Raw genomic sequence first — 57,671 nt, 5'->3', positions numbered from 1 at the left:
GGCAACGGCGTTTATCGAATCAACGCTTGCTCAAGTCTACAAAGTTAAAGACAGTGAAGGGCAATATCGTGGCGGCCCCGCTTATTACATGGAGAAGGGCTTAGGTAAGAAGTGGATGGGCATACTGTTCTCTATTTTGCTTATCATTGCATTTGGCTTTGCTTTCAACGCAGCGCAAGCTAACACTATGACCGATGCGCTGAATAACGCATTCGGTTTTGATAAGACCCTTGTTGGCTTAGTCATTGTTATGGCTTCTGCTTATATTATTTGTGGTGGCTTGAAAAAGGTTGCGCGCGCTTCTGAGCTTATCGTGCCAGTTATGGCCGTCGCATACTTAGCTATAGCGCTGGTTGTTTTAGTCATTAATATTGACCAGGTGCCAGCTGCATTAACGCTGATTGTTAAGAGTGCATTTGGTTGGGAAGAAGCCGCTGGTGGCGCGATGGGCGCGATGATGGCGGGTATTGCTCGTGGCTTGTTCTCAAACGAAGCGGGTATGGGTAGTGCGGCGAACATTGCTGCATCTGCAACACCAAATCCGAACCATCCGGCCTCACAAGGCTTTGTACAGATGATTGGCGTATTTGTAGATACGATTGTTATCTGTAGTGCATCTGCTGCAATTATCTTGCTATCAGGAGTGTTAGATAATCCAGGTGAGCAGAAGGGTATTGGTCTATTGCAGCTCGCTCTTAGCAATGAGCTAGGTGGTTGGTCTGCATACTTCATTGCATTCGCGATAATACTATTTTGTTTCTCATCAATTATTGCTAACTATAGCTATGCAGAAAACAACATCATGTTCCTGACTAAGAGTAAGAAAATTCTTTATATTTTCCGCGGTCTAGTATTGGCGATGGTGATGACAGGTTCAGTGGCTTCGTTGCAGTTGGTTTGGAACTTCGCCGATGTCTCTATGGGACTCATGGCTTTGGTCAATATTGCTGCGATTGTGATGCTGTCTAAAGTCGCATTTGCTGTTGTTAAAGATTATGAGCGTCAAATCAAGCAAGGTTTGGTTCCAACCTTTGACGCCACTCAATTCCCTGAAATAAAAGGTGTAGAGTCAGGTGAATGGTCTGATGAACAGAGCGCGACCAACAAGTCTTAATTGAGAGTTTAAGCTTGATGCGGTAAGTTGAATTAGCGCAATCTAAAAAACCACGCTTTATAAGCGTGGTTTTTTTGTTTTTGATCAGTATGATTGTCACAGTTTAACAATATCTATGTATAGGACATCACATGTTAATCTTGGTTTCACCTGCAAAAACATTAGACTTCGAAAATCCAGCTGCTACTCAGAGTTATTCTATTCCTACGTTGCTGGGTCAAAGTGAGCAATTGATTGATGTCTGCCGTAAATTAACGCCAAGCGATATCGCCTCCTTAATGAAAGTCAGTGATAAAATCGCTGGCCTCAATGTGGCGAGATTTAGTAGTTGGGACTCTGATTTTACCCCTGATAACGCTAAGCAAGCGGTATTTGCCTTTAGAGGTGATGTTTATACGGGGCTTGATGCTGATACATTATCAGAAGCTAGCTTACAGAAAGCGCAGCAGCAGCTACGGATCCTATCGGGCTTATATGGATTATTGAAACCTTTAGACTTAATGCAAGCTTATCGATTAGAGATGGGGACCCGTTTAAGTAATGCTAGAGGGACAAATCTTTATCAGTTCTGGGGCGATATTATTACTGATGAGATTAACCAGACAACTGCGGCTCAAGGTGATGAGTTCATTATTAACCTTGCTTCTAACGAGTATTTTAAAGCTGTTAAGCATAAGCAGTTGACCGCAAACTTAGTAACGCCAGTCTTCAAGGACAAAAAGAATGGTCAATATAAGGTGATCAGCTTCTTTGCTAAGAAAGCTCGAGGGATGATGGTGCGTTATATTTTAGATAATAATGTTGAATCATTGGATGCGTTGATAAAATTTGATAGCGCTGGTTATTATTATAGTGAAGCAGAATCAACGGTTACCGCTCCTGTGTTCTTGCGAGAAGAGCAGTAGTATCCCCTTTAGATAAAAGCAGCCATCAGGCTGCTTTTTTATTTGCACTTGTTTACCCCATTATTCAACGCTGATTATTTTGCGACGATTGGACGTAAATCAATGGTCGACTGGGCCATGAGATAAGCAAACTGTGCATAGGCAGCGACATTTTGCTTAAGTGCGGCGGGTTCTATTTTGTCTAAGGTATCATTGGGGGTGTGATGATAATCAAAATAATCGGTACCATCTTGTCTCAATGATGCAACGGGCACACCTTGTGCAGGTAGCATAGAGACATCAGGGCCTCCTGAGGCTTTATTAGTACCCAAAACAACGCCATTGTTTGTCATAGGTGCTGAAAGGGCTAATAATTGGGGATAGGCGCTTTCACTCGCTCTAAAATCAACTTGATAGATACGGCCTGCACCAAAATCAGACTCCGCTGCAATATAATGATTATCTAGCTCCGCTTGGTGTGCTTTTGCATAAGCCTTACCACCGACTAGCCCAACCTCTTCTGCTGCATACAATACAACTCTTATCGTTCTAGCTGGCTTGGTGGGGAGATCTTGAATTAACTTACCAGCAGCAGCGACAATACCCACACCTGCTCCATCATCAATGGCTCCCGTGCCCTCATCCCAAGAATCTAGATGAGCACCAATTAATACTATCTCTTCAGGTTTACTGGAACCGGTCACTTCAGCTATGACGTTATAAGAGGTGGCGAAGCCTTGGTTTTGAGATGAAAGCTGTAAGTTAACGGTAATATTGCTATTACGCTTTAACATCGCGTTGATCAAATCGGCATCAGGGCTAGACATTGCGGCTGCAGGGATTTTTGCTACACCCTCTTTATATCTCATCATACCGGTATGAGCCATTCGGTCATGATCGGTGCCAATAGAGCGGATCATTACGGCTACAGCGCCTTTTTCTGCTGCGGCCACCGCACCTCTAGAGCGACCGCCTACACTTTTACCGTAGCCTTTCCCGCTAATGTGACGTTCTGTGAGGTGATCGATAAAGACGATTTTTCCACGCACCTTGTCAGCTGATGCCTGTTTCAATGCTGCTAAACTATCGAAACGAACAATACTGGCTTCAATGCCATTTTTTGGGGTAGCGATACTGCCCCCTAGCGCGGTGATGACCAAGGGTTGAGGGTAGGGCGCTACAATTGATGCTTTAGCTTCTCCTCTGTGCCACACAGGTACCTGTACCGCTTCCTTATAGACTTTATCGAATCCTAATGAATGCAGCTTAGATTCTGCCCATTGCACTGCGACAAGATCTTGTTCACTGCCAGCTAGCCGTGGGCCGACTTCAACGGTTAAAGATTCTACAAGTTCGTAAGCAAGATTTGAATTTAGTGCCTGTTGTTGAAGTTGCATGGCAACTTGCTCGTTTGCGTTGTTTATTGATTGAGTTTGACAGCCCAATAAGCTGGTCAAAAAAACACCTGCGGCTATTTTGAGATAGGTACTTTTCATGAGTTTCCTTTGTTTTTATTACTTATGTCCCATTTTTGAAAACAATCTAGCAAAAAGTGTGCTTCATGTCCCGACTATATCTGTAAGGCAACGCTATATTAGGCCGTCGGTTTGTTTTAGGAGAAATAGCTCGTAATGAATATAGAATTAATGCAGCAACGAGCAGACCATGCCGTTGTATTGTTGAAGGCGATGGCTAATGAACGTCGTCTGTTTATCTTGTGCTATCTTCTTAATGAAGGGGAGATGTGCGTTGGTGAAATGAACAAGAAATTGGGATTAAGCCAGTCAGCGCTTTCACAGCACCTTGCGTGGTTACGTAAAGACAATTTAGTTGAAACGCGCAAAGAAGCTCAAACAGTATATTACTCGTTAAAAAGTGATGAAGTCGCTGAGATTATTAAACTACTTAATAATATTTACAGCGAAAGCTTACAAACAGTAGCGTAAGTATTAAAAGATGAAAGCCAAGTTAAGGCTTTCTTTTAGCGCTACCGTTTCAATAATACCAATCAGTATGAAGACTTGCTCTCTCAGCGAGAGTAGATCAACTTCTTATACTGATTAGTATAATTGTGAAAATAGAGAGGATGTCCTCTCTATTTTTTTGCCTGAAACTTGCAAGTTGACCGTCGGCCTACACTCAGGCTCAAACTACAGGCATAAAAAAACCGGCCAAGGCCGGTTTTTAATTACTTGAAACTAAAAATTAAGCAGCAAGTGCTTTGATTTTAGCATTCAAGCGTGACTTATAACGAGCAGCCTTATTCTTGTGAATAAGACCTTTAGTCGCCATACGGTCAACAATTGGTTGTGCTGTTACGAAAGCAGCAGTAGCTGATTCGTGATCACCTGCATTAATTGCAGCGATTACTTTCTTTACGTAAGTACGTAGCATTGAGCTACGGCTTGCGTTGTGCTGACGACGCTTCTCAGACTGAAGCGCGCGCTTCTTTGCAGACTTGCTATTAGCCAAGGTGCAACTCCTAAAACTGGGTTTGGTATTTTTAAGGTCGAGGAATATGCCCTATTTATGTCACTTTGTCAATGACAATGATTGAATCAGTTCGATTAACTCAAAATAATCCAACCAGCTTGGCTATCTTCAACCTAACTCGTGTAATATGGTGCGCAATTCTAGCAGGTATTGCATTGAGACAATAGAGGCAAGCGCTATTTTGTGCGCGATATCGCCTAAGTATTTTAGCTCTATCAACAAGAGCAGGGGACGTTTTGAGCAGAAAGCTATTTCGGTCTGGCATGATTGTCAGTGCCATGACACTAATTTCACGGGTATTAGGTTTGGTTCGTGATGTGGTTATCGCGAATTTGATGGGAGCTGGTAGCAGTGCCGATGTGTTTTTTTTCGCCAACAAGATCCCTAATTTCTTACGAAGACTTTTTGCCGAAGGGGCATTTGCACAAGCATTCGTGCCAGTGCTAACAGAATATCAAGAGAAAAACAGTGATGAAGAGATAAGAGATCTGCTTGCTAAAGTAGCAGGCACTCTTGGTGTACTCGTTAGTGTGGTAACCCTATTCGGTGTCATTGCTTCTCCGGTGTTAGCGGCGTTGTTTGGCGGAGGCTGGTTTCTTGCTTGGTTAAATGATGCTCCCGGCGGAGAAAAGTTTGAACTCGCTTCTTTGATGCTAAAAATAACCTTCCCTTATCTCTGGTTTATCACCTTTACCGCTTTGGCCGGTTCAATATTGAATACTCGCGGTCGTTTTGCTGTCTCTGCGTTTACGCCTGTCTTCCTTAATATTGCCATTATTTCTGCCGCACTATTTTTAGCGCCTAAATTACAGCAGCCTGAAATAGGCTTGGCCTGGGGAGTATTTTTGGGTGGTTTGATCCAGTTTTTGTTTCAGATACCGTTTCTGTTAAGAGAAAAAGCGATAGTAAAACCAAGTTGGGGATGGCGTCACCCAGGAGTCACAAAAATTAGAACATTGATGATCCCTGCGCTTTTTGGGGTGTCAGTGTCACAAATCAACTTGTTATTCGATACCTTTATCGCCAGTTTTTTAATGACAGGCTCCATTAGTTGGCTCTATTACTCAGATAGACTACTTGAATTTCCCCTAGGCCTGTTTGGTATAGCGATTGCGACAGTCATCTTACCGGCGTTGTCAAAACGTCATGTAAATGCTGAAAGCCAAGCTTTTTCACAAACAATGGACTGGGGAGTAAAAGCGATAATTCTACTTGGACTGCCTGCTATGTGTGGCTTAATTATGCTTGCTAAGCCAATGTTGATGGTGCTATTTATGCGCGGTGCGTTTAGCTATGAAGATGTAGAGATGGCCTCATACAGCTTAATGGCGTACGGCAGTGGTTTGCTCAGTTTTATGTTAATTAAGATTTTAGCGCCAGGTTATTACTCACGCCAAGATACAAAGACGCCGGTGCGTTATGGCATTATCGCAATGGTGAGTAATATGGTATTCAACCTAATATTTGCTATCCCTTTTGGTTACGTCGGTTTGGCCATTGCGACTTCGATGTCAGCGCTGTTAAATGCGTGCTTATTATACCGAGGCTTGCATAAAGCCAATGTATACCGATTGAATACATCGACGATTCTTTTTGCGATTAAGACATTCATTGCCGGGCTTGTTATGGCAGCTGTCATCTACTATTTACAACCTACGATTGCCGCTTGGTTAGCGTTTTCGTTGCCAGAGCGTGGTGTTGAGTTAGCCAAATTGATTGCAATTGCAGCAATTTGCTACTTTATTTGCTTAGTTTTGTTGGGAATTCGTCCTTGGAAGATGAAAGCTGCAGTTTGAGTGCTGATTATAAAGGCTAGCTGGTATATAATCCGCCCATTTACTCTCATGTGTCGTGTAAGATAATGGAATTGATCCGCGGTATTCATAATATTTTACCTCAGCATCATGGTTGCGTATTAACAATAGGCAACTTTGACGGCGTCCATCGTGGCCATGCTGAAGTGATTAATCGGCTAGTAGAGAAGGCAAAGCACTTAGACTTACCTGCGGTTGTCATGACATTTGAGCCGCAGCCACAAGAGTTCTTTCGCGGTGAGAATGCACCTGCTCGGTTAAGCTTATTACGCGACAAAGTGATGTTGCTTGACGAGTTATCAATTGAGAGAATGCTCTGTATAAACTTCAATAAGAAGTTTGCCGACTATACCGCTGAAGATTTTGTTGAACAGTTATTGGTCAAAGCTCTTGGTGTAAAGTACTTAGTGGTTGGTGATGATTTCTGTTTTGGCAAACAGCGTCAAGGTAACTTCGATATGCTACGAAAAGCGGGTGAGAAATTCGGCTTTGCGGTAGTGAGTACCCAAAGTTTCGTCCTTGGTGATAAGCGAGTTAGCTCTACAGAAGTCAGACGACTACTTGCTGAGGGAAATATGGAACAAGCAAGACGCTTGCTTGGACACCCATTTATCCTGAGTGGCAAGGTCGCGCATGGCCAGAAAATTGGGAGAACCATTGGTTTTCCCACTGCAAATATTGCATTAAAGCGCAAAGTCACCCCTGTAAGAGGTGTATTTGCCGTTAAGCTTTATTGGGACAATAGTGATATATATGAAGGTGTAGCTAACGTCGGTTTTAGACCAACAGTTAATGGCCAAGTATGTCAGTTAGAAGTCCATTTATTTGATTTTGATGGTGACCTTTATGGTAAAACTGTTGAAGTTGAATTGGTGGCAAAGATAAGAGACGAGCAGCCATTTGGATCACTCGATGCGCTGAAAAAACAAATTAAAAATGATGCTGACAGAGCGAAAGCTTTGCTTGGCAGCGATGCAGGCTAATAGCTTAGCTAACAATACGGTAAAGGGTTAATGAGCGACTATAAATCTACTTTGAATTTGCCGGAAACAGAGTTTCCGATGCGTGGTAACTTGGCTAATCGTGAGCCAGAGATGTTGAAGTCCTGGAACGAGAAAGGACTGTACCAACAGATCCGTGAAAGCCGTAAAGATAGCAAACCGTTTATTTTGCATGATGGTCCTCCATATGCAAATGGTGATATCCATATTGGCCACTCAGTTAATAAAATTCTTAAAGATATTATTATTAAGTCAAAGACCATGTCTGGCTTTGACGCGCCTTATATTCCTGGTTGGGACTGTCATGGTCTGCCTATTGAGCTTAAGGTTGAGCAGAAAGTTGGCAAGCCTGGTCATAAGGTTACCGCTTCTGAGTTCCGCCAAAAGTGCCGTGAATATGCTGCCAAGCAAGTCGATGGTCAGCGGGATGACTTTATCCGTTTAGGTGTATTTGCTGATTGGCAAAACCCTTACCTAACGATGGATTACAACACTGAAGCTAATATTGTTCGTTCACTATCAAAGGTGATCGACAGCGGCCACTTGCACAAAGGTGTTAAGCCTGTGCATTGGTGTACTGATTGTGGTTCAGCGTTAGCTGAAGCCGAAGTTGAGTACGAAGACAAAATGTCTCCGGCAATCGACGTTGCATTTACCGCTGTTGATAAGCCAGCGTTGTTAGCCAAATTTGGCTTAACTGAGTACGCACATCCAATTTCAATGGTTATCTGGACTACAACTCCTTGGACACTGCCTGCTAACCGAGCATTGTCAGTTGCAGGGCAGTTAGAGTACACCTTGGTTGAGATGGTGAAAGATGGCCAAACTCAAGCGTTAGTGTTAGCACAAGAGCTTGTTGAATCTTGTGTTGAGCGTTTTGGCGCTGAGACGCACAAAGTGCTAGCGAACGTGTTGGGCAGTGAGCTAGAGCTATTGCGTTTTAACCACCCGTTCTATGATTTTGATGTGCCAGTTATTCTTGGTGAGCACGTCACTGTTGAGTCTGGTACTGGTGTAGTGCATACCGCGCCAGGTCACGGTCAAGACGATTTCGTTGTTGGTCAAAAGTATGGTCTAGAAGTTGCTAATCCTGTTGGCGACAATGGCGTATATAAAGCTGATACAGAAATCTTTGCAGGGCAACATGTCTTTAAAGCTAACAAAGCCGTTGTTGCGCTGTTAGAAGAGAAAGGTGCGCTGCTTAACCATGTGGCTATTAACCACAGTTACCCACATTGCTGGCGCCATAAAACACCAATTATCTTCCGTGCTACGCCGCAGTGGTTTATCTCAATGGATCAAAAAGGCTTACGTACGCAAGCGTTGAGCGAGATTGAGAAAACACAGTGGATCCCTGACTGGGGTCAGAGCCGTATCGAAAAGATGGTCGAGAATCGCCCTGACTGGTGTATCTCTCGTCAGCGTACGTGGGGCGTACCAATTACGCTGTTTGTACACCGTGAAACCGAAGAGTTGCACCCAGATAGTGTGTCACTGATGGAGCGTGTTGCTAACCGTATTGAGCAAGAAGGTATTCAAGCTTGGTGGGATTTAGATGCCGCTGAGCTGTTAGGCGATGAAGCTGAACAGTACCGTAAAGTGACTGATACGTTAGATGTATGGTACGACTCAGGTTCTACCTTCTCGTCAGTGGTTGCATCTCGTCCAGAATTTAACGGCCATGAAGTTGACCTTTACCTAGAAGGTAGCGATCAACACCGTGGTTGGTTTATGTCATCATTGATGATCTCTACAGCGATGAATGGCAAAGCGCCATACAAGCAAGTATTGACTCATGGTTTTACCGTTGATGGTAAAGGCCGCAAGATGTCTAAATCTGTTGGTAACGTCATTGCACCGCAGCATGTCACCAACAAACTTGGTGCTGACATTTTACGTTTGTGGGTTGCTGCGACAGATTACAGTGGCGAAATGACGGTATCTGACGAAATTCTAAAGCGTAGTGCTGATGCTTATCGTCGTATTCGTAACACTGCTCGATTCTTACTTGCAAATATCAATGGCTTTAACCCTGAGACCGATATGGTTGCCGTTGAAGATATGGTTGCACTGGATCGTTGGGTTGTTCGCCGCGCAGCTGCGCTGCAACAAGAACTACTCGAAGCTTACGATCAATACAACTTCCACTTGGTTACCCAGAAATTGATGCAGTTCTGCTCAGTTGAACTTGGTAGCTTCTATCTGGACATCATTAAAGACAGACAGTACACCGCAAAGGATGACAGTAATGCTCGTCGTAGTTGTCAATCTGCACTGTACCTTATCTCTGAAGCTATGGTTCGTTGGATCGCACCAGTATTAAGCTTTACTGCTGATGAAATTTGGAAGCTACTTCCAGGTGAACGTGGTGAGTTTGTGTTTACCGAAACTTGGTACGAAGGCCTGCAGTCAGTCACCCTTGATTCAGACCTTAGCGATGAATTCTGGGAACAATTGCTTACAGTTCGCGCTGAAGTCAACAAAGTGATTGAGAATGCTCGTCGTGAAAAGCAGATCGGTGGCTCACTTGAAGCTGAAATCATGCTGTTTGCTGATGAAGCACTGTCTACAGCACTAAGTACTCTTGGTGATGAGTTACGCTTTGTATTGTTAACATCTAAAACAGATGTAGTGGCACTTTCTGAAGCGCCGGCTGATGCGATTGAGACTGAACTTGCATCACTGAAACTTGGACTTAAAAAGTCTGAAGCAGAGAAGTGTGAGCGCTGCTGGCATCATAGAGAAGAAGTCGGCCAAGTGGCTGAGCATCCGACACTGTGCACACGCTGTGTAACTAATATTGAAGGTGAAGGCGAAACTCGCCAGTTTGCATAAAGGATCCGTAATGCCCACTTCTTGGAAAGACAGTGGCCTACGTTGGTATTGGATAGTTGTGTTGGTGTTTATCGCCGACCAGCTATCTAAGCAGTGGGTATTGTCGAGTTTTGAGCTGTATGAATCGGTAAAGTTACTCCCTATGTTTAACTTTACCTATGTACGAAACTATGGCGCTGCATTCAGTTTTTTAAGTGATGCAGGCGGTTGGCAACGTTGGTTATTTACCTTTGTTGCAGTTGGTTTCAGTATTTTACTTTCGGTCTGGTTACGTCAGCAATCGACTAAAATGTGGCGCTTAAACCTTGCCTACACATTAGTGATTGGTGGGGCATTAGGCAATTTAATCGATCGTCTGCAGCATGGTTTTGTGGTCGACTTTTTAGATTTCTATTGGAAAACCAGCCATTTCCCTGCATTTAACATTGCCGACTCAGCAATCTGTATTGGTGCTGGACTGATTATTTTAGATTCTTTTGTATCGGGTAAAGATGTCAAAAAATCAGATGATATAAAGGAGTGATCTGAATGTCAGATAACCATTCAATTTTATGCCATATGAATATCGTACTTGAAGACGGCTCTACCGCAGAAAGTACTCGTTCAGCAGGTAAGCCTGCACGCTTTAATGTTGGTGATGAAAGTTTAAGCCCTGCATTTGAAGCTGAAATTGTTAACCTTAAAGAGGGTGACAAACACAGCTTTACCCTGCAGCCAGGTGATACGTTTGGTGAGTCTAACCCTGATGCTGTGCATCATATGGACAGGAGTCGATTCCCAGCGGATATGACGCTTGAGCCAGGTGTGATTGTGAGTTTTGCAGGCCCTGGTGGCAGTGAAGTGCCTGGCATGGTGCGTGATGTTGTTGCTGACTCTGTGACTATCGATCTCAACCATCCATTGGCAGGTCAAGTATTAACATTTGAGCTTGAAGTGGTACAGGTACTGTAATTATGAAAATTCTTTTGGCAAACCCTCGGGGTTTTTGTGCTGGCGTTGATCGCGCCATTAGTATTGTAGAACGAGCACTGGAACTTTTCTCTCCACCTATCTATGTGCGCCATGAAGTGGTTCATAACCGTTATGTGGTGCAGAACCTTAAAGATCGTGGGGCGGTGTTTGTTGAAGAGTTAGATCAGGTTCCAGATGACAGTATCGTTATCTTCAGTGCTCACGGTGTGTCACAAGCGGTGCGCGCTGAAGCTAAAACACGCGGCTTAAAAGTGTTTGATGCAACTTGTCCACTGGTGACTAAAGTGCACTTACAGGTGACTCGTGCCAGCCGTAAGGGTATCGAGTGTATCTTGATTGGCCATGCTGGCCACCCTGAAGTTGAAGGCACAATGGGTCAATACGATAACCCTGAAGGCGGTGTGCATCTTGTAGAGTCTCCGGATGACGTGGCTAAGCTTGAGGTTAAAGATCCAGACAACTTATGCTTTGTGACTCAAACGACGCTCTCCATGGATGATACTGCGGACGTGATAGCTTCATTACAGAAAAAGTATCCTGCTATTGAAGGCCCACGCAAAGACGATATTTGCTATGCCACCCAAAATCGTCAAGATGCAGTGCGTAATGTTGCTGAGCAAGTGGAACTATTTATCGTAGTGGGTTCTAAAAACAGCTCTAACTCCAATCGTTTGCGTGAGTTAGCGCAAAAGAAGGGGACTAACTCATACTTGGTGGATAATGCCGATGATGTTGATCCAACTTGGTTTAATGGCATCCAGCGCGTAGCGGTCACCGCAGGCGCGTCTGCACCAGAGGTTTTAGTGAAGCAGGTAGTCGATGCTATTGCTGATATGGCACCTAGTGTTATTACCGAAGTGGAAGGACGACTGGAAGATACTGTATTTGCGGTACCCGCTGAATTACGCTAACGATTACTGGTAAACATCAATTATTGAAGAGGCTGAGGCCTCTTTTTTTATGCTTGAAATTCAGACACATCATTGCTGTTCACTCTATAAATGCTGACTTGTACAAAGCAAGTATTCGACTAAACTTCATTTAACCTGTATGCTGGTTATTAACGCTAAGCTTCAGATTTTAAAGACTAAAACTAAAAAGTGTTACGTCAAGAATATGACGAAAGCAAAGGAATTGACAGCAATGAAAAATCAGCAACGGGGGCTATCTTTAATTGAACTAATGGTCTCCTTAGTTATTTTAGTTGTTGGTCTTGTTGGCATTTTTAACCTTCACCTTGTAGCTAAACGCGGCAGTTTTGAATCTTTTCAGCAAACTCAAGCGGCTTATCTTGCCAACGATATTGTCAACCGAATGAAGCTTAATCGTGGTTTGCTCACATCATATACTGGAACCTATACTGGTAAGTTATCTAAGCCTGGCAAGTCTTGCGATGTGAGTGTTGGTGCCAGTGCTACCTGTACCAATGCTGAAACCTTATCCTGGGATCTTTATCAATGGGAAACACTATTTACTGAACTGGATGATACAACTGCCTGTATATCTGCACGAAGTGGCGGTAGTGTTGAAGTGGTTATGAGTTGGAGAGGGATCAGGGAGATGAGTGATGGTGCGGCTGGAAACGATCAATCTACTTTGGTTAAAGGGTGTGGTTCAGCGAACAAACGCCGTCGAATTTATTCGTTGAAAACAATAATTATATAAACTATGAATAGAAAAATAATAGGGAAGTGGCAAACAGGCTTTTCGTTGGTAGAGCTGATGGTTGCTATGTTGGTGAGTTTGTTCTTATCAGCTGGTCTTTTTTCTATGTTCGCCATGTCATCATCTAATGTGGCGACAACTAGCCAGTTTAACCAACTTCAAGAAAATGGCCGTGTAGCATTAGCACTAATTGAGCGGGATATTAGCCAGGCAGGTTTTATGGCGGAGCTTACTGGCACTAACCTGAGTGTTGGTGTGAATACCACTATCCAAGCTGGAAATATTGCAACATCCAGTGATTGTGTTGGAGGAGGGGTGAATAATGCCAGCTTGCCTATCCTAAATAGCGCTGCAAACTTTAGGAAAGTTTGGGGTTATGAAAGTGGAGTCTCTACTGAGTCGTTTAGCTGCTTAAGCTCTACGTTATCCGGTACCGACGTGTTGCAGGTGAAGCGTTTGATTGGCCCAGCAGTGACGACGTTTAATACAAACTCTTACTATATGGCTACAAACCTTAATGAAGCGATTATCTTTGCGGGTAGCCAAGCAGCTCCCTCTCTGGATAATGCAAGGTTTTGGGAATATCAACACCATATCTACTTCATCCAAACAGACAATGGAGTTCCTGTCCTTATGAGGCGAGTGCTTGGTGTTGGGGGCATGAAAACCAGTGCAAGCTATGAACAATTAGTTGAGGGCGTTGAGAATCTAAGGGTGCTGTATGGCTTCGATTTCGATGGCGATGATAGTGCAGATAGTTTTATGCCTGCTGCAAATGTCACTTCAACGATGTGGGATGGCTCGCCCTCCCAAAGATTAGTCGCACTTAGAGTATATATTCTAGTTAGAACGCTCGAAGAAGATGATAGTTATGATAATGACAATAGCTATTTGCTTGGTGATAAGACGATTGTTGCAACTAATGATGGCTTTAGAAGGCGAGTATTATCTTCAACTATCGTCCTAGAAAATCCAATATTGGTGGGTAATTAATATGCAGGTTCGTAAAGAGAAAGGAATAGTGTTGTTTTTCTCAATCATTATCCTACTAATTATGACGGTAATTGGAGTTGCATTGGCAGTTAACTCAACCCAATCAATAAGAATGGCTGGGGCGGGATCTGAACGTATAGAAGCGATGGCGAATGCTCATGGGGCGCAAGATAGACTTATCAACAGTAATGAGGGCACGACTTTTGCCTCCTTACCGGCTAACCCCGCAGATATTGCTGATAGCGAATTTACAGTGACCAGTTCACTTACTGTACTCTCTGATGATGGTGCTTGCATTAGAACTAGCCAAGCAACACAGCCAGATATGATTGGATGCGTGACGATTGAAATATCCAGTCAAGCAACGTTTGGCCGCAATAACATGGGACAGCTAACCGTTGTCTCAGGAATAGAGCAAGAAATTTTAGGGGCAACAGGGAACTGATTATGAAATTTGGACAGTTTTTAATCATAGTCGCAACTGTACTTATCATGATATCAGGTGCAAGTTATTCTGATGATACTGAGCTGTATGTATTTGAATCTTCTGCACGTTCAGGCTCTAGGCCTCAAGTACTGATTATTTTTGATAATTCTGGAAGTATGCGAACTCAGGAGTACAGTGAAAACTTTTACTCTCGTGGTGAAACCGTCAATGACGGTACTAAGTTATATTATGCTAAAGGCGGCGGCAGCGTCCCTGAACCAACAAGCAATAATTACTTTTATAATTCTGTTAATGGCTGTAAGTCATCGAAGGAGTACTTGGCTGATTACGGTGTGTTTACAGGTTTTGTACGAGAATATGGTTTTGTTGGTGAAAATGGAACTTGGCTAGAGCTACCTGATACTTTAGGTAGTGCAGTCTCGCAAGTTGATTGCTTTGAAGATTTTGAAACGAATGACGACATAAAATTTGAAAATGCTACTGGTGTTGATAATGGGCTACCTGTTGATAGTTTAGGCTCTAAAGCTGCACCAATCCCATATACTCATATTTCAAGTAGCGCTTCGTCCTCAGATATCGAAAATGCTATTGATGCTGCATTCTTAACCAAGTTTGGTACCGGTAAATCAGTGACGTTATACACCGAGCGGTATGTTAATTGGTATCATGGTTATAAATCGAGTAGCTGGCAAACACGGATGAACATTGCTAAGCGAGTCATGGAAGATACGGTAGTCACCACGCCAAGTGTCGATTTCGGACTTGCTATATTTAACTATAATACGAGTAAAAGAACAGATGGTGGGCGCATTGTTTCTGGTATTAATCGTTTAAGCACTGGCGATAAAATTTCCCTAGTTGACAAGATTAATGATCTAAATGCTGAAACTAATACTCCCCTTTGTGAAACGTTGTACGAAGCATACCGTTACTTCTCAGGTAGCGCAGTTCATTTTGCCAAGGAAGCTGGCAGCATGACGCCAACGAGAGATAAATCAATAGAAAGTAACGGTAATTATGTATCACCATTTAAAAGCTCACAGTGTTCGAATCGTTCCTATGTTGTCTACATCACTGATGGCTCCCCGACTCAGGATTCAGCGGCTAATACCAAAGTATCGAAAATGAGTGGTTACAAATCTTCTGAGAGAGTGGATGGTAGTTATCTACCTGCCTTAGCGAGCATTATGCATCGGCAAGATGTTAATCCTTCACTTGCTGGGGAACAATTCGTTACAACATACACTATCGGTTTTAGTGACGGTGCAGCCGATGCAGAACCTATTCTTAAAAAGACGGCTGAGTTAAGCGGTGGTACATATTTTCCAGCTAAGAATGCAACACAATTACAATCAGCTCTGCAACAAGTTTTTTCACAGATTCTAGAGGTTAATGCAAGTTTTACCTCTCCGTCTATAGCAAGCAACAACTTTGATAGAACCCAAACTTTTGACTCCGTGTATTATGCAATGTTTTTGCCTAATAAAGGTCCACGATGGATGGGCAATATTAAGAAGTTTAAAGTGACTGGTAGCGGCGATATCGTTGATAAAAATGGCAATGCAGCTATTGGTTCCGATGGTAACTTAAGTAACTCAGCATGTTCATATTGGACTCCCAATAGCGTTTGCAGTGCAAGCAGCGGTGGTGGTGATGGAAACGATGTTAGAGTTGGTGGGGTTGCGCACGAGTTAAGAAGTGCGACTAGTCGGACTCTATATGGTAATTTTGGCTCTAATGGTGGTCTGGCTGCTTTTAGTAAGAGCAATGCTTCGTCTGTAGCTGGTGGGGACGCTGCGCTAGCAAGTTATATGGGAGTGACTCAAAGTAGCTTAAACAGTTATTTTGATTGGGCTAAAGGTAAGGATGTCGATGATGATGATAACGACTCTTCAAAAACTGATGCAAGACAAGACATTTTTGGAGATCCCTTACATTCTAAACCATTAGCAATGAACTTTGGTACTGCGGGCTCACCAGATATTAGAGTTATCGTTGGAACTAACCATGGATATTTGCACATGTTTAAAGATGAAGATACCTCTGTATCTGAATCATGGGCATTTATGCCCTATGAATTGCTGCCAAATATTCGTGAATTAAAAGCTAATGTCCCAACAGGAGTTCATTCAATATATGGATTAGATAGTCCCCCAGTTTCCTATGTTAAAGCTGCTGCTGACGGCTCAGTTGAAAAAGCATGGCTTTTTGTCGGTATGCGACGAGGAGGGAAATCCTATTACGCTCTAGATATTAGCAACCCTGATAAACCCACGTTTATGTGGAAAATAAACTCTAATAGCACTGGTATGTCCGAGCTCGGGCAGACTTGGGCGGAGCCTGTCGTAACTTATATACCTGGTTGGCCAACTGGAAATACCGAATTTTCAAAAGCTAAACCAGTACTTATCTTTGGCGCGGGATATTCGCCAGCAACTAAAGACAGCGCTGCCGTTGGCAGCCCAGATACGCTGGGGCGTGGAGTCTTTATCGTTGATGCAGAAACGGGAAAGTTAATTCACTCATTTGCGGCAAACGGTGGAGCGTCGGTGACTCAGCTCCCTGGAATCACTGATAGTATTCCAAATTCGGTGGCCGTACTAGATAGTAATGGCGATAAGCTAACAGACAGGTTCTACGCCACAGATACAGGGGCAAATGTTTGGCGAATCGATCTTCCTAGCGCAAACCCTAAAGATTCAATTAAGCCTTGGACAGCCTTTAAATTTGCAGATCTAGGCGGTGCTTCTACAACTTCGGATAGACGTTTTTTCGCTGAGGCAGCTGTCGCTCAAACGATGTTCACTAATATTTCAGAAGTAGATGTTACCGTAGATGGTACAACCACGACTACGAAGACCTATCAAAATGTGCCCTATGATGCAGTTGTGGTTGGTTCTGGGCATAGACCCCACCCATTAGATCTACTGCGAAGTGACAAGTTTTTCACTTTACAAGATAGGAATGTTGTTTCTCGCCCATTTAACGGTGATGAAGGTAATGAAATACCTGCAGCCATAACTATGGCTAACTTATACAACGTGTCCTCAGCAGCTCCAGAATCAGAATTAGAGAATATTGAATTTGGCACTAAACGTGGTTGGTATTATCAATTCTCTGGTAAGGGAGAGAAAAGCCTCTCTGCAGCTACAATTATTCAAGGACGAGTCTTTTTTACTTCCTATGTGCCTGGTGATAACTCTGACGCTAATCAGTGTTTAGTTTCAGGAGTTGGTAGGTTGTATGGTTTTGATCTACATCGCGGCATACGCTCATACACTCATGAATATTTAGAGATGGGTGAGCGAGTTCCCGATACCCCTCAGCTTGTTGTTCCACCAAATGGTGAGGATGATAGTTACATGTATCTAATCGGGATAGGTGCAGCAGGGGATAAAATGGAACATAAAGAGTGCCCTGAAGGTAGTTTAAATTGCCCACCACCTCCGCCATGTGAGGCTGGAGATAGTAAATGCGTTGGCGGTGGACTAGGGGTTAACCGAATCTATTATCATGTTGATGACTAGGTGGAAGTATGAGAAAAAATATGGGCTTCACCTTAATTGAAGTGATGATCGTGGTTGCAGTGATAGGTATTTTATCGACCATTGCTTACCCATCCTATATCGATTATGTGGCAAAAGGAGTTAGGGCTGAGGGGTTAACTGTGTTAACCGATGCGGCAAACCGTCAGGAACAGTTCTATTTAGATAACCGCAGCTATACATCGAACATGGTTAGTTTGGGTTATGGTAAAAACCCTTTTGTATCTGAAAGTGGCTACTATAATGTCGCTGCTACAACAAGTGGCACTGGCAGTTTCACTTTGAAAGCGACCGCACAAGGGGAGCAGGCTTCTAGAGATTCGGCGTGCAAAGTCATTGAAATTACGGAAACTGGGGCGAAGAGTCCTATAGGGTGTTGGTAATGAAGTGGTTACTACTAATGAGCCTCTTATTGAGCAGTGCTGCAGGTGCTGGAGAGGAAAAAATGTCCAAACAAGACTTTAAATGTTATGTAGACACAAGCATAAATGAGCAAGTCGTTTTTTATCGTTGGCAAGTGGATAAGACAGCAAGTTTAATGGCCTCTTTGCCAGCATCTAGAGCCGCGGATAATGAGCGAGGGCAGAGTGCTTATATAAAAGATGTATATGAGTGTGTCGCGCTAGAGGAAGATTTCTCCAGTATCAAAGCTCAAAAACTTGATAGCGCAACGTTAAGATAATGTGGTTATGGCTTTGGCTGATGCAAAAGGTTTTTGGCGTTAGCTTGATGATATATTGTTATTAAAGCCTTTATTTGCTGGTGTGCATTATTAGTTATGCTGGTTAAAAGTAATATTACCCACAGCTTAAGCTTCCTGAAAATTGCCTAATTTTTCCAGTTATAGATACCTCGATTGCCTTGGAGTTTGAGCTGGTTTTACTTGATGGACAATAGATAAATTGTCGGCTGCTTGTGGAAGCTGCTGTACCGGAAACCATCCCTTCAGAGCTAAAACTTATGCTTTTGAGGCTAGTTTTAATAAAATCAGCGCTATTAAAGGCGTCTATTTTGCGGATGACTTGATCCGTTGCTGAATCATAAGAACCATTTCCGTTGACATCGATGAAGACATCAAAGCCATCAATCCAATCTGTTCCACATGTAGAGCCTGAACGTGGGCAGACAGTGACTGTTGCGCCATAACTTATGGCATGGCTTCTAGCCATAAAGAGTGATTGCTGAATATTACTGCTTGCAGCTTCACTTCGCGAGTTCTCATAAAAATCGGTAAATGACGGCACTGCTATTACCAGTAAAATAGTAGCAATAGCCAAAGTGACCATCATTTCTACTAAGGTGAATGCTTTGTCGTAATATCGCTTATTCATTACTTATTTCTCTTTGAATATCCCTCTTAGTATATGGGAGTTAATAGATAGTTACAGTAGAAATTAACGCTAATTCCTAGTCAAAATAATGACTAAGTAGCTAAATATTGGCGAGTAAGCACTTATGGCTATTTACAGGTAATGGTTTTGTTATTAGAAAACCTTGAACGTCCCGATTGGCTGACAATAATCGCGGCTGAATATTGGCTATTTAGTGACTCGGGGCAATAAGTTAGTGTACCGTTGGTGCCGGAGGCTAGACCACTGGGCAAAAATCGTATTGCTCTGCGATTATATTGGACAAAATCTCGAGAATCAAAAGGCCCAATAGTGAATAGTAATTGGTCTGTTCCATCAATATGATTAGACTCTCCGCTGTCACTAAAAACTGAAATGTTGTTACCCCAGTTAGAATTGCAACGGGTTTCTGTTAGCGGGCAAACGGTTACACGTTGGCCATAAGATATTGCATAACTTCGCGCTAGTTGAATGGATTGTTTTATCTCTTTTATGGATAAGCTTGCTCTAACTTGTGCATAGACTGTACTTAAGCTGGGAATGGATACACTTAATAAGATTGTGAGGATAACTAACGTTACCATGCATTCTATTAGAGTAAACCCCTGATCTTGCTTTAACATCAGATTCAACCCTTGAATGATATAGTGAGATGGACTAATAAGTGTAGTTTTGTAGGCTAGTCAACTTAGCCCAATCCTTTAGATTGTTCAGTTATAAGAAGACAGCATTCACTTTTAAGACCAGAGCAAAATCACTTTGTACTTCAGAGTTTTGGGACTGCATGCTAAGCTATCGGCTAAAGAATGGGTCAATTCAGCAAGTTTTTAGGAGTATTAAAATGAAAAAGGTCGAAGCCATTATTAAACCGTTTAAGTTAGATGATGTGCGAGAGTCGCTTGCTGATATCGGAATTACTGGTATGACTGTTTCAGAAGTCAAAGGCTTTGGTCGTCAAAAGGGACACACTGAACTTTATCGCGGTGCCGAGTACATGGTCGACTTTTTACCTAAGGTAAAAATAGAGCTAGTGATACAGGATGAGCAACTGGATCAAGCGATAGATGTGATTGTCGACACTGCCCGAACTGGAAAAATTGGTGACGGTAAAATATTCGTTACTGATATTGAGCGCGTTATCCGAATCCGAACCGGTGAAGAGAACGAAGAAGCAGTTTAAAGGCTAACGACTATATGCCACATGGTTTTAAAAACCATGTGGCAAAAGGTTTCATGTTAGTTTTTTATTTTCTAGCGCCAGACAGGCTAGTTATTTCGGTGAGCTTGATGAGTCCCGAATAACGGGCTCTGGAACAAATATTCGTGAATGCTCAGAGGCTTGCGCTCTACGTTTAGCAATCAAAAGCTCTGTTGCAATTTGAGCTATCTTTTCATTTGGTTGATGCACAGTGGTTAATTTTGGCCAAGTTTGGCGCGAGAAAGGGCTATCCTCAAAACCAACAATTGAAATATCAGCAGGAATATCAACTCCCTCAAGTCTTGCTGCGAACAATGCACCTGCTGCGATTTCATCGTTACAAGCAACGATAGCGGTTGGCTTATCTGACTGACTAAGTAGCTGCTTGGCTCCTTCTACACCCGATTCAAAAGAATATTGTCCATCAATGACTAAACTATCATCGAGAGTAATGTCATTATTAGTTAACGCCTGCTTAAACCCTGCAAGTCGCTCTTTCGTTGATTCATGTTGCTCATCACCACTAAGAAAAGCTATGCGCTTATGGCCGAGATCGATCAAGTGTTGTGTAATCGAGATAGCGCCTGATTTATCATTGACTAGAACTGCTAATCCATTGTTATCTTTGACTTTCTCTCCTGCAATAATACGAACGTAGCTTGCATCAATCTCATCTAACGCAGCCAGTATCACCGGATCTTCAGATAAAGGTGGCGTAAGTACTAACCCTGATAAACGGTTATGTTTCACTAGCTTTATTAATTCTTCACATATATCTGCAGACTTGGAGTCACAAGGGTGGATGAGTAGCTCATAGCCAAGATCCTTACAAGCGGACAAAATTCCATTTTGCATATCGATAATATAGTAGGCATTTGGGTTGTCATAGATAAACCCTATGACATAAGAACTTGTTCCCGCGAGATTTCTAGCTGCAAGATTCGGTTGGTAATTTAGCGCTTGAATCGCGTCATTAACTTTATCAATCGTTGCTTGCTTTACCGAAGGCTCGTTATTTGTAACGCGAGAGACGGTCTTAATCGAAACGCCAGCGTGTTTAGCGACATCATTAATCGTGACTTTCATAAAGCTGTTTTCTCATTAATTAGAGAGCTGGACAATAACACTTTATCTATAACGCCTCGTTAACAATCGAGTGCGGGATGGCAGTATTTATTATCGATTTTAGCCGTATAGTGCGAACTTTTTAGATAATTAGCAATCATCGATGGTCGATTTTTTGAATTTTTTTGCAAGATTAAAAAAAATATAGCATCTAGCCTTATTCTCTGAGTTTGCCGTAACTATTTGTATTTGCTTTTAAATAATGTTTTTACTTGTGATTGCATGTTGTTTTAAACGTGGATAATTGTCGCATCAGTTATTTTGTTGTGGCGCAGCTGTTAAATATTGTGTAATGTTTGTTCTAGACATGACAGCGTTGTCATTCCGGTTGGGGAATGGTTATGGATATAAAAAAATAAAATAAGTTATGGAAGGGAAACGAGATGCGACCATCTACTTTTAAGAAAACTGTACTAGCTACAAACATAGCGCTTCTGCTTGGAAGTGCTTTTTCTATGTCTGCAATGGCGGCTGATGCCGATGCCGCAGCTGCAGATGAAAATATTGAAAAAATCGAAGTGCGTGGTATTCGTGCTTCACAAGCTGCCAACTTGAACTCTAAACGTTTTGCCGACGGAACGGTTGATGCAATTTCAGCTGAAGATATCGGCAAGTTCCCAGATAAAAACGTTGCAGAAACTCTAGCACGTATTCCTGGCGTTACTATTGATAGAACATTTGGTGAAGGTCAAGGCGTAACTATTCGTGGTGTTCAGCCAGACCAAAACTTAACATTGTTGAATGGCCAAGCCGTTGGTACTAGTCAGTGGTTTGTCCTTTCTGATGCTACCCGTAACTTTAACTTTGAACTTTTAGCATCTGAAATGATTTCAGGGTTGGAAGTTTACAAAACATCTCAAGCGGATATTGATGAAGGTGCTCTTGGTGGTACCGTTATTTTACACACCCGTAAGCCGCTTGATTTAGAAGCAAACACTTTTAACGCATCTGTAGAAGGCCAATACGGCGACCTTTCTGAAGAGTGGGATCCGGGTCTTTCTGGACTGTATAGCTGGAAAAACGAAGAAGAAACTTTTGGTATGTTAGTTTCTGCATCGTATCAGAAACGTTCAGTTCGTCGTGAAACGACTGAAGATTTCGGTTGGTTTGGACCATCAATTGAACGTATTGACCCACTAATGGAGCCACCAAAGGGAGCTGATGAAAAAGGCGCAACTCCTTGGGGGATTGGTTCTGCATTGTTCGAGCAAGAGCGCGAACGTGTCGGTTATGACGTGACTGCTCAATGGGCGCCAACTGATGAACTTGATATGACGCTGCATTACCTTAGTTCGACAATGAAAGCTGATAACGTTAACTCTAACTTAATCGGTATTCCATTCCGTGGTGTTGCTTTCTTGGGTGAAGATACTAACGAAGGTACAGTAACTAACGGTATTGTTGATTCCCTTGATGTAACTGGTCTGCCAAACCGCCCAGGTTGGGCTCGTCATATGGCTTACGACAATATTTTCCGTGACGGTTCTGAAATGTCGACTCAAGTTATCGATTTTGATGGTAATTACTCGCTAGAAACTGGCAAGTTACATTGGCAATTGGGTATGACTGAAGGTAAGGGTACTAACCGAGATTTCTTTACTGAATTTTGGGTAGATGCTACTGATCCTCGAGCTGCATTTGATTTCACCAACCCAGGTGGAACTGCACCAGCTATCGATTTCACTGGAGCTAGCCCATGGTTGACTAACCCTGGTGATGAAATGTGGTTAGGTGGTATTTTTGATCAATTGAATGAAACAACCGATAAAGAAACGTACGCACAGTTAGATTATTCTTGGTATGTTGACTTTGGTGGTGTGGAAGAAATAAAAGTAGGTGGTAAGTACCGTGACCGCTCAATGGAACAAAATCGCTGGAAGACTGATCTTGCTGGTTTAGACCCAATAGGCGCTGGTAGCTTAGGCCCTGCAAGTGATTTCTGGTCAGGTGATATGGTCAATGTAGATCACGCAGATACTAGTATGCCATCACAAAGCTACTTTATGCCTGACCGTGACACTATGTATAAAGCGCTATACGCCGTTGATGAGTGTACCGCAACTAGTACTGATCTATGTCGTAATACGGACGTGTTCCAAGGAAGCTCTTCTTTCGACGTGTCAGAGAAAATCAGTGCACTTTATGCAATGGCAAAATTCAATGTTGAAGGCGTACGTGGTAACGTTGGTCTTCGTTATGTTGAAACGGATACAACCTCAGAAGGTACAGTTGCAGGTGACCCTGTAAAGTATGAAAGTGACTACTCTGAATGGTTGCCAAGTATTAATATTGCTTATGATTTATCATCAGATGTTATTTTACGTGCGGCAGCAAGTCGTGCGTTAACTCGACCTGCACCATTCCAGCTAGCTCCAGCGGTTAACTTAACTCCTGAGACTAGTTCTGGTTCTGCTGGTAACCCATTCTTAGAGCCATTAACAGCTGCTCAATATGAATTGGGTGCTGAATGGTATTTCACTCCTGAATCAGTACTTGGTTTAACAGCATTTAAGAAAGACATTAGCAATTTCATTTATACAACAACTGTTTCAGCTGTAATTGAAGGTGAACAGATTAACCAGCTAAGAACACCAGTTAATGGTGGTAATACATCTATTGACGGTGTTGAATTCCAAATGCAGCATGCATTTGATAATGGTTTTGGTGGTTATGTTAACTACACCTACACTGATGTGGCTGATGCTAAAGTCACTGAAGCTGTATTGATTACCAATCCAGATGGTAGCGTTGTTGCTGCGACACGAGATAGTTATGTTGAGTTGCCAAATACTTCTAAAAATTCATATAACTTAGGTGCTTATTACGAGGATGATCTGTTTAGTGCACGCGTTAACTATAACTATCGTAGCGAATACTTCCTTGCTAAAACAGAGATTGGTAACCAGTACCGTGATGAGCAACAGCAAGTGGATGCACAGCTAAGTTGGAATGCGACGGAAAATATTACTATTTCTTTCGAAGCGCTAAACCTTACCAATGAAATCTGGGAAAACTATTATGAGCGTGATTCAGACGGTGCTCGCTTAGGTGGAACTCAAAGTTCAAACGGTCGTCGTTACTACCTTGGTGCAAGCTTCCGTTTGTAAACCTATATTCAGTAATGATTGCTAAGTAGAAAGTAATAAAAAGCCAGTCACTTGACTGGCTTTTTTTATTAGTACAATGGTATAGAAAGTAAAATATAGCATTTTCTAGATTTAATCATGCGACTTTAAGGAGTTAGAATATGAATATCCCGCCCCGTCATATCATTATCGTTGGTGGTGGTACTGCTGGATGGATGGCTGCAAATTTAATGTCACATAGATGGGCCAAATTAGATTGCACTATTACATTAGTTGAATCAACAAAGATTGGCACTGTTGGGGTTGGAGAGGGGACAACACCTTTTTTCCAAGGTTTTTTCGATCGTTTAGGTATCCATGAGTCAGAATGGATGAAAGCCGCAAATGCGACTTACAAATGTGGCATAAGTTTTCCCGATTGGATAACTGCGCCGCAGAAAACCAGCTACTTCCACCCTTTCTACTCCTATATTGATAGTCCTCAAGTACCATTGTTTTTTTCAAATGCTAATTTTCGCCGAGAGGGAATGGATGTTGATGCACATCCGGATGATTTTTTTGTCACCTCCAAACTTGCTATGCAGTGTCGTTCTCCAATTGCGAAAGAAGAGGTTAGTCAGCGTTTGGATTATGGCTATCATTTCGACGCTGGATTGTTAGGTGAATTTTTAAAGAAAAAAGGCGTTGAAAGAGGTGTGAAGCTCGTAGACGATAAAGTGTCTGATGTCAGATTGAATGGCAAGGGGGATATTAGTAGTGTTATCACGGAGAACACTGGCGAATTGAACGCAGATCTCTTTGTTGACTGTTCAGGGTTTAAAGGACTGCTGATCCAACAAGCATTAGGTGAGAAGATGATTAGTTATCAATCTCAACTATTTAATAATAGTGCTGTTGCGATCCCGACAGCTATTGATAGCAATGAGGAGCTCTCTTCTGAAACGGTTTCAAAGGCACTCAGTAATGGCTGGGTGTGGCATATACCTTTAGCAAGCAGATATGGTAATGGCTATGTATATAGTCGAGAGTACCTATCACCTGAAGAGGCAGAACTTGAGCTGAGGCATCATTTAGGAGAGAAAGCTGAAGGAGTGAAAGCGCTGCACTTGAGTTGGACTCCTGGGCGGATAAGCGAGCATTGGAAGAACAACTGCGTTGCTATAGGACTCTCACAAGGCTTTTTAGAGCCACTCGAAGCCCCAATGCTTAATATCATCCAACGTAGTATTGAGAATTTTGTAGAGCTTTATGAAAAGTCAGGTTTCACTCGAGAATATCAGCAGGAATTTAATAGTGATATTAACTCACTTATAGATGGTACTAGGGATTATTTGCAAGCACATTATAAACTTAATGGTCGTAATGACTCGCAGTATTGGAAAGATTGTAGGGCTAACGTTTCTCAATCTAAAGAGCTTAAATCAATTTTAGATGGTTGGATTGGCAACCGTAACTTTGACCAAGTGTTACGAGAAAATATTCATAACCAAGTTTATTTTAAAACATCTTGGTATTGTATTTTAGCTGGAATGAACCACTTCCAAGAATCAAATAAGCCTTCTCTTAGGGCAGGGAAGCGCAATCATCAAAGGGCAAAAGAGGCATGTTTAATAAAGGCTGGAGGGTTTATTAAGCACAAAGAGCAATTAGCCCAAATTTATAGCGCTTAATGTAAAACAAGCACAATAATTACTATTGTGCTTGTTTATATTTTTATCAGTTTTGATAAATTTTTTCTAGTTGGGTTTGATGGCTGATAAAATATTTTTTTGCTATTTTTTGGCAATATTCCTTTGCTCTATATGCGGGGACTGATTGAGTGTCTTCGATGGAAGTAGATGGAAAGCGTCCCATCCCTGAAAAAAGGCAATACCAAGATGGGCGTAAATATATCAATGAGTCTTGTTGTTGTTTAAGCGCACTCTCAAAGTCGCCACCGTTGTCCCATATCGTTATTAAATTAGCTAATGAATCTGGTGTTCGTGCATCTTCTCTGCATGCTTGCCAATAAGTGCTGTCATTACGACTATTTAACTTGTAGTGAGCAACAATATAATCTCTGACACCATCAAAAGTTTTGTTTAAGTCTTTATTGTAGTCAGCTTTAGTCAATTCATCAGACTTTGATTCGTCTTCAAAACTACTAATAAAGCGTTCGATTGTAAATTGTATCAGCATTAATGCAGTCGCTTCTAGTGGCTCAATAAACCCTTGTGACAGCCCAACAGCTAGGCAGTTTTTATGCCAATGTTGATTTAGGCGTCCAACACGCATTTTTAAGTGTCTAGCTTCGATATCAGCATCTAATAACCCAAGATGAGCTCGTAATTCAGTTTCTGCACTATCAGGGCTAATAAAATCTGAACTAAACACATAACCATTGCCCCATCGTGAGGTTAACGGAATTTTCCATGACCAACCGTTGGTTAATGCTCTAGAAACTGTTTGAGCAGGAACCTCAGTATGCGACGCTAAATTGGTAGGTATAGCAACTGCAGCATCATTAAAAAGGGAGTCTTTATAGCTGCAAAATGACAGGCCTAATGTTTCATTAACAAGTAGACCTTTAAATCCGCTACAGTCGATGAAAAAATCCGCGTTAAGTGACTGCTGAGCTTCTACATTGACGGCTGTTATATGTCCGTCAACGGAGGTCTCGACACTTGCAACGTTGCCAATGACATGAGTAAGCCCTAGTTTTAATGCTCTCTCCTTTAAAAACCTACCTAGCTTGGCGGAGTCAAAGTGGTAGCCGTAATCAACATCAAATGGAAGGTCAATTTTAGGCACTGGTGACTTGTTTAACTCTATGAGCTGTGAAGATACAAAGTAATGGTTAGGTAGAGCGTCAACCTTTACTCCTCTTCTTCTTAATCCGCTATTATGAAAAAAGAGATCTGCTGGCTTTAGATCCAGTTTGGAAAAGAAAGGGTGGAAGTAGCTTTCATATCCAGCTTTTGTAGACCAATCAGGAAAGCTAATACCCGCTTTGTAAGTAGCATCACACGCTGGCATCCATTCTGACTCTTTAATCCCCAAACTGCTAAAATATTGTTTCAAATAAGGGGTGGAGCCTTCTCCAACCCCTATAATGCCGATATCTTTTGATTCAACAAGAGTGATTTTGACTGTATCTCTCCATGAAGAAAGTAAGCTATTTACTGCCATCCATCCAGCAGTGCCGCCTCCAACAATAACGATGCTTTTTGGTTTTATTTTCATCAAAATACTCCCGCCATAAACATATCGTTGGCACCTTGTGTTAGGGTGCGCTAATTAACTATGACTTTATTAATAAATCAACTTGCCCTAAAGAGGATAAATGAGCGTAGATAGGACCAAATAACCCTTGCTTGGCAAACATGACTAACTTGTCATCGGCTAGGTTTTTAAGGCGTTCTTCATCTATGGTGTAAATGCCTTGAATATTATGGTCTTTACCATTAGACCCTTTAATGGTTAGCACTTTTTGCTGCAGTAACTCATTGTCAGTTAAATGCTTTATAAATAAAGATGTTATATGGTGGTATTCGGCAATCTTGCCCATGAAGGCGACCTGCTGTTTTAGATAGTCAGTTTGTTCACTATTTTCATCGAAAAGGCGATGGCCTTCAGTTGTGTTAACAAGCTTTGAGTTACTGTTAAAACCTATCATGATGCTCTGCTGTTCATTTTCTCTAGCAATAAAAGGCTGACCTCGCAGTACCATTGGTAGATAGCGTGCAGTCCATTTTCCTTCAACAACAAATTGATTGGTCTCGGGGGTGAGTCCGAATAAAGCAACTGCTTTAAACTGCATTGATTTTGGATCTTTGGTAAAGATGATGGGAAAAGATGCAGAAGCCTGTATGAACTCTTGCACCATTAATGGTGCCATATGATCATTGCTAAACTCTTCAAAATTGTCCATGTCTTTTATGCGAATATTTTGATGCTCTTTGTTATTTAAAGCTACGTACGCTGCTTCCATGTTGAATTCCTTATTTTATTTATATTTTAGTTGGTTATAGCAGTAACATAAAAATTCCACTACTGATAATCCAGCAAGAAAAAACTAGTTTCAGATTTTTAATAGACAATAACGTTACGATTCTTCGAGCTAATAATCCACCAAGAATGGCTCCTGGCCCAGCAAAGAGAACAATCTGAAAATAGGTTTGAGCTGATGGAGTAAAATGAATATATGCGCTGGCCCAAACCGTAGCTGCTGATACGGTTACTCCTGCGGCTATAGCGACTATTGGTGCTGTTCTTTTTAATAGTAAATATATGACTATCAGCTCACCAACACCAACAGAAAGCCAACCAGTTATGATCCCACCTAAAAAGCTTACAAGTACTATGGTATATAGGCCCTTCTTTGATAAAACCTGATCACCTGAGTACTTATTTCGATAAATGCTGTTGAGCCCCAATATAACTCCGAGAACAATGGAAAAGACTCCAAATGTAAAGGGCATCGATTGTGGGGGCTGAAGGTTGGCTAATTGACAAAGCCATAGGCCTGCAATAGACGCTGGTATGCAACACTTTAAAATGATTGGATACTGTGACCATTCAGAAGAGATTTGCTGTGAACCGTGTTTTATCTTTTCTTTATAATATCTCCACCAGGTCAATGTTCCCGCTGTCATACCAAAACATTGAATGGCGAAAGATGTGGAGAGAGCTTGAAGTTCACTTAATTCTAGTGAGTTAAAAATAGGGATAAATATCACACCTCCACCTGCTCCAGTGGTGTTGGCAAATATGGCTCCGATAATGCCTAAAAACAAAAAATAGAAATAATTACAAGTCACTTCTAAGCTAGAGTCAAATGACAAAGCCCAAGCAAGCCAAAGCAATGTTGATAATATAATGAAAGACATTTTTCTATATCTACTAGGCTGAAAATCAGCTAAAAACTGCACAATCAAAAACACCTCAGGAACTAGTTATTATTAAAATTTCATTCAGATGTGTCCAAGATGTTACTTACATTAGACAGCGTTGTCATTAAATTCCATCACCTAAATTTTACTTAAAGCCATAGAGAATAGGGGATCGAAGAACTAGGCTCTTTATATCACCATTATTACGACAAACAATTGTCAAAAAAATGTAGAAATCTTGTTTGTTCTTGTGTATGTTTATTTATGACAGCGTTGTCATCTGCTTGTGTGACAGTTGTTTGTAAGGTCTGCATGGATAGGATGAGGTCTCCTAATTCGTGTTTTTTTAACAAACAAATTATGTTTGTTATTCCTATAGTCTCTCCCCAGAAACTAGTGTAGGCCGAGCGCTTTTTAAGTGCTCGGCCATTTTTTTCTTAAGAGACTGGGCCTGTTTTAATCATTAGATAATAAAAATAATAGCTCTTACCTAGCGTTGACTGCGGTAGTCAAGATTAGGCCATTAATGGAGTGACTAATATGAACAAAACAGCTGTGACGCTAATACTGCTTTTAAGTGTATTGCTTATGGCAAGTCATGCGTTTGCAAAAGACGTGGTGACTACGATTCCTCAGAGTTGGCAATTAACATTAATGGAAACGGCTCTTGAGCGAGTCAATAGTCAGTACCAGTCTAAAATAATCACCACTGAGATGAACCAAAAGCGTAAAGTTGAAGAGTCGCTAGCGGGGAATGTTGATGTGTTTTGGAGTATGACTTCAGCTGAGCTTGAGTCGCAAGTTTTGCCTATTAGGATCCCCATATTTAAAGGTTTGCTTGGTAATCGATTGCTTATTATTCGCAAGCAGTCCCAAGCGGATTTTAATCGTGTTCGAAATCAAGCAGACTTTGAGCAATTTACAGCAGGGCAAAATCACTATTGGCCCGATGCCGGCATTATTCAGGCAGCAGGCCTTCCCATTATTACCACCTATAAATACAAAAATCTGTACCCGATGCTTGAAGGTGAGCGCTTTGACTATTTAGCCCTTGGTGCACAGGAGATTTGGGGCGAACTCGATAAACACCCTGATCCTCGTTTAAAGGTTGATGATAGAGTGTTGCTGCAGTACCGCTCGCCAGCTTATTTCTTCGTTTCTCCACAGCAACCTCAGCTAGCTAGAGATCTATTACAGGGATTGGAGCTGATGGTTAGTGATGGCAGTTTTGATAAGTTGTTTAATCAGCATCTGAAAATTGATGAACTCTACGCTAAAGCAAACTTTGAACAAAGAGCGATTATCCGTTTAAAAACCCCAGGGTTAAGCCCGCTCACGCCGATATCGAGATCAGAGCTATGGTTGGACCTATTTAGTATTGAAGGAGCCATGCAATGAATTCCTTATCTACAAGAGTGTTAATCGGTCTAGCCTCGGCGCTGTTTATTGTCGTAACTATTCTTTTTAGCTCTGCATACCTACTTGAAAAATCTAAGCTAGAGCAGCAGTTTGAAGGCTACCAGCTAAATACCTTAGCTAATCTTGAAGTTACCTTAGCCCAACCGATATTTAACTATGATTTTGAGCAGATTAGTGCAGCACTATCGACATCATTAAAATCCAATAAAATCTACTCAATCTCAGTCCTAGACCATCGTGGTAAAACGATGGCCGAGATCAGTCAACCCTATACAGTTGATGCAAGTGAGCTATTAGCTCACAGCATTAAGTTTACCGACAATGGCAAAGCGACAGGGCAATTATCAATTGAGTTTTCTGCTGCACCTATTCATAGCGCAATGAATGAACTCATGACGACTTACATTGTTATGGCGCTGCTTATTCTTGTGTTCAGTGTTGTCGCTATATTCTTTATTTTACGTGTATTAGTGATTGCCCCTCTAGCCCATGTTGTCGAGGCGATGAATGAGATTGCAATTGGTGATGGTGACTTAAGCCGAAAGTTGCCGGTAGAGAGTCAAGATGAAATTGGTCGATTAGGCTTAGCCTTTAATCAGTTTATTGCACAGATCCATGGCACTATCACTAAAGTCAGTGAAACGTCGGAGCAGATATTGGCCGACGCCACGGCACTCGATGCACTTTCTAATACCAATAATCAGCGAGTACAGTCACAACTGCTAGATGCAGAAGCCGCTGTAACCGCTATTACTCAGTTAAGTGGTAGTGCTTTTGAGGTGGCAAATAGCGCCAAGTCAACGGCTGATGAAGCTTCTAGAGCTGACCAAGAGGTCGAGCATAGCCAGTCACAGTTTGATGCGGGGTTAGCACTTACTGACCGTCTAGCCAATGAGTTAACGATATCTGCATCATCGGTTGAACAGTTACAGCAAGAGACTCAGAAAATTGATGAAGTTGTGGTGGTGATTAATGCCATTGCGGAGCAGACCAACCTACTGGCACTTAATGCCGCGATTGAAGCTGCTAGAGCAGGAGAGCAGGGTAGAGGTTTTGCGGTAGTTGCTGATGAAGTGAGAACTCTAGCGAGCAGAACACAACAGGCCACAGGCGAAATACAAAAGATGATCCAGCTGGTACAGCATCGAGTAACAGAGACTGTAATAGTAATGCAGTCAAGCCAACTTTTATCTAGTGAGGCGTTATCTCACTCTAAAGAGATTAAAATATTGCTAGGTAACGTAACCGAAATTGTATCTAATATCAGCAATATGAATTTAGATGTTGCCTGTTCAGCAAAAGAGCAAACCGAAGTCACTGCAGGGATCTCAAAGAGCTTAAATGATCTTGTGGCTGTGTCGGGTTCAGCTTCAATAGACAGTGAAAAACTTGCAAAATCAAGTGATCGTTTATTTCACCCAGGGGGAGAAATTACGAGGCTTGGTTAAATCGTTCCACCTATAAAAAAAGAATATGGAAATGAGGGTTGTAATGAAAAAAAGATTAATTGTAGCAGCTGTAGGCTTGATACTGGCGACCAGCGCGTGTTCTCAAAAGGATGTTGAAATAACGGCTAATGGTGCACAAGACGGATCCCCCATTGCACTAACTCAAGATAAGTTGAGTATCATTGGTCAGCAGTTGGCTGTGAACTACCGAGTCGTGACTAATGTTGCTGATAATCATTGCGATAAAGACTCGGCGGGAGGAAAGTGTTTTGTGGCAGAAATAGATCTTACTTTTCCCGTGGATGTAGCGACTAAAGATTGGGCTATCTATTACTCTCAGATGAGACCGGTGCAATCGATTGAAGGTGATGAATTCACCATTTCTCGTGTTAAAGGCGATCTGCATAAAATTGAACCTTCTACAGGCTTTAAGGGAATACTCAAAGGGCAGACCAAGACGATTCGATTTAGAGGTGACAATTGGCAGTTAGCTGAAACAGACGCAATGCCTAATTACTATATTGTTGCTAATGGCTCTGCACCAATATTAATAGACAGTACCAAGGTCGAAATTGATGCCGAGACTGGCCTAGAGCTTCGCCCTTATGCTGCAGATTTTACCGATGCTGAAAAGCAGTACAAACGCACCGAAAATGATAAAGTCGAGTGGGCGACATCAGGCGTTTTATATGCAAATAACCTCGCGACTAAAACCGACCCTAAGTTGGCTGAAAACCGCATTATACCGACGCCTACAAAGGTAAAAATAACCAGTAATACTGCGCAAGCCTCTTTGAAAGATGGGTTAAAGATTAGCTATAACAAGGTTAATCCTCAGTCAGTAAAGGCAGCGCTTAAACGTCTAGCAAGGCTGGGTGTTGCAGAGTCAGATAAAGGGCTCATGGTTACGTTATTACCGTTATCAGTAAAAGACGTGCCAGGTAGTTACCATCTGGATATTAGTGCACAACAGATTACCATTTCTGCTAATGACGATGCTGGTTTTTCTTACGGGTTGGCATCGTTAACATCTTTAGTTGATGTAAATACACTAGCCGTAAACTCGATGTCAGTGGAAGATTCCCCACGCTATGATTTTCGCGGAATGCATATCGATGTATCTCGCAACTTCCATAGTAAACAGCTGATATTAGATCTATTAGATCAAATGGCTGCTTATAAGCTCAATAAGTTGCATCTGCATATGGCTGACGATGAAGGTTGGCGATTAGAGATTGAAGGGCTTCCCGAGCTTACAGATATTGGCAGTAAACGCTGCCATGACTTAACTGAGGATAGCTGTTTACTACCTCAACTAGGTAGCGGACCATTTAGTGATACTAAGGTTAATGGTTACTACAGCAAAGCGGACTATATTGAGATCCTGCAGTTTGCAAATGCTCGACAAATCCAAGTCATTCCATCAATGGATATGCCTGGCCATTCTCGCGCTGCCATTAAGTCGATGGAAGCACGTTACCGTAAACTGCTAGAGCAGGGCTTAACGGCTAAAGCAGAACAGTATTTGCTATCAGATAGTAACGACAAAACGGTTTATTCATCGGTGCAATACTATGACGATAACACCCTAAATGTGTGTATGGAGTCGACGTTTACTTTTATCGATAAAGTCATTGATGAGATAGCACAACTGCATAAAACGGCTGGTGTACCGCTTACGCTTTACCATATTGGTGCTGACGAAACCGCAGGAGCTTGGCTTGAGTCTCCTGTGTGTAAAGCGTTTATCGCCAATAACGATAAAGGTGTTAAAGACAGCAGTGAACTTGGGGCATATTTTATCGAAAGAACCGCTTCTATACTTGCAGCAAAAGGCATCGAAGCCGCAGGCTGGAGCGATGGCATGAGCCATACTCGCCCAGAGAACATGCCAAAAAAGGTTCAGTCTAACATTTGGGATATCGTTGCGCATGCAGGCCATAAGCGCGCCCATCAACAAGCAAATTTGGGTTGGCAGACAGTATTGAGTCAACCTGAAGTTCTCTACTTTGATTTTCCCTATGAAGCCGATCCAAAGGAGCACGGCTATTACTGGGGGATTAGACAAAGTAACACTAAGCACGTGCATAGCTTTATGACCGACAACCTGCCTGCCAATGCTGAACAATGGACCGATATTGAGGGCTTGCCTTTCGAAGCTGATGACACCGTTAAACGCGATAAAAATGGCAATATTGTAAGTGGCCCGCTTGCTAAGTCGGCTGCATTTAGTGGTATTCAAGGTCAGCTTTGGAGCGAAACGGTTCGCAGTGACGAGATTGCTGAGTACTTGATGTTCCCGCGGGTATTGATGCTAGCCGAGCGAGCATGGCATAAGCCAAGTTGGGAAGTGCCTTACCAATATCAAGGGGCTATTTATAATCAACAAAGCGGAATGTTTACTCAAGATATGCGAGCACAACAGGCATTAGAGTGGCAGGCGATTGCTAATACCTTAGGCTATAAGGAATTAATAAAGCTTGATAAAGCAGGCATTAGCTACCGAGTACCGACAGTTGGCGCTGTAATAAAAGATAATAAGCTATTCGCTAACCTTATCTATCCAGGATTGGCGATAGAGTATCGCGTCAATGGTGAGGAATGGCAGCTTTACAAAGCGGGCGCACTTGTTAAGGGGAATGTCGAAGTTCGTGCTATTGCCGCTGACGGTGTGCGAAAAGGTCGAACATTGCGAGTGCAATAACAACAGCATCAGACAAAGTGCTGTCATGATGTGAGTATTTACTTAGGTTGGATGCGGTAACTAACAAGTGTTACTGCATCTAATCAGGTCTTTAAAGCAATGTAAAAAAACAAATGACAACGCTGTCATTTTTGTTGTAACATACAATTAACTTATTAGGTTTCTCAGTTAAGTTTACTCGCTCAACATTAAATATTAGAACAATAAAGAGGTTTGTCATGGGCATAGGCCAGGCGAAAGAAACATCCTTGTATATAGGTATTGATGGTGGTGGCAGTAAGTGCCGCGCAACTATATATGCAAGTGATTTCAGCATTGTGGGAACTGGCGTCGCCGGGCGTGCCAACCCGCTGCATGGTTTAGCACAAACATTCCAATCTATTGAAGAGTCAACTCAGTTGGCGTTAGCAGATGCAGGACTTAAAAGCTCAGACAGCAAGCGGCTAATTGCAGGGCTTGGGCTTGCAGGTGTCAATGTCTCTAGGCTTTATGAGCAAGTATTGAATTGGCAACACCCGTTTGCCTGTATGTACCTAACCACTGATCTTCATACTGCATGTATCGGTGCTCATGAAGGCGGAGATGGCGCGGTCATCATTACAGGCACGGGCTCTTGTGGCTATGCACACGTTGGCGGAGAGGAGCTTTGTCTTGGTGGTCATGGCTTTGGTTTAGGTGATAAAGGTAGCGGGGCATGGCTTGGACAAAAAGCCAGTGAGCAGGTACTGCTAGCGTTAGATGGTTTTGGTGAGAAAACCATGCTCACAGAACGCCTTTTCGCCCATTTCAATGTTAATAATGCCATGGGGATCGTAGACAATTTAGCAGGACAATCGTCTAGTACCTATGCCAAGTTAGCGAGAAACGTGTTTGAAGCTGCCCAACTAAAAGATGGCGTGGCGCAAGACATTGTACGCGAGGGGGCTGGTTATATCAGTGAGCTGGCAAGGAAACTATTCACAATAGAACCACCGCGTTTTTCTATGATTGGCGGCCTTGCTGAACCGCTGGCCAATTGGCTCGATGACGATGTTATAGCTGAAATAGCGCCGACGCTACAGCCTCCAGAGTGGGGCGCAGCGTTCTACGCACAGCAAGAGCATCATAAGCTACAACAGAAATAGCTTTGTGCTGTTTCAATGGTGGCATAGACAAAAATTGATAGTGAGTTTCCAATGAAGCAAACAATAGTAGCAGAGCGACTTTTTGATGGGCAGCAGTTTCATTCAGATCAGCCTATCACTTTTGAAGACGACCATATCATTGCGTTTGATACTGTAAAGGGCGCTAGTGAGTCTAGAGTTAGTGGCACTGTTTGCCCCGGATTTATTGATGTTCAGGTAAATGGCGGTGGCGGAGTACTGTTTAATGCAACCCCTACACGTCAAGGTATTGAGGCTATAGGTTTTGCTCATGCAAAGTTTGGCACTACCGCTTACTTGCCAACACTAATTACCGATAATGTGAGTGTAATGCAGCGTGCTGCCGATGCGGTAGCTGATGCTATAGCCTCTAAAAGTTCTGGTGTTTTAGGCGTTCATTTTGAAGGGCCTCATCTTTCAGTTCCCAAAAAGGGCGTTCATCCAGAGCCACAGATACGACGGATTTCAGATGCCGAACTTGAGGTGTTTAGCCGTCAAGACTTAGGTGTGAAAGTCGTCACGCTTGCGCCGGAGAATGTTTCACCTGACGTGATATCGGCGCTGGTGGAAAGTGGCGTAAAGGTATGCTTGGGTCACTCTAATGCTGACTATGATACCGTAAAGGCTGCTTTAGTTGCCGGTGCCACAGGTTTTACTCATCTCTTTAATGCAATGTCTGCTTTTGGCTCACGTAGCCCAGGCATGGTTGGCGCAGCGCTAGAGAGTGCAGATACATGGTGTGGACTTATTGTTGATGGGCATCATGTCCATCCAGCTGCAGCAAAAGTGGCAATTAACGCCAAGCCTCAAGGCAAAGTCATGTTAGTCACTGACGCTATGCCGCCAGTAGGGCTTAATGACGAAGAGAGTTTTGAGCTATTTGGCACAGAAGTCATTCGTGTTGGTGATAGGCTTAATGCAGTAACGGGTGAGCTTGCTGGCTGCGTACTTGATATGGCTGGAGCCGTTAAAAATACAGTTTCTATGCTTGAGGTGTCGCCAGAGGAGGCGATAAGAATGGCCTCTCTATACCCGGCTAAATTCTTAGGTATAGACAAGCAGTTCGGCTCGCTAGAAATTGGGAAGCGTGCTGATTTAGTGTTAATGAACGATGAATATAAGGTGCAGCAAACCTATATCGGCGGGCAGTTAATTTTTTCTGCATGTTAAAAAGGTATTTGATTCATTTTACCTAAACCTCTGTAGCTTAAGCTATCGAGGTTTTTTGTTATCTATTGAAATTGAGCCATAACAGCTATTTGTTTAAAGAGTGATACTAATGACAATAATAAAAAATACCCAATCACAGACAGAGCACGGCCCCAAAAAAAACAAAGTAAGACTTAAGTCACTCGATGCGCTACGCGGGTTTGATATGTTTTGGATTTTGGGTGGTGAAGCCATTTTCGCCGCGCTTATTGTGTTAACAGGCTGGGGCGGCTTACATTGGCTCGATAAACAGATGCACCATAGTGCATGGCATGGTTTCACCTTCTACGATTTAATCTTCCCGCTTTTTATATTTTTATCAGGTGTTGCACTTGGGCTATCGCCAAAAAGACTAGATAAGCTGCCAATGGTTCAGCGAATGCCACTCTATCAGCACGCTGTAAAAAGGTTACTGTTATTGCTATTGCTTGGAGTTATTTATAACCACGGTTGGGGCACTGGTGCTCCTATGGCATTAGGAGATATTCGCTACGCTAGTGTATTAGGGCGTATTGCTTTTGCTTGGTTCTTTTGTGCCTTGCTAGTTTGGCATACTAGTCTCAGAACCCAAATCATTGCCAGTGTCTCGATTCTAGTTGGTTATGCTTTATTGCAAATGTTTCCGCTGATAACACTTGATAGCACCGGTGCGTTTACAGCTACCGGATCGATTAATGCCGCCATCGATGGCATGTTATTACCAGGCGTTATTTTTCAAAATGCAGCGGTTGACCCCGAAGGGATCTTATCGACTATTCCCGCAGTCGTTAACGGGCTCCTAGGTGTTTTTGTCGGTCATTTTATTGTTAAGACCCATGCAAAAGGGGAGTGGTATAAGCTTGCTGTAATGTGTTTATTAGGTCTAGGGCTACTAGCTCTTGGCTGGCTAATATCACCTATTATCCCCGTTAATAAGACGTTATGGACCAGCAGCTTTGTGCTGGTTACCTCTGGTTGGAGTGTGCTGTTATTGACGCTATTTTATGGCGTTATCGATGTGATGAAGCTCAGCCGCTGGGCATTTCCGTTTATTGTGATTGGTTGTAATGCCATAGTTATCTACCTTGCCACCAGTATTGTTAACTGGAAGTATACTGCTGATAGCCTATTTGGTGGGGTTATCAATTGGTTTCCTGTACCTGCTCAGAGCTTAATGGCGGTAATTGGATTATTACTAGTGCAGTGGTTGGTGCTTTATTGGATGTATAAACGATCAATTTTCATAAAGGTTTAAGTCTTTGTTATTAAGCTGTTGAGTTGCGCCATTAAAGCGACTGAAAAGTCGATGCTGGTGAATGAAATTATTTCGCTTAAAGTTAAAATGACAGCGTTGTCTTTTTACTGGTAATGTTTTAACATCAATGAAACAATAACCCAGCGATGGGGACTAAAAGCAGATAAAAATCTGTTGTTGATAAGTAAGCAAAATGGAAGGAAGGGATAGCAGGCGATTCTGTTATCATCAAATTAATTACTATAAGAAGCAGGTTTAAATACATGACAGCAACGACTCAGGCTCAAGCTAGCCCTAAGAGCAGTATTCTACCTATGACCATAATAGGTGTGCTCTTTTTTATCTTTGGATTTGTGACATGGCTTAACGGCTCTTTGATCCCATTCCTTAAAATCATCTGTGAGCTGAATGAATTCCAAGCGTTATTTGTCACGTTTGCTTTTTATATTGCTTATACCGTGATGGCACTACCCATGTCATCGATACTCAAAAAAACCGGCTATAAAAATGGTATGGCTATCGGCCTTGCTATTATGGTTGTCGGTTCATTGCTGTTTATCCCAGCAGCTCAAAGTGCCAACTTTATCTTATTCTTAGGTGCGCTATTTGTTTTAGGCACTGGACTTACTATTTTACAAACAGCATCTAACCCTTATGTAGTGCATATTGGGCCTAAAGAGAGTGCTGCGATGCGAATAAGCATCATGGGGCTGATTAACAAAGGTGCGGGTGTTATCGTTCCCATTTTGTTCACTGCTTTAGTATTGTCAGGTTTTGAAAACTTTACTGCAGATCATTTAGCTGCATTGAGTGAAACTGAGCGTACAGCGCAAATCAGTGAATTGTCTTCACGTCTGGTCGCGCCGTACATCTATATGGCCGTTGCGCTGACATTCTTGATCGGATTAGTTAAGTTTTCATCACTGCCTGAATTAGAATTTGAAGCGGCAGATGATCATCAAACTAAAGGCAGCATTACTCATTTCCCACAGGTGATTTTAGGTGCCGTAGCACTGTTTGCTTATGTAGGTGTAGAGGTGATCGCTGGTGATACCATTGGTTTATATGGCGCGAGCCTCGGGGTGAATAATTTTGCTTCATTAACTTCGTATACCATGGTGTTTATGGTGTTGGGTTACATTATTGGTGTCACCTGTATTCCTCGATTTATTACTCAAGAAAAAGCGTTGTTAGGATCGGCGATAGCGGGTATTTTATGTGTCATTGGTGCAACTACCGCCTCAGCCGATAGCACGCTTATTGCCGATATTCTATGGGGTTGGAGTGGCATACCTGTTATCCCTAATACGGTCACATTCGTGGCTATGATGGGGCTAGCTCATGCATTGGTGTGGCCATCAATCTGGCCATTAGCGCTTGAAGGCCTTGGGAAATATACCGCACAAGGTTCGGCGCTGTTGATTATGGGGATCTCTGGCGGTGCTATTTTACCGCTAGTCTTTGGTAAAGTTGCTCACTTTGCTGACAATACACAGTTAGCTTATTGGGTGTGCCTACCTTGTTACCTATTCATCTTATTCTACGCCCTTAAAGGCCATAAGATGCGTAGCTGGTAGTTAGGTCGTTTATAGCGTCGACATCAATTTAAGGGAGCCATAGGCTCCCTTTTTTGTTGGCCGCGTATTAGCTTAAGCAATTGCTAGTACAAGAGCAGGGCGAGGGAGTCGTGATGTTAGTTGCCTATTTATGCTTGGCGTAAATTGTAAGTGCAAGTAGCTAAGGGGCATTGAGCTTTCGATGCTACTCAGCTGCATTGAGCTGCTGCAAGTCGTCGTGAATATATCCTATAGGCTCTGCTAAATCATCCATGATTTAGAAGCTTGAACAGCCCAACCCAGATGAATCGCAGGCTGTTCCATGAGTCTGACTCGTTAATGGGCAACAGTTTGTTTGTGCTTGAGCACTTCTGCATCTAAAAGCCAAACCAATCACACTTCGTTTGATATAAGATCGTGGCGCTTCACCCAGTCTTGCAACAAAGAGTCGAGCCAAGGGGCAAAGCGCTTGCGCCCGCTCTTGATTTCACATGAGTCACCCCCTCAGCGCCGCAAACGAAGTTGTCTTCCTCATACTTATTCGAAATAGCCTAACGCTTCCGATGGGACATCTGATGTAAATGGATTTACGAATGCCGCGATGGCATGGTCAATGATGTTCCCGACATCATATAGACATTTCCCATATCCATATGGGGCAGATGCCAAAGAACGGCCTGTCCCGCGAAAGCTATGCCCAACTCTGATAGGCAGGATGCCTGAATGTCTTGAAGTGCATGGATGCATGAGAAAGACCGTGTGGGCATTACAGACTTTGGCTTATAAAGAGTCTTCAACGCACTTCGGTAACTTCGATGGGGAGTGGGTGTATTGGCTGTGTCTGTAATGGCTGTTAGTCACTAGATATCAGCCTAACGGCCAAGCTCATTATTGTCGGATAGGCGGCACTTGTTACCAAGTGCCACCCTCCTAAGAACCGTACGTGCAACTTTCACTGCATACGGCTCAAGCCTCCACAAAGGCGTATTCTGTTACCCAGCACCCTACATAGCAGCCAAAACAGGATCAAACCAAGAGTTTCTGCCTTCCTTTGCCCGTTTCCGCTTACTTAAGTAAGCTTCGTATTCGGGGTCGTAAGGTATAGCTGCGCTCCTGATTTTCACATGTCTTTTTATCGGCGTTTGAGCTATCTGAACCAGATTAAAATGGCAGTCCATGTTGGCAATCTTCTGCCAGCCATGGAATTGCCACCCACCTATGCGATTCATGTAATATTTACGCCTCACCCAGTCCTTACTTTTCGTTGGATGACGCCTTACCGCCCATCGCCATAACAGCCAGAAAAGTTGATGGCCTACATAACCGAAAACTTGCTTTGCAACACTGTGGCGATAATAGTTCGCCTATCCTCTCAGTTTCGGATTCAATATTTTGATTAAATCGTTAACGGGGATTGTTGGATGTTTTCTGATGAATTCACGTAGATTACTCAAAAATGATAGAACGTTACTCTTGCTCGGTTTAATGAGCAGTTTGCCTTTGTACTTCCTAAGATTGAATCCCAGAAAGTCAAAACCATCATCGATATGAGTTATGTGCGTTTTCTCATCAGAGAGTGTTAAGCCTCTTTCCTGTAGAAAGCCAATGAGTTGCGGTTTGATTTCATTGACGAGCACTTCCTTCGAAGAACCTGTGATAACAAAATCATCTGCGTACCCGATAAAGTTGACTCTATTCCCTGTTTTACAAGCAATAGACTTAACCAACTGTTCTAACCCAGCCAGCGTCAGTAACATCAGCGTTGGGGAGATTATCCCGCCTTGCGGTGTTCCTTCTGCTGTTTTGTAGAACAATCCTTTATCAACATAACCACATCCAAGCCATTGTTTCAGCATTCGCTTATCTAATTGAATGTTATCGATGAGCCATTGATGACCAATCTTATCGAAACAGGCTTTGATATCTCCCTCAAGAACCCACTGACTAGAGCGCTTCATACACAAACATTTGAAGCACTGTGCAATTGCATCTGCTGCGCTTCGGTTAGGTCGAAAGCCATAGCTATTGAGGTCGGCTGCCGTTTCTGAAATAGGCTCCAAGGCGAGAAGATGAAGCGCTTGTTGCGCTCTGTCTATCATGCAGGGAATGCCTAAAGGTCTGAGTTTGCCGTTTTTCTTGGGGATGTAGATACGCCTGAGCGGTTTGGCATGATAGCCCTTTCTACTCAGTTGATTGACCGCACCTATACAACGAGCATCACTGTTCCAAATGATCCCGTCGATTCCAGGTGTTTTGCTGCCTTTGTTTTGAGAAACTCTTTTAACTGCAAGCAATTTTGCTGATTTAGAGTGAGTTAATATCCACTGCAACGCTTTCGCCTTACCGTGTTTACCTTCTCGGGTTGCTTTTGCAATGCGCATTTGAAGCTTTAATACATGTTGCTTAACCGCTTTCCAGTTAATGGATTGCCATTGAGCGCTGTCAGGAGATGCACTAACTTCGATTGAAGCCATCATTTGCGTTTCTCCTTGAATAAAGTTCTTCAAATCATCTTGCAACGGGAGACCAGCTAGAAGTCAGCTCGCTTTTGCGCCAGATAACAACCTGTATCCGCATCATTACAACACGGCTTTCGCTTTTTCCAGCCTCCTTTACCTACATCACTATCAGTAGCCTTCGCAGGCCACTTTCCCCAAAGGGAGCAATACAGGCTTACCCTGTTCCGTATGTCGCGCAACGTCAGGTTAGATGCCCACTATAGTGCGGAGAGTTATTTGATCACGAAAGAGCACTGTCCAATCTCTTTCCAACTCTCGTGCCTTTTGGCCACAGCGTATTAACCACTTCCGCTGTTTCTCATATAACGCACCTTACATGGATTCACATACGTTCATCATACTGACACCCTAGCACTTACCCGATTGTGGTTATCAGGAAGAACGTCCTCTCACGATTCAGTTCCCATTTGACATAAGCCAAATATCGTTACATTGTCAGACTCGCTACTTTATTCAGAGTCTTAGGGTCATCTGGTGATACAGATGGTTCACTCTTACCGTGGTGAACAACGCTTCATACGACTTCAGGTCGCACGGACATAAATGAGCTAGAAAATCTGCTCTAGCTCATAAATTTTTGATTAGACAAAGTATGGTAAATTCTCTAATTAGCTCCGACCCCTTTACCTTACCTCGCGAGGTACGAGCGCAGCCGGGCTAGCAGAAATCCGACTACAGTGCCTTGTTATGTTTTTAACCTCAAAACAAATCATTAGCGCACTTGTCTGCTGTACCGTTATCTGAAATAACTTTTATATTTTCAAAATGATTTGCTTGCGTCCAGTTGTATGCATATGCCCGAACTACACTTCGACATTGTTCATTCCCTTCGTCAATCGATACGACTAGCTGGTAGGAATTGCCCTTTACGATCGTTTTCACAACCCGTAGATCAACCCCGTTATTTGTAGACAAGCGACTAACTGTCATTATCTCACCGACGGTTGCAGATCCCATATCTACAGAGCTTGTCTTAAAACACTGCCCTAGATAGTTGCTATAACTTTGTTCTAGCTTTTCTGGTGAAATAGCTGAGCAATACTCTTCGCTCTTCTTACCCGATATTTTTAATTGCTCAACAGTGTTGACTGAAACACAACCACTAAGAAAAACAGCAATTGATATTGCAAATATATTTTTCATAACCATTTAAATCCTCAAAAAACATAACGCCCCAATAAGAGGCTAAAAATTGTTTGCTAAAATGTGTAGCGAAGCGAACGTAGCCAACTGTAACGTGCCCTTGTTGATTTTCTTGTTAGTTGGCTTTTACGCCACTTTTTTTAGTTATACCTTGTTAAAGTTTTCTCCGAAAAGCGATAAGCCTTTAACTTCACCATTTTTTAATTTATATGTTAAAACTTTGCCTCCTTCATTCATTTCAGAGAACTCGACCCGCATTGTATCCAACTTAGTATAAGCTGTTGCTATTGTACTAACTTCACCTAATCTCACTTCAAAAACACCTGACTTAAGCAGTTTAATATTTAATTGTCCCCAAAGAGGATGATGAAATACTCCAACATATTTTTGTTTATCCAGACTAAGTTGCATAACTCTAGAGGATGCTTTTTTTGCCTTTATATCGTTCCACTTTTTAATGTTTGCTTTCACTTCAGAAGCTCTCATTCGCATCGCTAAAATATGCTTTTCTGCCTTTTTATTGGCATCCCCATCATCAAGTAAAATACTATAAGCGATATCACTTACTGCATTGGTTAAATATTGACTAATTTGATTTTCATTATTCAATACCACTAAACCAATATTATGCTCTGGAATAAAAGAGCTGTGGGTATGAGTACCAGCAACACCACCAAAATGATGAAGCATTCTACTTCCTTGTATGGGCCTATTTGCCAGCCCCATGCATAACCAGTACGTTTAAAATCAAGAAAACTTGCATTGTGTGAGACTAATTGTTGGTGAGACTTTTTAATTACTTCAGCAGGGAACACTTGTTTGCCATTCACTATTCCCTGGTTGAGCTGCGCGATTAAAAATAGCCCAAGATCAGATGCAGTTGCAATAGTTCCACCAGCTGCATGCATTGTTATATCGCTTTTCTCAAACGGTAAAATTGCTGTAGGATCTTTACCTGTTAATCCATAAGGACGAGCTACCGCAATACCTTTTTTAGTGGCATCACTCATGTAGGAACTAGTATGATTCATGCCAAGTGGTTGATAAATTGTCTCTGATAATATCTTTTGCCAGCCTTGCGCGTAGAAGTCATCAACCCATACACTAGCAATATTAAAACCAAGATTGGTATATTCAAATTGCCCCAAAGGGTTTGTTTCATTTTTAGCCGAAGCACTTAAAAGAGTATGACGCTGCTTAAGATTATGGTTGCCTGTGAAAGCTAAAGTATTTAAAAATGCATCATTCTCGATGCCTGAAGAGCAAGACATCAAGTGTTTTAATTGTACTTTATCTGCATCTATATTCAGAAAGTCTTGCTTAGGGAACATTTCAGCCATTGAAGTGCTGTCTTTAATATCTCCATTGTGTTCCAACAGTAAAGTGGACAATGCGAACATAGGTTTTGTTATTGAGGCAATATAGAATGCTGTTTCAGCAGTTACTTTCTTGTTTTCTTTGATGTTAGCGTAACCAAAATACCCTTCATAAACAATTTCCCCCTCCTTAACAACGGCAATAGCGGTGCCAGAAGGCAAACCTATTTCTTTTTTCGCTGCGTTTACATATTTATCAATGGCAGAGAAATCTTCCATAGCATAAGAGCTACTTGCCCAGATAGACAACGACACTAGAAGGGGAAAAACTTTCATTATTTAAGTCCTTTTAAAAATTAATTTTGCTATTTAGGCTTTTGACGAGTGCAGGCATCGGTAAGCCAACTAACGCCGCAATAAGCGGACTGAAATGGTGGGTTATAATGTGTAGCGAAGCGAAATTTAACCCACTGTTTTAGTTTTATTTAATTTCCTTGCTAGGCATTTTTTACACTTAGTTTTGCCCAACTCTGAAAAGTACCAACTGAATAAAAGATACCTATCGATAAGCAAATCCCAGAACTTACAAGCCAAAAAGTTAAACTGTTTTCAGGAAACATTGGCATGATTGCAACAAAAGCTACTCCACGTATTAGGTAGATTAGCGAAATAACAATTAAGCCAAGTTTAAGAAGAGGAAGTCTAAAAATAACTTTAGAGCCAGATAAACCATATAGTGACCAAATAGATAAAATCAAAACTATGATTGATGTAACAACTGTAGGGTACCAATGTCCATCTTCAGCCATTCGAGCCATTTGCTCACCAGCACCAAAAAAACGATACCAGTCACCACCGAAAATAATACAACCTAAATGAGCTAGAGCAGCAATTGCACTTCCAATTGAACCAATGATTAAAAATTCATTCTTACCTGAATCCACGAAACATCCTTAAATGTCTAACGCCCCTCTAATAAGTGAACCATGTGCTGGCGGGCGATTTGCTCAGCAAATGGTATGACAGCCTTGGCGAATCTTAATTCAGAGGCTTGTTAGGTGTCTGGGGAGACTTTGAAAATGTTCTGACACCCCATATGTTTGCCAACTGAAAAATAAAAATACCAACCGCTACTTTATATAGCGATAAATCTACAACTAGCACCAGAACCCAACAAGGGGTACACAGATACGAATTTCCTAGCATAAACGCACACAATGTACTTCTTAGTGCTTCAAACACCTCACCATTAACACAGAATAGCCTTACACTGGCAGCTACCATAGCAAAAAAGGTTGCAGTGAACATTACAAGCCAAGCTAATGGGCTATCACTAACTATCAACGCAAGTAGTACTAGTAACACCAAAGGTGAAAGAAGGGAAAGGCTTCCTGCATAGGTTCGACGTTTATCATCATCCATGTTGAACACCTAACGCCCCGATCAAACGGCTAAATAATGTTGGCTATAATTTGTGAGGCACGAACACAGCCAACGTTATGTGTCCGATTGAATGCCTTGTTAGCGAGCTTTGACACTACGCCAATTTGAACCTAACACATAAAAAATATAAAGGTAAATTAGAGGCCAAATAACTGCAATAACAATTGAAAGTAATTTACTTATATTTTTGAAGCAATGAATAATCGAACAGACCCAAAGATAAAATGTTGATGCTAAGGACAGATAAAAGAAGCCTAACTCCAAGAGATGCATTTCCTCTCCGTCGAGGCCCGAGTCGATTACTCGAGGATCTTCGATATAATTTAATAAGGATAAATATGCCCAAATAGAAAGGCTCAGGGCTAAAAGTATTAGTAGTGACTTAGAATTCAAGAACAGTTTCATAATGCTCGCTAACGCCTCAATCAGAGGCAAAAAATAGTTGGTTAAAATTAGCGACGCAGGAGCAAAACCAACTGTTTTTTGTCCTGCTGAATTGACTTGTTAGCTGCACTTTACACCAAACTAAAACTTCGGAGCTTGCGGTATGAAACCTTGCTGTGGTTTAGGTGCAAATAATTTAGCAAGCTTCTCTTCATTTTTTAAACAAATATCTACACCGTAATCAGTAAGACGATATGTAAAATATTCATTGCCATTAAAGTCACTATCATTCTCTTTTTCAATTAAGCCAACTCTTTGCAGCTTAACTATTGCAAGGTTTAGAGTTGGAGACGGAATATTTTTTTGAATTTTATTAGGTAAATCCCAACTTCTACAACCCTCTACGTCGTTGTTGTAGCTCTCTAATAATGAGCCCAAAATAATAAGATCGTTTTCTGATACTTCGCTTAATACATTATTAACATCAAGCTTTTGAACTTTAGGTGTACTAATTTCTTGAAATACACCTTTATTATTCATTTCTCTTTTTATTTGTGTTGAAGCATAGGTTAACGATGAAGTTAAGTTTGCATCTGAACGATTTGGATCATAGTCAGTAGGAGTAATACCAAGTAAGTCACTTGGGAAGTGTAGCTCCACATCGCGGGGTTTTATGATAAAGCATCTCTCTTTACCAATAGAACCAATAAACAACCCAAGTTCGAAAAGTACATTATCCCTTACAACATATTGTTCTCTTGAGCGCATAATTGCCAAATCATCAGGAGAAAATATGAAAGCAGAGAAATCAACAGATTTAGATTTTAAAATCAGATCATCTAACGTACTACTAGATAGATTAAATGTGCCACTGCGCCAAATAGTAACTTCAGCATCAAACTCTAAGTTTTCAGCAATTGCGTCAGCTATAGGTAAACTCTCTACTGAAGAGCCTATGAATATTCTAGGTTTACTCATCTGTCACCAAATCTCCATGTGCAGCTAACAGCTTATTCATTAGTCGCTCGATAACGTTCTTAGCAACTCGTTAATTTTTTAACAAGCTATCACTGCTAAGGCATTGCTGTAAATAGATAATTTCTAAGTCTAGGTTAGATGAATTGCCTTGTTGTGTACGGAGAAAGAGAGCCTAGGGTGTTCAATGGGTCCGTGTATCACTTTTCTACATTTGTCATAAGACTGAATTTTATCGGTTTTATGTAATGTTAAAAAATTATCGATGCCTAGTAGGACCGTTTTTGGCATATTCATTTGCGCCATAATGGACGTTCTTCGCTTTCATCAGAGATTCATAACTCTGGATGCTACAGGGCTCGATATGAAGACCTTAACAGCATCTTCACTGAGTTATTAAAGCGTAAATACTTAGCACTTGTGTTTTAGCTTTAGCGGTTTTCCCGTAAACATCTGAGCCTAAAACTATTTCAATGAACTCAAAGAATCAAATCTCCCCGTTGGAAATTTAGCTTTTTAAATTTCGCTGGGGGGCTGAGGGATATCCAAAAGGGGGCAAGCGCTTTCCCCTTTTTGGTCTGGTGCGGGCGAAGCGCCACGACTTTGATTTAGATTTGGTTCTGAATTAAAAAAAATAGCCATTAGCAATGGTGGCTAACTAATTTTGGGGCATTTCCGCGTTAAGCATCAAGCCGCAAGAGTATAAATTGAAACACCAGTTAACCAGTGTAGATACGGCTGAAGCCGTCGAAAACATGGATGTTTTCGCCGAGCTTACACGGACGTACTTGAAGCGTGCTTCAGCAGTGTCTGCACATACCCCGCTGGAGGCGATGAATAGTCATGAAGCCACAAGTTCAAATAAACTCCTTTGCAACACCAGTCAAAATGTAATTAGTCTTCATTCGAAGGCTAACCAACTTTGGGGCAGAAACTAGTTTCAAAAACTAACAGAACACACTAACTCCCCATCGGAAGGGTTAGGCTCTTTTGAATTCGTGCGAGGGAGACTACTTAGGCCGAGAGTAACTTGATAAAACTAATCGTTAACTAAAACGATTTGGGCAGAGTGGCTCCGCATTAACCTGAAAGAAAGTTAAAGTGATCTCGATGTCAGAACGTTAGATACAAAAAAGCCACTCTATTGAGTGGCTTTTTTGTTTTTATGGTGCCGGCACCAAGAGTCGAACTCGGGACCTACTGATTACAAGTCAGTTGCTCTACCAACTGAGCTATGCCGGCTTATCTTGCTAACAAGTTATCTATTTATACAGATTAACTCATTATAAAATGTTGGTGCCCGAACCCGGAATCGAACCAGGGACACGAGGATTTTCAATCCTCTGCTCTACCGACTGAGCTATTCGGGCAACTACCGTTATATAAACGTTAGATTTGCTACTTCAAACCAAGCCGTTAAAGCCTGTGTCGTTTGGAGTGCGCGTATATTATAGCGCTGAGTTTTATCCTGCAAGCGCTTTTTGTTTTTAGTTGGACTGTTCGCCTAGTTTGTGTGCAGTTATAAAAAAACGAACAATGCTAGCGTTAAAAAAATGGGTTTTAACGACAATAAATGGGCTCAAATGACTTTTTATTTGATTAACACTTGCAGTTAAGGAGTTGGAGTAACTGCGGTGTAATTGTTTTCTGTTCTAAAAAGTAGAATGTAAAGACCTAAATTTACTGATTTTATATCCAAAAGTAGAATGTATGATGGCTCCATATTATTTATTTAGGGGGCATGATGCTGTTAAATACTAAAAGCGCTTATGGGTTAATCGCTATCCTGTTGCATTGGCTTTCTGCATTTACCGTTATCGGTTTATTTGCTGTTGGTTTTTGGATGGTTGATCTGACCTATTACAGTGAGTGGTACAAAACTGCGCCGTACTGGCATAAAAGTATCGGGTTGCTGCTGCTTTTGGCGACATTTTTCCGAATACTATGGCGACTATTCACTCCTAAACCTGAGAGCTTAACGACTCATAAAAGTTGGGAGATTAAAACCAGTCATTTTGCCCATTTCGCTCTGTACTTACTTTTAGTGATCATCATGTTGAGTGGTTATTTGATATCAACGGCTGATGACCGAGGTATATGGGTGTTTGATTGGATTGAAATTCCTAGCATTGGCGCCATTGTTGATGATCAGGCTGATGTTGCTGGGGTTATCCATCAATACGCAGCATATAGTTTGATTGGCTTGGCAATTGTGCACGCTATTGGGGCATTGAAACATCACTTTATCGATAAAGATTCAACATTACTTAGAATGATTAAAACTCAACAAGACTGACATTTAAACAAGATTTGCATTTATAAGGGAGAGAGTAAGATGAAAAAGGGTTTATTGGCGACGACATTAGCAGCGAGCTTAATGATGGCAAGTTCTGCTCAGGCGGCTGACTATGTTATCGATACTGAGGGAGCACATGCATCGATAGAGTTCAGGGTTAGTCATCTAGGTTATAGCTTTGTCGCTGGCCGTTTTAATACCTTTGCTGGTGACTTTTCATTTGATGAAACTAAAATCGCTGACTCGAAAGTTAATGTTACCATCAATACTGCCAGCGTTGATTCAAATCATGCAGAGCGCGATAAGCATCTACGTAGCCCTGACTTTTTAAACACTGCTAAGTTTCCTGAAGCATCGTTTGTATCAACCTCTGTTGATGATAAAGGTGATGGGAAGTTTGTACTCAACGGTAACTTTACCTTTAATGGTGTCACTAGACCGCTAGCGATCGACGCTAAGATAATAGGGGAAGGTAGCGACCCTTGGGGCGGCTACAGGGCTGGTTTTACTGGCAGCACAGAGTTTGCGCTTAAAGATTACAATGTACAGATGGACTTGGGACCAGCTTCTTCCCATGTAAGCCTAAATCTTGTGGTTGAAGGGATTAAAAAATAATTCTTAGCATAGAATAATAAAAAAGCGCCTCAAGGCGCTTTTTTTGTTGAAGACTATTCGTCGTCTTTTTGAGGTACATAACCCTCAATTTCAACGTCTTTCCCTTCAAACAGAAAGTTAATCATTTGCTCTTCTAGAAACTTACGATCATCAACATTCATCATGTTCAATTTATTTTCGTTGATAAGCATCGTTTGCTTGGACTGCCAAAGCGCCCACGCTTCTTTACTCACATTGTCGAAAATACGTTTGCCTAAATCACCAGGGTAGAGTTGAAACCCTAATCCTTCTGCTTCTTTCTTCAAATATACGCAATTTACTGTGCGAGCCATGATTACTCCTTAATTAATACAGAACCTAAACTCGCTAGAATGCGCTCAGTCGCTGAGGCTAAACCAACTTTAGGTGGATGAGGTAAGTTATACCAGACCGAAGAGTCTTGTTCCATGATCTGGTTATCGCTAATCTTGTTTACTGAGACCAAAACTGGTTGTATGTCGAGGTGAAAGTGGCTAAATGTATGCCTAAAGCCAACGAGATCTTCACGATGCTTGATGTTAAATGCATGTTCACTTAGGTATTCTTCAAGCTCTGCTTGGTTGGTAAATTGAGGGAAACACCAAAGCCCACCCCAAATACCACTTGGTGGCCTTTTTTGTAGATGAACATGGTTTTCGTGTTCTACTACGAGCAACCATGCTGATTTTTCCGGGACCACTTTTTTAGGCTTCTTACCTGGATACTCTAGTTGGCGCCCACTCAATTGAGCTTTGCAGTCAATCGCAACCGGACAAGCTGCACAATTGGGTTTGGTGCGAGTACATACCGTAGCGCCAATATCCATCATCGCTTGGTTATACTTATGAATCTCTTTTGCTGGGGTTAACGCTTCAGTGAGTTGCCACAGCTGATTTTCTACCAGTTTTTTCCCCGGCCAGCCATCAATTGCTCCATGCCTGGCCAGTACCCGCTTTACATTACCGTCAAGAATGGGGTGATTTAATCCTAGTGACAATGACAGTACCGCGCCAGCTGTCGAACGACCAATGCCAGGCAAGGATAATACATCTTCAAAATCAACAGGGAAGCTTCCTTGGTGCAAGGCTACAATTTGCTGAGCCGCTTTATGCAGATTACGTGCTCTGGCGTAGTAACCTAAACCAGTCCAGTGATGGAGTACTTCATCTTGCTCTGCGCCAGCCAATATTTCAATGCTGGGAAAGCGGCTAATAAACTTTTCAAAGTAGGGGATAACAGTCGCAACTTGAGTTTGTTGCAACATGATCTCTGAAATCCACACTTTATATGGGGTTTTGTTTTGTTGCCAAGGAAGTTGTTTGCGACCATGTAAGTCGTACCAACTGATAATTCGCTGAGAAAAGGGGGCTGGAGTTTTCATCGGCGCAGTGTAACCACAGAGGAATACTTTAACAAGCAACAGTTGTTAACTCGTTTAAACGATCATTGTCAGTGAATCCTGCTTCAACTGCGGGAAAATAGCTGACTTGGTGAGTATTTTTTGTAAAACAGTGCTTGTAACTCGCACAAACTGAGATTATTGGTATAATTTTGCCTCAATAGGGCTTGCACTAAAGATTTAACTTTGGATAATGCCTTTCTTTTTAATTAATAGCTGTCTTAAGCGAGGGCGAAAATGAGCGACGTAACAACCGCTGAATTCAATGAAGAGGGTAAATACCTTCGCAAAGTAAGAAGCTTTGTATTAAGAGAAGGCCGCCTAACAAAAGGGCAGGCTCAAGCGATGGAACAGCAGTGGCCATCTATGGGGCTAGATTATACCCCAGAAGCGATCGATTTAGTCGAAGTGTTTGGCCGTGAAGCTGACACTGTGCTAGAGATTGGCTTCGGTATGGGAGGTTCATTAGTTGAGATGGCTAAGGCGTCGCCAGAACTTAACTTTATTGGTATTGAAGTGCATAAGCCTGGTGTAGGTGCATGCTTGTCAGTTGCAGCAGAAGCTGGCGTGACTAACCTTCGTGTGTATCATCATGATGCATTAGAGGTACTTGAAAATAGCATTGCCGAAGGTAGTTTAGCTCGCGTGCAATTGTTCTTTCCTGATCCTTGGCACAAAAAACGTCACCACAAACGCAGAATAGTACAAGCTCCATTTGCTGAGCTTATTCGCAGCAAGCTTAAAGTTGGTGGCGTGTTCCATCTTGCTACTGACTGGGAAAACTACAGCGAACACATGTTAGAAGTCATGACTGCTGCGCCAGGTTACAAAAACCAATCTGCTACCGGTGATGTAGTCGAGCGTCCAGAGCATCGTCCGCTAACAAAATTTGAAGCGCGCGGCCACCGTTTAGGGCATGGCGTTTGGGATCTCATGTTTGAGCGTGTTTAAGCGCTCTGCTGAAATTTACGTTCTTATAAAATAACCTTTCTGGGAGAATAACCATGGCAGCTAATCGTAGTCGTCGTTTACGTAAAAAGTTACGCGTTGATGAGTTTCAAGAGTTTGGTTTCGATACAAACTGGACTTTCAATGACTCTGTAACCGAAGAGCAGATAGACTCAATTGTTGATCAGTTCATCGAAGAGGTTATTGAGCCTAGAGACCTTGGTTTCCATGGTGGCGGCCATAAAGAGTGGGAAGGTATTATTGCTACTCAAGCTATCGGTAAGTGTACTGATGAAGACAGAGCTGCAGTTAAAACCTTCTTTGAAGGGCAGCCTGTATCTGATGTTGAAATCGGTGAGCTTTACGATATTTGGTGGAGTTAATGCCTGAGCTGGCATTGCTTGAAGAGGTTATTGAAAAAGTACGACCTCTTTTAGGTCAAGGTAAAGTGGCTGATTATATTCCAGCTCTTGCTGAGATCAATGCCAATAAGCTCGGTATCGCCGTGACGACTAGAGATGGTGTCACAATAGGGGCTGGAGATTATCTCGAGCCCTTTTCAATTCAGAGTATTTCGAAAGTCTTCAGTTTAACGCTGGCACTAATGCATTACGAAGAGCCTGAAATTTGGTCTCGGGTAGGCAAAGAACCATCGGGCCAGTCATTTAACTCTTTGGTGCAAGTTGAGTTAGAAAAAGGACTACCGCGTAATCCATTTATTAATGCGGGTGCTTTGGTTATTGCAGACCTATTGCAAGGCCGCTTAGGCGCGCCGAAACAGAGAATGTTGGAGATTGTCCGCGGGCTGAGTGATAATCAAAGGATTGGCTACGACAAAACGGTTGCCAGATCTGAATATCAGCATAGTGCGCGTAATGCCGCTATCGCATATCTGATGAAGTCATTCGGTAACTTCAACAATGATGTCGACACTGTCCTTAAGAGTTATTTTCATTATTGCTCCTTGAGAATGAGCTGCGCCGATCTGTCTAAAGCCATGATCTATCTTGCTAATGGTGGAAAGAGTTTGGCGGGTAAACAACTAATAACGCCAGTGCAGACAAGGCAGTTAAATGCGTTGCTAGCAACTTCAGGCTTATATGATGGTGCTGGAGAGTTTGCCTATCGTGTTGGCATGCCTGGGAAAAGTGGCGTAGGTGGTGGGATCATTGCTGTGATCCCCGGTGATATGTCGGTATGTGTTTGGTCTCCAGAGCTCGATACTAATGGCAATTCACTTGCTGGAACCGCAGCGCTTGAGACCCTTAGTCAGACATTGGGTCGTTCAATTTTTTAGTATCCTCTGTTTTACTTACTCAGTAATGTCATATTTAGCCAATAGTTCGCAATATTGGCTATTATCAGCTTCCCAAAGACTCCCGTACTAAGGTTAAATTCCATATTTCAGCTTCATTAACAATTGGTTAGTGTTGTTGGCATGCTCTGTGCTTTATCTAGACTAATTATATTTATAAGCGATAAAGGATTACAGCGATGAAAAAACTTCTTACTTCTGTCGGCGTCTCAGCCGTATTACTGTCAGCTTCTAGTTTGCAATTAGTCAGTGCCCATGACGAGTCTGGTGAACATTTTAACAATGAATGCGAAGTATCACTTAATTATGATGTCACTGTAGAGCCTAAAAAGCTGACAGTGAGTGACGTGGGTAAAGAGCAATACCGTATTGAAATGAATAAGCTATTTGTTAATGGTGAGCAAATCTCACTGAACAAACAGCAGCAACAGCTGGTTAGCCAATATGCTGATGAAGTGTCATCACAAGTTCCTGAGGTCATTGAGTTAGTGAATGATGCCGTAGCTATGGCATCAACTGCTGTGAGTATGGCACTGACGCCGCTACTCGGCGATGCAACTGGGGCTAAAATTGATGAGATGATGGATGGTTTGCAAGATCGAGTTGAAGACGTTGCTTATCAAAATGGTGACAAGTTTTATCTTGGGGCGACCGAGTCTTCCCTTGAAAGCGCATTTGGTGAAGAGTTTGAAAAAGAGATGGAGCAGCTAGTTCAAAACTCAATTGGCACCATGATGATGAGCTTAGGTAGCCAAATGATGTCTGGCGATGGTGACTCTTTTGAGGCAAAAATGGATGCGTTTTCAGTGAAAATGGACTCTATCGGAGAAGATATCGAGCTTCAAATGGAAGAGCAAGCACAAGACTTAGAAGCGCGTGGTGAAAGGCTTTGTGAAAACTTTGAGACTTTAGCAGCGTTAGAGAAAAAACTTCAGGCTCAAATCCCTGAATTAGCGAACTATTCTTTGGTGGCAACGGCAAGCAAAAAGCTGCTTGAATAAGCAAGATTTGTAACGATTAAATGTAAATCCTTGTGTTGCCTAGCCAAATTGCAACAGCCCCTGCATCCCACCTTTATGCAGGGGTTTTCGTTTAAAGCCATTCGACTTGTCCAGTTAGTTTTCCCTTTAACGCCAAATAGAGATAGCGGGTTCATATTTTAATTACCGAAACCTCAGCCCTGAAACGTCAAAGCCTACAAAAATGTCTGGCTAATGCTAGTACAAAAGTACTTATATGATGAGATCTAAGGTTTTTTTGGTATACTTCTAAAAATAAAAACAAAACCATTTAATGGTTAAATAAGTACAACTCTACTCTAGCGTACGCATATTCACTTAAGATATTGTTCTGTAACATGTTTTGTGTCAGCTTTATCTTAGCGATGGAAGTACTATTACTCTCGTAAACACCTTAAGGCGATTTACATGTTAGAACTTTTAGAACCAATCGCAATTTTTACTCATGTAGCTCGAGCGGGTAGTTTTAGCTCTGCAGCACGAAAGTTAGGTATATCTAAGTCTAAAGTTAGCACTCAAGTTGCAGATCTTGAGCATAAGCTCGGTGTTCAACTTATACAGCGTACCACTCGTAGCTTAAGCCTTACCGAAGCAGGCCAGTTGCTTTATGCTCAAGGCGAGGAGCTGTTACGAGATGCAGATCAAGCTGTTGCTAGCGTTCATAATTTAAATGATGCAACACGCGGCGTATTGAAAGTCGGTATTTCACAATCTTTCGGTACCATGCACATCATTCCGGCTCTACCTGAGTTCATGGCGAAGCATCCTGAACTTGAGCTACAAGTTAGTTTACTTGATCACAAAGTTGATGTCGTCAGCGAAGGGTTAGATCTACTGCTGACTATGTCTGAGCAGTTACCTTTAGGTATGGTTGCTAGACCGCTGATGAAGTGTCAATTCTTATTGGCTGCATCTCCCTCATATGTCGAACAACATGGTATGCCAAGCCGCCCTGAGCAATTGGTTGATCATAACTGTCTTGTATATCAAGGTGAGTGGCATGAGCACAGTGTTTGGCAGTTTAAGCAAGGTGATGACTATTGCGAAATTGGAGTCTCTGGTAATTTTAGAGTCGATAATGCGCCAGCGCTAAAATCAGCTGCTGTTAGCGGTTTAGGGGTTGTCTATCTGGCGAGTTACTTGCTAGAAGATGAAATTGCTAAAGGAACGTTAGTGCCAATTCTGGATGAATGGCAATTAACTCATCATTTACCTTTGCAAGCCGTTTATCCTCGACGTAAACATCTTGCACCAAAGGTTAGTGCGTTCATTGATTTCATTAAAGATCATATTGGCTCACCGCCTTATTGGGATAACCCATATAAAGAATTGTATGCAAAACGTAAGTAAAAATGGGAAACATTGTTTTAAATCTTGAACAATGTATTTTTCGTATCAGGTTTTAATAATAAAGTTGTAGCTTTATCAGTGGTTTACCGTGATGTGCTGGTTGTTTAGTCAGTGTGAATTTAGTCACTGCTAATGCTGGTTTTTATGGTTTTTGTTGCAGTTTGTTCTTAATTTTATACAATGCAGGCAGTTGATTCAAAACGATTTGAGTCCTATAACACACTACAGAATGACCCCTCTTTATTGTGTTGTACAAATCAGCGTAATGCAGTTTTGATTCGATGCTGGCAGAAGTTGAAGAACTAAAACAATGCTAGCCTTAAAACCATCATCCTAGTTTTGGTTTACCCCGGCTTTTACCGGGGTATTTTTCTGTTAAGCACTTGAAATTTATCTGTACCCTACAAATGAGTCTATTTACTACTATCCCCGTTCAACTTGAAGATGCTCGTTTCAGAGGCATTGTGCCAGTTCAATAAAAAAGCCACTGTATTCAGTGGCTTTTTTATTGGTTTTTTTTGAAGGCTACTTTCTACTGATTGGTATTATTTGCACAAAGTAGCCTAGGTATCATTAACTGCTTTTATCTATCCAAAGATCAATTTCAGACTCAAGTACATCTAATGGCACTGGACCATTTTGCAATACAATTGTATGGAAGTCCCTAATATCGAATTTGTCACCTAGCGCAGTTTGTGCTTTTGCTCGTAGCTCAAGTAGCTTGAGCATACCGACTTTGTAAGCAGTTGCTTGTGAAGGCATGACAATGTGTCGTTCTACCATTTTGATGGCATCAGACTCAGCATTAGGCGTGTTCGATACGTAG

The 57,671-nt window shown here is 42.0% G+C and carries 49 protein-coding genes, 2 tRNA genes and 1 pseudogene (2 of these 52 running past the window's edge); 32 read left to right on the top strand and 20 right to left on the bottom strand.

The window, feature by feature from the left end:
• Together SWP_RS16660 and yaaA are read left to right on the top strand one after the other, a co-directional pair.
• Positions 1-1,114, top strand: partial view of an alanine/glycine:cation symporter family protein gene (locus SWP_RS16660; RefSeq protein ID WP_020913763.1) — the 3' portion only. 329 nt of this gene lie to the left of the window's left edge; only the last 1,114 of its 1,443 coding nucleotides appear in the window; its start codon lies beyond the left edge, outside the window; the stop codon is at positions 1,112-1,114.
• A gap of 131 nt (positions 1,115-1,245) precedes the next feature.
• Positions 1,246-2,019: a peroxide stress protein YaaA gene (gene yaaA, locus SWP_RS16655; RefSeq protein ID WP_020913762.1), complete on the top strand. Its 774-nt coding sequence runs from the start codon at positions 1,246-1,248 to the stop codon at positions 2,017-2,019.
• A gap of 74 nt (positions 2,020-2,093) precedes the next feature.
• Here yaaA and SWP_RS16650 read toward each other — a convergent pair whose 3' ends face one another.
• On the bottom strand, positions 2,094-3,494 hold the full coding sequence (locus SWP_RS16650) for a M20/M25/M40 family metallo-hydrolase (RefSeq protein ID WP_020913761.1): 1,401 nt from the start codon (positions 3,492-3,494) through the stop codon (positions 2,094-2,096).
• 135 nt (positions 3,495-3,629) lie between these two features.
• Between SWP_RS16650 and SWP_RS16645 the strand changes: the two genes are divergently transcribed.
• A complete protein-coding gene (locus tag SWP_RS16645) occupies positions 3,630-3,944 on the top strand; it encodes an ArsR/SmtB family transcription factor (protein WP_020913760.1) in 315 nt (104 codons plus the stop codon).
• Between the two features lie 259 nt (positions 3,945-4,203).
• On the opposite strand, the gene rpsT is transcribed toward SWP_RS16645, so the two are convergent.
• Positions 4,204-4,470, bottom strand: a complete 267-nt coding sequence (gene rpsT / locus SWP_RS16640; RefSeq protein ID WP_020913759.1) for a 30S ribosomal protein S20 — start codon at positions 4,468-4,470, stop codon at positions 4,204-4,206.
• A 257-nt stretch (positions 4,471-4,727) separates the two neighbouring features.
• Between rpsT and murJ the strand changes: the two genes are divergently transcribed.
• The 12 genes from murJ (at position 4,728) to SWP_RS16580 (ending at position 18,446) form a co-directional block, all read left to right on the top strand.
• Positions 4,728-6,287: a murein biosynthesis integral membrane protein MurJ gene (gene murJ, locus SWP_RS16635; RefSeq protein WP_044556025.1), complete on the top strand. Its 1,560-nt coding sequence runs from the start codon at positions 4,728-4,730 to the stop codon at positions 6,285-6,287.
• A gap of 65 nt (positions 6,288-6,352) precedes the next feature.
• Positions 6,353-7,288: a bifunctional riboflavin kinase/FAD synthetase gene (gene ribF / locus SWP_RS16630; protein WP_044556024.1), complete on the top strand. Its 936-nt coding sequence runs from the start codon at positions 6,353-6,355 to the stop codon at positions 7,286-7,288.
• A gap of 30 nt (positions 7,289-7,318) precedes the next feature.
• On the top strand, positions 7,319-10,141 hold the full coding sequence (ileS, locus tag SWP_RS16625) for an isoleucine--tRNA ligase (RefSeq protein WP_020913755.1): 2,823 nt from the start codon (positions 7,319-7,321) through the stop codon (positions 10,139-10,141).
• Positions 10,142-10,151: 10 nt separating this feature from the next.
• Complete coding sequence (gene lspA / locus SWP_RS16620) at positions 10,152-10,664, top strand: signal peptidase II (RefSeq protein ID WP_020913754.1); 513 nt, start codon at positions 10,152-10,154, stop codon at positions 10,662-10,664.
• Between the two features lie 5 nt (positions 10,665-10,669).
• Entirely contained in the window at positions 10,670-11,092 is a 423-nt protein-coding gene (fkpB, locus tag SWP_RS16615; RefSeq protein ID WP_020913753.1) for an FKBP-type peptidyl-prolyl cis-trans isomerase, read from the top strand.
• Between the two features lie 2 nt (positions 11,093-11,094).
• Complete coding sequence (ispH, locus tag SWP_RS16610) at positions 11,095-12,024, top strand: 4-hydroxy-3-methylbut-2-enyl diphosphate reductase (RefSeq protein WP_044556023.1); 930 nt, start codon at positions 11,095-11,097, stop codon at positions 12,022-12,024.
• Positions 12,025-12,256: 232 nt separating this feature from the next.
• On the top strand, positions 12,257-12,778 hold the full coding sequence (gene pilV, locus SWP_RS16605) for a type IV pilus modification protein PilV (RefSeq protein WP_079891955.1): 522 nt from the start codon (positions 12,257-12,259) through the stop codon (positions 12,776-12,778).
• Between the two features lie 3 nt (positions 12,779-12,781).
• Positions 12,782-13,771, top strand: a complete 990-nt coding sequence (locus SWP_RS16600) for a PilW family protein (RefSeq protein WP_044556022.1) — start codon at positions 12,782-12,784, stop codon at positions 13,769-13,771.
• A 1-nt stretch (position 13,772) separates the two neighbouring features.
• A complete protein-coding gene (locus tag SWP_RS16595; protein ID WP_044556021.1) occupies positions 13,773-14,216 on the top strand; it encodes a pilus assembly PilX family protein in 444 nt (147 codons plus the stop codon).
• A gap of 2 nt (positions 14,217-14,218) precedes the next feature.
• A complete protein-coding gene (locus SWP_RS16590; protein WP_020913748.1) occupies positions 14,219-17,746 on the top strand; it encodes a pilus assembly protein in 3,528 nt (1,175 codons plus the stop codon).
• Positions 17,747-17,754: 8 nt separating this feature from the next.
• A complete protein-coding gene (locus tag SWP_RS16585; RefSeq protein ID WP_044556020.1) occupies positions 17,755-18,147 on the top strand; it encodes a type IV pilin protein in 393 nt (130 codons plus the stop codon).
• Positions 18,147-18,446: a TapY2 family type IVa secretion system protein gene (locus SWP_RS16580; protein ID WP_020913746.1), complete on the top strand. Its 300-nt coding sequence runs from the start codon at positions 18,147-18,149 to the stop codon at positions 18,444-18,446. Before SWP_RS16585 ends, SWP_RS16580 begins: the two co-directional genes overlap by 1 nt.
• Positions 18,447-18,561: 115 nt before the next feature.
• Here SWP_RS16580 and SWP_RS16575 read toward each other — a convergent pair whose 3' ends face one another.
• Positions 18,562-19,095 carry a GspH/FimT family pseudopilin gene (locus SWP_RS16575; protein WP_044556019.1) on the bottom strand — a complete coding sequence of 178 codons (534 nt, stop codon included), beginning with the start codon at positions 19,093-19,095 and terminating at the stop codon, positions 18,562-18,564.
• Positions 19,096-19,223: 128 nt separating this feature from the next.
• Positions 19,224-19,736 (bottom strand): GspH/FimT family pseudopilin, encoded by a 513-nt coding sequence (locus tag SWP_RS16570; RefSeq protein WP_044556018.1) that lies wholly within the window; start codon positions 19,734-19,736, stop codon positions 19,224-19,226.
• Positions 19,737-19,954: 218 nt separating this feature from the next.
• On the opposite strand from SWP_RS16570, the gene SWP_RS16565 reads away from it, so the two are divergent.
• A complete protein-coding gene (locus SWP_RS16565; RefSeq protein WP_020913743.1) occupies positions 19,955-20,293 on the top strand; it encodes a P-II family nitrogen regulator in 339 nt (112 codons plus the stop codon).
• A 90-nt stretch (positions 20,294-20,383) separates the two neighbouring features.
• Here SWP_RS16565 and SWP_RS16560 read toward each other — a convergent pair whose 3' ends face one another.
• Entirely contained in the window at positions 20,384-21,397 is a 1,014-nt protein-coding gene (locus tag SWP_RS16560; protein WP_020913741.1) for a LacI family DNA-binding transcriptional regulator, read from the bottom strand.
• Between the two features lie 422 nt (positions 21,398-21,819).
• Here SWP_RS16560 and SWP_RS16555 point away from each other — a divergent pair, with 422 nt between their 5' ends.
• Positions 21,820-24,543 (top strand): TonB-dependent receptor, encoded by a 2,724-nt coding sequence (locus SWP_RS16555; protein WP_020913740.1) that lies wholly within the window; start codon positions 21,820-21,822, stop codon positions 24,541-24,543.
• A 140-nt stretch (positions 24,544-24,683) separates the two neighbouring features.
• Entirely contained in the window at positions 24,684-26,192 is a 1,509-nt protein-coding gene (locus SWP_RS16550) for a tryptophan halogenase family protein (RefSeq protein ID WP_020913739.1), read from the top strand.
• A gap of 46 nt (positions 26,193-26,238) precedes the next feature.
• Here the strand turns inward: SWP_RS16550 and SWP_RS16545 are convergent, their stop codons facing one another.
• From SWP_RS16545 to SWP_RS16535, 3 genes are read right to left on the bottom strand one after another with little or no spacing between them, the layout of a single operon-like run.
• Positions 26,239-27,744, bottom strand: a complete 1,506-nt coding sequence (locus SWP_RS16545; protein WP_020913738.1) for a tryptophan halogenase family protein — start codon at positions 27,742-27,744, stop codon at positions 26,239-26,241.
• Positions 27,745-27,802: 58 nt separating this feature from the next.
• Positions 27,803-28,492: a SapC family protein gene (locus tag SWP_RS16540; protein WP_020913737.1), complete on the bottom strand. Its 690-nt coding sequence runs from the start codon at positions 28,490-28,492 to the stop codon at positions 27,803-27,805.
• A gap of 34 nt (positions 28,493-28,526) precedes the next feature.
• A complete protein-coding gene (locus tag SWP_RS16535) occupies positions 28,527-29,432 on the bottom strand; it encodes a sulfite exporter TauE/SafE family protein (RefSeq protein ID WP_143711208.1) in 906 nt (301 codons plus the stop codon).
• A gap of 549 nt (positions 29,433-29,981) precedes the next feature.
• Between SWP_RS16535 and SWP_RS16530 the strand changes: the two genes are divergently transcribed.
• From SWP_RS16530 to SWP_RS16500, 7 genes are all read left to right on the top strand, one after another.
• Complete coding sequence (locus tag SWP_RS16530; protein ID WP_044556491.1) at positions 29,982-30,791, top strand: type 2 periplasmic-binding domain-containing protein; 810 nt, start codon at positions 29,982-29,984, stop codon at positions 30,789-30,791.
• A complete protein-coding gene (locus SWP_RS16525) occupies positions 30,788-32,260 on the top strand; it encodes a methyl-accepting chemotaxis protein (RefSeq protein WP_020913734.1) in 1,473 nt (490 codons plus the stop codon). The genes SWP_RS16530 and SWP_RS16525 overlap by 4 nt, the downstream gene beginning before the upstream one ends.
• A 43-nt stretch (positions 32,261-32,303) precedes the next feature.
• Positions 32,304-34,964, top strand: coding sequence for a family 20 glycosylhydrolase (locus SWP_RS16520; protein ID WP_020913733.1), 2,661 nt, complete (start codon positions 32,304-32,306; stop codon positions 34,962-34,964).
• A 218-nt stretch (positions 34,965-35,182) separates the two neighbouring features.
• Positions 35,183-36,088 (top strand): N-acetylglucosamine kinase, encoded by a 906-nt coding sequence (gene nagK / locus SWP_RS16515; protein WP_020913732.1) that lies wholly within the window; start codon positions 35,183-35,185, stop codon positions 36,086-36,088.
• Between the two features lie 51 nt (positions 36,089-36,139).
• Positions 36,140-37,276 (top strand): N-acetylglucosamine-6-phosphate deacetylase, encoded by a 1,137-nt coding sequence (nagA, locus tag SWP_RS16510; protein WP_020913731.1) that lies wholly within the window; start codon positions 36,140-36,142, stop codon positions 37,274-37,276.
• Between the two features lie 118 nt (positions 37,277-37,394).
• Positions 37,395-38,549, top strand: coding sequence for a transmembrane glucosamine N-acetyltransferase NagX (gene nagX / locus SWP_RS16505; RefSeq protein WP_420804972.1), 1,155 nt, complete (start codon positions 37,395-37,397; stop codon positions 38,547-38,549).
• A gap of 263 nt (positions 38,550-38,812) precedes the next feature.
• Positions 38,813-40,126, top strand: coding sequence for a sugar MFS transporter (locus tag SWP_RS16500; protein ID WP_020913728.1), 1,314 nt, complete (start codon positions 38,813-38,815; stop codon positions 40,124-40,126).
• A 983-nt stretch (positions 40,127-41,109) separates the two neighbouring features.
• On the opposite strand, the pseudogene ltrA reads toward SWP_RS16500, so the two are convergent.
• From ltrA to SWP_RS16450, 9 genes and pseudogenes are all read right to left on the bottom strand, one after another.
• Positions 41,110-42,582 (bottom strand): annotated as a pseudogene (gene ltrA / locus SWP_RS16495) (group II intron reverse transcriptase/maturase).
• A 741-nt stretch (positions 42,583-43,323) separates the two neighbouring features.
• A complete protein-coding gene (locus SWP_RS16490) occupies positions 43,324-43,767 on the bottom strand; it encodes a hypothetical protein (protein ID WP_020913726.1) in 444 nt (147 codons plus the stop codon).
• A gap of 144 nt (positions 43,768-43,911) precedes the next feature.
• The gene (locus tag SWP_RS16485; protein ID WP_044556015.1) at positions 43,912-44,457 is read right to left on the bottom strand and encodes a hypothetical protein; all 546 of its coding nucleotides are present in this window, start codon (positions 44,455-44,457) and stop codon (positions 43,912-43,914) included.
• The gene (locus SWP_RS16480; RefSeq protein WP_044556014.1) at positions 44,382-45,419 is read right to left on the bottom strand and encodes a serine hydrolase domain-containing protein; all 1,038 of its coding nucleotides are present in this window, start codon (positions 45,417-45,419) and stop codon (positions 44,382-44,384) included. The genes SWP_RS16485 and SWP_RS16480 overlap by 76 nt, the downstream gene beginning before the upstream one ends.
• 161 nt (positions 45,420-45,580) lie before the next feature.
• Positions 45,581-46,027, bottom strand: a complete 447-nt coding sequence (locus SWP_RS16475; protein WP_020913723.1) for a hypothetical protein — start codon at positions 46,025-46,027, stop codon at positions 45,581-45,583.
• Positions 46,028-46,121: 94 nt separating this feature from the next.
• Positions 46,122-46,505 (bottom strand): hypothetical protein, encoded by a 384-nt coding sequence (locus tag SWP_RS16470; protein ID WP_044556013.1) that lies wholly within the window; start codon positions 46,503-46,505, stop codon positions 46,122-46,124.
• Between the two features lie 546 nt (positions 46,506-47,051).
• Entirely contained in the window at positions 47,052-47,888 is an 837-nt protein-coding gene (locus SWP_RS16465; RefSeq protein ID WP_020913722.1) for a TIR domain-containing protein, read from the bottom strand.
• Positions 47,889-49,051: 1,163 nt separating this feature from the next.
• Positions 49,052-49,127: transfer RNA gene (locus SWP_RS16455), tRNA-Thr, on the bottom strand.
• A 52-nt stretch (positions 49,128-49,179) separates the two neighbouring features.
• A tRNA-Phe gene (locus SWP_RS16450) sits at positions 49,180-49,255 on the bottom strand.
• 374 nt (positions 49,256-49,629) lie between these two features.
• Between SWP_RS16450 and SWP_RS16445 the strand changes: the two genes are divergently transcribed.
• Positions 49,630-50,181, top strand: coding sequence for a cytochrome b (locus SWP_RS16445; RefSeq protein WP_020913721.1), 552 nt, complete (start codon positions 49,630-49,632; stop codon positions 50,179-50,181).
• A gap of 39 nt (positions 50,182-50,220) precedes the next feature.
• Positions 50,221-50,796 carry a YceI family protein gene (locus SWP_RS16440; protein ID WP_020913720.1) on the top strand — a complete coding sequence of 192 codons (576 nt, stop codon included), beginning with the start codon at positions 50,221-50,223 and terminating at the stop codon, positions 50,794-50,796.
• Positions 50,797-50,849: 53 nt separating this feature from the next.
• Here the strand turns inward: SWP_RS16440 and SWP_RS16435 are convergent, their stop codons facing one another.
• Together SWP_RS16435 and mutY are read right to left on the bottom strand one after the other, a co-directional pair.
• Entirely contained in the window at positions 50,850-51,128 is a 279-nt protein-coding gene (locus tag SWP_RS16435; RefSeq protein WP_020913719.1) for an oxidative damage protection protein, read from the bottom strand.
• A gap of 2 nt (positions 51,129-51,130) precedes the next feature.
• Positions 51,131-52,195 (bottom strand): A/G-specific adenine glycosylase, encoded by a 1,065-nt coding sequence (gene mutY, locus SWP_RS16430; RefSeq protein WP_044556011.1) that lies wholly within the window; start codon positions 52,193-52,195, stop codon positions 51,131-51,133.
• Positions 52,196-52,450: 255 nt separating this feature from the next.
• On the opposite strand from mutY, the gene trmB reads away from it, so the two are divergent.
• The 5 genes from trmB (at position 52,451) to SWP_RS16405 (ending at position 56,845) form a co-directional block, all read left to right on the top strand.
• Positions 52,451-53,164 (top strand): tRNA (guanosine(46)-N7)-methyltransferase TrmB, encoded by a 714-nt coding sequence (gene trmB, locus SWP_RS16425; protein WP_020913717.1) that lies wholly within the window; start codon positions 52,451-52,453, stop codon positions 53,162-53,164.
• A 53-nt stretch (positions 53,165-53,217) separates the two neighbouring features.
• On the top strand, positions 53,218-53,544 hold the full coding sequence (locus SWP_RS16420; RefSeq protein ID WP_020913716.1) for a YggL family protein: 327 nt from the start codon (positions 53,218-53,220) through the stop codon (positions 53,542-53,544).
• Positions 53,544-54,458 (top strand): glutaminase B, encoded by a 915-nt coding sequence (gene glsB, locus SWP_RS16415; RefSeq protein ID WP_020913715.1) that lies wholly within the window; start codon positions 53,544-53,546, stop codon positions 54,456-54,458. Before SWP_RS16420 ends, glsB begins: the two co-directional genes overlap by 1 nt.
• A gap of 197 nt (positions 54,459-54,655) precedes the next feature.
• The gene (locus tag SWP_RS16410; RefSeq protein ID WP_020913714.1) at positions 54,656-55,477 is read left to right on the top strand and encodes a YggN family protein; all 822 of its coding nucleotides are present in this window, start codon (positions 54,656-54,658) and stop codon (positions 55,475-55,477) included.
• Between the two features lie 426 nt (positions 55,478-55,903).
• A complete protein-coding gene (locus SWP_RS16405) occupies positions 55,904-56,845 on the top strand; it encodes a LysR family transcriptional regulator (protein WP_020913713.1) in 942 nt (313 codons plus the stop codon).
• Between the two features lie 573 nt (positions 56,846-57,418).
• Here SWP_RS16405 and SWP_RS16400 read toward each other — a convergent pair.
• Positions 57,419-57,671: the end of a DUF885 domain-containing protein gene (locus tag SWP_RS16400; RefSeq protein WP_020913712.1), read on the bottom strand. It continues 1,592 nt past the right edge of the window; 253 of the gene's 1,845 nt are visible here — the last part of the coding sequence; the start codon falls outside the window, past its right edge; it ends in the stop codon at positions 57,419-57,421.

It is taken from the genome of Shewanella piezotolerans WP3 (genome assembly GCF_000014885.1).
In the GTDB taxonomy this organism is placed as follows: Bacteria; Pseudomonadota; Gammaproteobacteria; order Enterobacterales; family Shewanellaceae; genus Shewanella; species Shewanella piezotolerans.
Note: the sequence above shows the minus strand (reverse complement) of the source record. Positions and strands in the feature narration are given on the sequence as shown.

Excerpts from the sequence above, each read along its gene's own strand:
- fkpB (WP_020913753.1), top strand. The coding sequence starts at position 10,670 with ATGTCAGATAACCATTCAATTTTATGCCATATGAATATCGTACTTGAA.
- SWP_RS16595 (WP_044556021.1), top strand. The coding sequence starts at position 13,773 with ATGCAGGTTCGTAAAGAGAAAGGAATAGTGTTGTTTTTCTCAATCATT.
- SWP_RS16435 (WP_020913719.1), bottom strand. The coding sequence starts at position 51,128 with ATGGCTCGCACAGTAAATTGCGTATATTTGAAGAAAGAAGCAGAAGGA.
- SWP_RS16565 (WP_020913743.1), top strand. The coding sequence starts at position 19,955 with ATGAAAAAGGTCGAAGCCATTATTAAACCGTTTAAGTTAGATGATGTG.
- ribF (WP_044556024.1), top strand. The coding sequence starts at position 6,353 with ATGGAATTGATCCGCGGTATTCATAATATTTTACCTCAGCATCATGGT.
- yaaA (WP_020913762.1), top strand. The coding sequence starts at position 1,246 with ATGTTAATCTTGGTTTCACCTGCAAAAACATTAGACTTCGAAAATCCA.
- lspA (WP_020913754.1), top strand. The coding sequence starts at position 10,152 with ATGCCCACTTCTTGGAAAGACAGTGGCCTACGTTGGTATTGGATAGTT.
- SWP_RS16575 (WP_044556019.1), bottom strand. The coding sequence starts at position 19,095 with ATGAATAAGCGATATTACGACAAAGCATTCACCTTAGTAGAAATGATG.
- SWP_RS16485 (WP_044556015.1), bottom strand. The coding sequence starts at position 44,457 with ATGCTTCATCATTTTGGTGGTGTTGCTGGTACTCATACCCACAGCTCT.
- SWP_RS16590 (WP_020913748.1), top strand. The coding sequence starts at position 14,219 with ATGAAATTTGGACAGTTTTTAATCATAGTCGCAACTGTACTTATCATG.
- SWP_RS16540 (WP_020913737.1), bottom strand. The coding sequence starts at position 28,492 with ATGGAAGCAGCGTACGTAGCTTTAAATAACAAAGAGCATCAAAATATT.
- SWP_RS16480 (WP_044556014.1), bottom strand. The coding sequence starts at position 45,419 with ATGAAAGTTTTTCCCCTTCTAGTGTCGTTGTCTATCTGGGCAAGTAGC.
- SWP_RS16570 (WP_044556018.1), bottom strand. The coding sequence starts at position 19,736 with ATGTTAAAGCAAGATCAGGGGTTTACTCTAATAGAATGCATGGTAACG.
- SWP_RS16585 (WP_044556020.1), top strand. The coding sequence starts at position 17,755 with ATGAGAAAAAATATGGGCTTCACCTTAATTGAAGTGATGATCGTGGTT.
- SWP_RS16420 (WP_020913716.1), top strand. The coding sequence starts at position 53,218 with ATGGCAGCTAATCGTAGTCGTCGTTTACGTAAAAAGTTACGCGTTGAT.
- trmB (WP_020913717.1), top strand. The coding sequence starts at position 52,451 with ATGAGCGACGTAACAACCGCTGAATTCAATGAAGAGGGTAAATACCTT.
- SWP_RS16555 (WP_020913740.1), top strand. The coding sequence starts at position 21,820 with ATGCGACCATCTACTTTTAAGAAAACTGTACTAGCTACAAACATAGCG.
- SWP_RS16500 (WP_020913728.1), top strand. The coding sequence starts at position 38,813 with ATGACAGCAACGACTCAGGCTCAAGCTAGCCCTAAGAGCAGTATTCTA.
- SWP_RS16520 (WP_020913733.1), top strand. The coding sequence starts at position 32,304 with ATGAAAAAAAGATTAATTGTAGCAGCTGTAGGCTTGATACTGGCGACC.
- SWP_RS16550 (WP_020913739.1), top strand. The coding sequence starts at position 24,684 with ATGAATATCCCGCCCCGTCATATCATTATCGTTGGTGGTGGTACTGCT.
- mutY (WP_044556011.1), bottom strand. The coding sequence starts at position 52,195 with ATGAAAACTCCAGCCCCCTTTTCTCAGCGAATTATCAGTTGGTACGAC.
- SWP_RS16530 (WP_044556491.1), top strand. The coding sequence starts at position 29,982 with ATGGCAAGTCATGCGTTTGCAAAAGACGTGGTGACTACGATTCCTCAG.
- SWP_RS16560 (WP_020913741.1), bottom strand. The coding sequence starts at position 21,397 with ATGAAAGTCACGATTAATGATGTCGCTAAACACGCTGGCGTTTCGATT.
- SWP_RS16645 (WP_020913760.1), top strand. The coding sequence starts at position 3,630 with ATGAATATAGAATTAATGCAGCAACGAGCAGACCATGCCGTTGTATTG.
- glsB (WP_020913715.1), top strand. The coding sequence starts at position 53,544 with ATGCCTGAGCTGGCATTGCTTGAAGAGGTTATTGAAAAAGTACGACCT.
- SWP_RS16525 (WP_020913734.1), top strand. The coding sequence starts at position 30,788 with ATGAATTCCTTATCTACAAGAGTGTTAATCGGTCTAGCCTCGGCGCTG.
- SWP_RS16440 (WP_020913720.1), top strand. The coding sequence starts at position 50,221 with ATGAAAAAGGGTTTATTGGCGACGACATTAGCAGCGAGCTTAATGATG.
- SWP_RS16405 (WP_020913713.1), top strand. The coding sequence starts at position 55,904 with ATGTTAGAACTTTTAGAACCAATCGCAATTTTTACTCATGTAGCTCGA.
- SWP_RS16470 (WP_044556013.1), bottom strand. The coding sequence starts at position 46,505 with ATGGATGATGATAAACGTCGAACCTATGCAGGAAGCCTTTCCCTTCTT.
- SWP_RS16600 (WP_044556022.1), top strand. The coding sequence starts at position 12,782 with ATGAATAGAAAAATAATAGGGAAGTGGCAAACAGGCTTTTCGTTGGTA.
- SWP_RS16465 (WP_020913722.1), bottom strand. The coding sequence starts at position 47,888 with ATGAGTAAACCTAGAATATTCATAGGCTCTTCAGTAGAGAGTTTACCT.
- SWP_RS16580 (WP_020913746.1), top strand. The coding sequence starts at position 18,147 with ATGAAGTGGTTACTACTAATGAGCCTCTTATTGAGCAGTGCTGCAGGT.
- SWP_RS16445 (WP_020913721.1), top strand. The coding sequence starts at position 49,630 with ATGCTGTTAAATACTAAAAGCGCTTATGGGTTAATCGCTATCCTGTTG.
- ileS (WP_020913755.1), top strand. The coding sequence starts at position 7,319 with ATGAGCGACTATAAATCTACTTTGAATTTGCCGGAAACAGAGTTTCCG.
- SWP_RS16650 (WP_020913761.1), bottom strand. The coding sequence starts at position 3,494 with ATGAAAAGTACCTATCTCAAAATAGCCGCAGGTGTTTTTTTGACCAGC.
- ispH (WP_044556023.1), top strand. The coding sequence starts at position 11,095 with ATGAAAATTCTTTTGGCAAACCCTCGGGGTTTTTGTGCTGGCGTTGAT.
- nagK (WP_020913732.1), top strand. The coding sequence starts at position 35,183 with ATGGGCATAGGCCAGGCGAAAGAAACATCCTTGTATATAGGTATTGAT.
- SWP_RS16545 (WP_020913738.1), bottom strand. The coding sequence starts at position 27,744 with ATGAAAATAAAACCAAAAAGCATCGTTATTGTTGGAGGCGGCACTGCT.
- SWP_RS16490 (WP_020913726.1), bottom strand. The coding sequence starts at position 43,767 with ATGAAAAATATATTTGCAATATCAATTGCTGTTTTTCTTAGTGGTTGT.
- nagA (WP_020913731.1), top strand. The coding sequence starts at position 36,140 with ATGAAGCAAACAATAGTAGCAGAGCGACTTTTTGATGGGCAGCAGTTT.
- pilV (WP_079891955.1), top strand. The coding sequence starts at position 12,257 with ATGAAAAATCAGCAACGGGGGCTATCTTTAATTGAACTAATGGTCTCC.
- SWP_RS16410 (WP_020913714.1), top strand. The coding sequence starts at position 54,656 with ATGAAAAAACTTCTTACTTCTGTCGGCGTCTCAGCCGTATTACTGTCA.